Below are 56849 nucleotides of genomic sequence, written 5' to 3'. Positions count from 1 at the left end.
CGGTTTAACGCTTTCCACAACCTGCACCTACCGGCCCGTTGCCGCACTCCTGCGCGCCCTCCCCGCCGTATTGCCCCTGGTTAAGCTCGATCCTTCATTTTCATCGAAGGAATGACCGACATGTACAAGGAAGTCACCACCAAGTACCCCATTTTGCTGGTCCACGGCTTGTTCGGCTTTGACCGGATCGGCGCGGTTGAAATGTTCCATGCCGTACCCGAGGCGCTGGAGAGAGCCGGATGCAGGGTCCACGTGCCGGCGCTGTCCGGGGTCCACGACAACGAAACCCGCGGGAAGCAATTGATTGATCAGATCGAGCGCTTTCTGCGCCGCACCGGTTACCTGAAGGTCAACCTGATCGGACACAGCCAGGGCGCGCTGACCTCCCGCTATGCCGCTGCGATGCGTCCGGATATCGTGGCGTCGGTCACTTCCGTGAGCGGGCCCAATCACGGCTCGGAGGTGGCCGACCGGGTGCGTCGGGCGCTGACGCCCGGGCAGATGCCTGAAGCGGTGGCATCGCGGCTGACCGCAGGTTTTGCCCACTTCCTGGCGCTGCTGAGTGGTAATCCGGCGCTGCCTCAAGACCTGATTCAGGCACTCGATGCGCTGACGACCGAAGGCGTAGCGGCATTTAACCGCACGTATTCCCAGGGACTGCCATCGACGTGGGGCGGCGAAGGCGCAGAACGGGTTAACGGCGTCCACTATTACTCGTGGAGCGGCTGCATCGACGGCTCGTTGTTGTCCGAAGGCCGCAATGCCCTGGATCCATTGCACCTGGCGTTGCGCAGTTACGCGCGGCTGTTCGAGAAGGAGGCCGGGTTCAATGACGGCCTGGTCGGCCGCTTCAGCTCCCATCTGGGCAAGGTGATCCGCTCCGACTACCCGATGGACCACGTCGACTCGATCAATCAGAGTGCCGGTCTGGTGCGAAAGCAGGTCGATCCGGTGAAGCTGTATGTGGACCACGCTGCCCTCCTGTTCAGCAAAGGTCTTTAACCGACGATGTCATCGGTCACGACCAGACAAAGGCGCCTGAACTTTCTCAGGAAACGCGGCCCTTATTCCGGTACGCTCGTTTCTTTTTTTCACAGGAGTCATCCAAATGGCCAAAGCCACTGCCCGCCACATCCTCGTGTCCAGCGAAGAGAAGTGCAACGAACTCAAAGCACAGATCGAAGGCGGCGCTGATTTTGCCGAAGTCGCAAAATCCAACTCCAGCTGCCCGTCCAGCCGTCAAGGCGGCGACCTCGGTTCCTTCGGCCCGGGTCAAATGGTCAAGGAATTCGACACCGTGGTGTTCAGCGCTCCGGTGAACGTTGTCCAGGGCCCGGTGAAAACCCAGTTTGGTTATCACCTGCTGGAAGTGACCAGCCGTCAGGACTGATCCTTCGCGCTGCTGCACCAACGGCCCGCCCTTGAAAGCGGGCCGTTTGTTTATCGGATGCTTGCTCCAGAGCAGTATTGTCCGGTTACAAAGACTCAGGCTTTGCGGTACCTTGCCTGCGGGGTAATCAATAAAAAAACCAGACCGGCCACCCGCGCCGTCATGACCTTCAACCCTGATGTTGCTCGCCAATGTCAGTCAGGATTCGTGCAATGCGTTTTGTTTTGTCATCGCTGATGGTCGCAACATTCGTCTTCGTTTCAGGTTTTCAGGTCTTGTCCGCCGCCCCTCAACACGCGTTGACTGTTTACGGTGAGGCGCCGCGCTATCCGGCGAATTTCGGGCATTTCGATTACGTGAATGCCGATGCCCCGAAAGGCGGCAGCATGCGCCGCTCGGCGCAGGAAATCGGTCAGTTCGATCACATCATGCCGTACCTCGACAAAGGCACGGGCGTCGCCCAGGTCAATGGCTTGCTGTACGCGCCGCTGGCGGTCAGGTCGCTGGACGAGCCGTACACCGTGTATGGACTGATCGCAGAGAAAATGGAGCGCGCCCCCGACGGCCTTTCATTGCGTTTCTACCTGAGCCCTAAAGCCAAATTCTCGGACGGCTCGGCCATCACCGCCGAAGACGTGCGCTATACCTATAATCTGCTGATGACCCAGGGCAGCCTGTCCTACCGCACCGAGTTCCAGGACGTTAAAGGCGTCGAAGTCGAGTCGCCGACGCAGATCCGCTTTGATTTCAAAAGCAGTGAGAGCCGCACATTGCCGCTGGACCTGGCCTCGCTGCCGGTGTTCCCAGAGCACTGGTGGAAAGACCGCGACTTCGCCAACGGTGGCGGCTTCGAGATTCCGGTGGGCAGCGGGCCGTATCGCATCGGCAAGGTCGACCCGGGGCGCAGCATCACCTTCGAACGCAACCTGGACTGGTGGGGCAAGGACCTGCCGGTCAATCGTGGCCTGTACAACTTCGATCACTTCAGCGTCGAGTATTTCGGCGACACCGACGTCGCCCGTCAGGTGCTGCGTGGTGGCGGCTATGACTACAACCGCGAATATTCTGCCACCGGTTATTCCATTGGCTATGACAGCCCGGCCTTGAGCGAGGGCCGTCTGCAACGGGCACACCTGGCCAAGGGCGCCGTGCAGAGTTCTCAAGGCTTCGTCTTCAATCTGGACCGTCCGAAATTTCAGGACCGCCGCGTGCGTCAGGCGCTGGCGCTGCTGTGGGATTTCGAATGGACCAACAAGCAGATGATGCGCAACGTTTATGTGCGCCAGAACAGCTACTTCTCCAACAGTGACCTGGCGGCAACGGCGCTGCCCACCGCATCCGAGTTGAAGATTCTCGAACCGTTGCGCGGTCAGGTGCCGCCGGAAGTATTCACCACGGTATTCCACACCCCGAAAACCGATGGCAGCGGCTTCATTCGCGACAAACAACTGCAAGCCCTGGCGCTACTCGAAGAGGCCGGATGGATGCCCCAGGGTGACAAGCTGGTCAACGCCCAGGGCGAGCCGTTGAGCTTTACCTTTCTCAACGGTCAGAGCGGCTTTGAGAAAATCCTGTTGCCGTACAAGCGCAACCTGGCGCAGATCGGCATCGATTTCGAAATCCGCCGCATCGATTCGGCGCAGTACCTGAACCGGGTCATGGCCCGGGATTACGACATGATCGTCACCGGCTACGGCGTTTCGACCTCCCCGGGCATGGAGCTGTACAACAACTTCGGCTCGAAGGTCGCCACCGATCCCGGCTCCAGCAACTACATGGTCTTGCGCGACCCGGCCGTTGACACCCTGATTGAAGGTTTGGCCAAAGCCGATAGCAAGCCGGCGATGGTCGATTACGCCCATGCCCTGGACCGTGTTCTGCAGTGGGGCTTCTACTGGATTCCCAACTATTACCCGCCCGGCTCGTCCACCGTCTGGTGGAACCGCTTCGGCATTCCCAAGGTGCAGGCCAGCAACAGTGAGGCCATCGACACCTGGTGGGAAGTCAGCCCCCAGGCACTGACCAACGAAGAGTTCGCCCAACAACGAGGCGCTTCGGCCATTCCCTCGGAGGTCAAGTAATGCTCGGCTACCTGATGAGGCGCCTGCTGCTGATCATTCCGACGCTGCTGTGCATTCTGCTGGTCAACTTTTTCATCGTGCAGGCCGCGCCCGGCGGCCCCGTTGAGCAGGCCATTGCCAAGCTTCAGGGCGTGGCCGGCGGCACCATTGGCGCCGGCCACACCGAAACCATGAACGCCGGTCAATCCCGGGCCAGTCGCGGGCTCGATCCCAAGCTGATCAAGGAAATCGAACACCAGTACGGGTTCGACAAGCCCTTGCATGAGCGTTTGTGGCTGATGCTGAAGAACTACGCGCAACTGGATTTCGGCAACAGCTTCTTTCGCGGCGCCAAGGTCACGGACCTGATCCTGCAGAAGATGCCGGTGTCCATTTCGCTGGGGTTATGGGCCACGTTGATTACCTACCTTGTGTCGATCCCCCTGGGCATCCGCAAGGCGGTCAAGCACGGCAGTCACTTTGATATCTGGAGCAGCACGGCAATCATCATCGGCTACGCAATGCCGGCCTTTCTGTTCGCCATGCTGCTGGTGGTGGTTTTCGCCGGGGGCACGTCGCTGAGCTGGTTCCCGGTGCGCGGGCTGGTGTCCGAGAACTTTGATCAACTGAGCACCCTGGGGAAGATCGCCGACTACCTCTGGCACCTGGTGTTGCCGGTGACGTCACTGGTAATCGGCGGCTTCGCGACGCTGACCATCCTGACCAAAAACTCTTTCTTGAACGAAGTCACCCGCCAGTACGTGGTCACCGCCCGCGCCAAAGGCCTGAGCGAGCGGCGGGTCCTGTACGGCCATGTGTTCCGCAACGCCATGCTGCTGATCGTTGCCGGCATTCCCCAGGCGTTCATCAGTGTGTTCTTTGCCGGTTCGTTGATGATCGAAGTGATCTTCTCCCTCGATGGCCTCGGTCGCATGAGTTACGAAGCCGCGGTGTCCCGGGATTACCCGGTGGTGTTCGGTTCGCTGTTCATCTTCACGCTGTTCGGGTTGCTGATAAAGCTGGTCGGGGACATCTGCTACACCTTGGTCGACCCCCGAATCGACTTCAGCGCGAGGAATGCGTGATGCGCAGACTGTCCCCGGTGGCTCGCCGTCGCTTCGAGCGCTTTCGCAATAACCGCCGCGGCTGGTGGTCGCTGTGGCTGTTCTGCGGGCTGTTTGTGCTCAGCCTGTGCGGCGAGCTGATTGCCAACGACAAACCCTTGGTGCTGAGTTATCAGCACCATCTGTACTTCCCCGCCTTCAAGCGTCACACCGAACAGGAATTCGGCGGCCAGCTGCCGTTTCAGCCGGACTACCGCAGCGATTACGTGCGCCAGCTGATAAGCAAGGGCGATGGCTGGATGCTGTTTCCGCCGATCCCGTTCAGCGATGACACACCCAACTATGACCTGAACAAGCCGGCGCCGAGCCCGCCCTCCTCGGTCAACTGGCTGGGTACCGACGATCAGGCCCGGGACGTGCTGGCCCGGGTCATCTTCGGCGCGCGGGTGTCGATTCTGTTTGCCCTGGCGTTGACGTTTATCAGTGCGCTGATCGGCATCGCTGCCGGCGCATTGCAGGGCTATTACGGCGGCTGGGTGGATTTGCTCGGCCAGCGCCTGCTGGAAGTCTGGTCCGGTCTGCCGGTGCTGTACCTGCTGATTATTCTGTCGGGCTTCGTCGAACCGAATTTCTGGTGGCTGCTGGGAATCATGGCGCTGTTTTCATGGCTGGCGCTGGTGGACGTGGTGCGCGCCGAATTCCTGCGCGGGCGCAACCTGGAGTACGTCAAAGCGGCGCGGGCGCTGGGACTGAGTGATCGCAAGGTGATCCTGCGGCACATTCTGCCCAACGCAATGAACGCGACCCTGAGCTATCTGCCTTTCATCCTGACTGGGGCGATCTCTACGCTGACTGCGCTGGATTTCCTTGGCTTCGGCATGCCCGCCGGCAGCGCGTCACTGGGCGAACTGATCGCCCAGGGCAAACAGAACCTGCAGGCGCCATGGCTGGGCTTCACGGCATTTTTCACACTGGCGCTGATACTGTCGCTGCTGGTGTTCATTGGCGAGGCCCTGCGGGATGCCTTCGACCCGAGGTCCTGAGATGTCCGAAAACCTGATCGAAATCCGTGACCTCTCGGTGTCCTTCAAGGGCCACGCTGTGGTCAAGCACCTCAGCCTGGACATTCCGGCCGGCGAGTGCCTGGCACTGGTCGGCGAGTCGGGCTCGGGCAAATCGGTGACCGCCCACTCGATCCTCCAGTTGCTGCCCCAGGCCGGCACACTGAGCACCGGCAGCATTCGCTATCGCGGCAAAGAGCTGCTCGGCGCCGACGGCAACGTCATCCGAGAGCTGCGGGGCAATCAGATCGCGATGATCTTCCAGGAGCCGATGACCTCACTGAACCCGCTGCACACGGTGTCCCGGCAAATCGGCGAGACCTTGCTGCTGCACAAGGGCCTGGCAGGCAAGGCGGCCCAGGCGCGGATCATTGAGCTGCTGGAGCTGGTCGGCATTCAGCACCCGAAAAAGCGACTGAAGGCCTACCCCCATGAGTTGTCCGGCGGCCAGCGCCAGCGGGTGATGATCGCCATGGCGCTGGCCTGCGAGCCGGAACTGCTGATTGCCGATGAGCCCACCACGGCGCTGGATGTGACCGTGCAGCGCAAGATCCTCCTGCTGCTCAAACAGTTGCAGCAACGGCTGAACATGTCGCTGTTGCTGATCAGCCACGACCTGAATCTGGTGCACAGCATCGCCCAGCGGGTGTGCGTGATGCGCGCCGGGGAAATCGTTGAGCAGTCCAATTGCCAGTCGCTGTTCAAGAACCCCCAACATCCTTACAGCCGCTTGCTGCTGGACGCGGAGCCGGCGGGCGAGCCGTTGCCCCGGGACACCCGCGAGAAGGTGCTGGAGGTCGATAACCTGCGCGTCTGGTTCTCCCTCGGCGGCGGGATTTTCAACCGGCACCATGAATACCTGAAAGCCGTCGATGACATCAGCCTGAGCATCGAGCGCGGCAAAACCCTGGGCATCGTTGGCGAATCCGGCTCGGGCAAGTCGACACTTGGTCAGGCCATCCTGCGCTTGCTGGAATCCCGTGGCAGTATCCGCTTCAAGGGCCATGGGCTGGACAGCCTGAACCAGAAGCAGATGCGTCCATGGCGCAAGCAGATGCAGGTGGTGTTCCAGGACCCTTACGGCAGCCTCAGCCCGCGCATGTCGGTGGCACAGATCATCAGCGAGGGCCTGGAAGTGCACAGTGACCTGGACAAGGCCAGCTGTGAGGCCGAAGTGATTCGCGCGCTGGAAGAAGTCGGCATCGACCCGTCGAGCCGGCACCGTTACCCCCATGAATTTTCCGGCGGGCAGCGGCAACGTATCGCCATTGCCCGCGCCCTTGTGCTCAAACCTGCCTTGATGTTGCTCGACGAACCGACCTCCGCGCTGGATCGTACCGTGCAGAAACAGGTCGTCGCGTTGTTGCGTCAATTGCAGGAGCGGCACGGCCTGACCTACCTGTTCATCAGCCACGACCTGGCCGTGGTCAAGGCGCTGGCCCATGACCTGATCGTGGTCAAGGACGGCAAAGTGGTCGAGCGCGGCGCGAGCCACGACGTGTTCGATGCGCCGCAGCACCCTTACACCCGGGAATTGCTGGCGGCGGCCCACCCCGGTTTCAATTGAAGCTCGTCCCAAACAGTAGTCTGTGCGGCCAGATGCCGAGGAACAGGAAGGATGGAACCGCACATGAACAACAATGAAAGCCTGAAGGATTACCGGCGCGTTCGGCGACTGGCAATCCGTTCGCTATTCGAGATCATCGAGCAGTCCAGTGAAGGCACGGTCATCGTTGACCGCGACGCCCGCATTGTCTGGATCAATGAACGCTACGCGCGCCGCTTTGGCCTGGAAGACCCCAGTCGCGCGGTCGGTCAACCCTGTGAGCAGGTGATTCCGGGCAGCCTGCTGCGGCAGGTAGCGAGTAACGGCCAGCCGATTTTGCTGGACATGATGGACACGGCGAAGGACCCGCTGGTGGTCATGCGCCTGCCGATCCACGACGATGGCGGCGCGGTGATCGGTGCCATCGGTTTCGCGCTGTTCGACGAGCTTCAGGCCTTGTCGCCGCTGCTCAAGCGCTATTCCAGCATGCAGCAGGAACTGGCTTCGACCCGCTCGCTGCTGCGCGCACGCCAGGCCAAATACAGCTTCGCCCACTTCATCGGCACCAGTGCCGCCAGCCTGGAAGTCAAACGCCGCGCACGGCGTAGCGCCAGTACCGATTCCCCGGTGTTGCTGCTCGGTGAAACCGGCACTGGCAAGGAACTGCTCGCCCATGCCGTGCACAACAGCTCGCCGCGGGCACATAAACCCTTTATCAGCATCAACAGCGCGGCGATTCCCGAGGCGTTGCTGGAGGCGGAGTTCTTCGGCACGGCCCCGGGTGCGTTCACCGGTGCCGACCGCAAGGGGCGCAACGGCAAATTGCACCTGGCCGAGGGCGGCACGCTGTTTCTCGACGAAATCGGCGACATGCCGCTGCCGCTGCAGAGCAAGCTGCTGCGCGTGCTGCAGGAAAAAGAGTACGAGCCGGTGGGCTCCAACGTGATGATCAAAAGCGATGTGCGGGTGATCGCCGCGACTTCCACCGACCTTGAAGCGGCCATCAAGCGTGGCGAGTTTCGCGCCGACCTGTATTACCGGCTGAGCGTGCTGCCCATAAAAGTGCCGCCGTTGCGCGAACGACTGGATGACATTCCTGCGCTGGCCGAAGCGATTCTCGAGGACCTCCACAGCCATCACGAACTGGCGCCCGCTGCCGTGGTGGCCCTCGCTCAACACGCCTGGCCGGGCAATATCCGCGAGCTGCGCAACGTGCTGGAGCGTGCCGCGCTGCTCAGCGACGATTTGCAGCTCAGCCCCGCCGACATCCTTGCCGCCATCGGCACGCTGGTGCCGGTCGCCAGCCCGCCGGTGGCGGCGTGGTCAGCGTCCAATGACCAGACCTACAGCGAGGCGCGGCGCCATTTCGATCGGGAGCTGATCCAGGCGAAGCTGGCGCACTGTGCAGGCAACGTGATTCTCGCGGCGCAGCAGCTGGGGTTGGGGCGTTCGACGTTGTACAAGAAGATGGCCGCGCTGGGCATTGTCGAGTCTCAATAAAGAGACGGCCTGTCTACGTTCCGGGAGAACGGGAAAAATGCCCGTTCCAGAGCGGTTGCGATCACAGACCGTTCACTGTTGTGAGCCAGTGTCCCCGCCATAACAGTCTCATAACCGGGACATACAAGATTTCGACCCAAAACATCTCAGCCTAAAGCGCTTTAAAATCAGCCACTTAGCGTAATGGCATGAAAGTAGCTATACCTCCTGTTGCGCGGCCTTGCCGCACCCAAAACAAAAACAACAGGAGACACTCGATGAGTGTGATCATCGCTTTAGCGGCGCTTACGCTGCTGATGCTGGCTGCCTACCGGGGTTACAGCGTCATCCTCTTTGCCCCCATCGCGGCCCTCGGCGCGGTACTGCTCACCGATCCCTCTGCCGTAGCGCCCGCCTTCACCGGCGTGTTCATGGACAAGATGGTCGGCTTCGTCAAACTCTACTTCCCGGTGTTTCTGCTCGGCGCCGTGTTCGGCAAGCTGATCGAGCTGTCGGGATTCTCGCGCTCCATCGTCGCGGCTGCCATTCGCCTGCTGGGTACACGCCAGGCGATGCTGGTGATCGTGCTGGTCTGCGCGCTGCTGACCTACGGCGGCGTGTCGTTGTTCGTGGTGGTGTTTGCGGTCTACCCGTTCGCCGCCGAGATGTTCCGCCAGAGCAACATTCCCAAGCGTCTTATTCCGGCGACCATCGCCCTGGGTGCATTCTCGTTCACCATGGACGCCCTGCCCGGCACGCCGCAAATTCAGAACATCATCCCGTCGACCTTCTTCAACACCACGGCGTGGGCTGCGCCGTGGCTGGGTCTGATCGGCACGGCGTTCGTCTTCAGCGCCGGCATGCTGTTTCTGCAGCGCCAGCGCAACCGGGCTCAACGCGCCGGCGAAGGCTACGGCACCGAATTGCGCAATGAGCCGGACACTCCGAACGACATCGCGCTGCCCAACCCGTGGATTGCATTGGCGCCGCTGTTGCTGGTGGGGATCATGAACCTGCTGTTCACACAGTGGATTCCCCAGTGGTACGGCAAGACACACACACTGGCGCTGCCGGGCATGGCCACGCCGGTGCAGACCGACATCGCCAAGATCACCGCGATCTGGGCGGTGGAAGCGGCGTTGCTGGTGGGGATTGTGTTTGTGCTGTTGTTCGCCTTCAGCACGGTGAAATCCAAGCTGGCCGAAGGCAGCAAGGGTGCAGTCAGCGGTGCACTGCTGGCGGCGATGAATACGGCGTCGGAATACGGTTTTGGTGCGGTGATCGCTTCGTTGCCCGGATTCCTGGTGCTGGCCGACGGGCTCAAAAGCATTCCCAATCCCTTGGTCAACGAAGCGATTACCGTGACCTTGCTGGCCGGTATCACCGGGTCGGCGTCCGGGGGCATGAGCATCGCCCTGGCGGCGATGTCCGACAGCTTTATCGCGGCGGCCCACGGGGCGAACATTCCGCTGGAGGTGTTGCACCGCGTCGCGGCCATGGCCAGTGGCGGCATGGACACGCTGCCGCACAATGGCGCGGTCATTACCCTGCTGGCGGTCACCGGCCTGACCCACCGCGAGGCCTATAAGGACATCTTCGGCATCACCATCATCAAGACCCTGGCGGTGTTTGTGGTGATCGGCGTTTTCTATGCAACCGGCATCGTATGAGGAATTGAACATGAGTCTGCAAGGCAAAACCGCACTGGTCACCGGCTCCACCAGCGGCATCGGCCTGGGCATCGCGCTGACGCTGGCCAAGGCCGGAGCAAACCTGGTGCTCAACGGCTTCGGCGATGCGTCGGCAGTGATCGAACAGGTCAAACAGTACGGCGGGAAGGTCGGCCATCATCCCGCGGACGTCAGTGATGTGGCGCAGATCGCCGACCTGATTGCCTATGCCGAACGCGAATTCGGCGGCGTCGACATTCTGGTCAACAACGCGGGAATTCAGCACGTCGACGCGGTGGAGGATTTTCCGGTGGAGCGCTGGGACCAGATCATCGCCATCAACCTGTCGTCGGTGTTTCACAGCACGCGGTTGTGCCTGCCGGGCATGCGTGCCAGGGACTGGGGGCGAATCGTGAACGTTGCCTCGGTGCACGGCCTGGTGGGTTCGACGGGCAAGGCGGCGTATGTGGCCGCCAAGCACGGCGTCATCGGGTTGACCAAGGTGGTCGGCCTGGAAACCGCTGCCAGCAATGTCACCTGCAACGCTATCTGCCCGGGCTGGGTGCTGACGCCGCTGGTGCAGAAGCAGATCGATGATCGCGCCGCTGTGACGGGCGACCTGGAACAGGCGAAGCATGACTTGCTGGCGGAGAAGCAGCCGTCGCTGGAATTCGTGACCCCTTCGCAGCTGGGTGAGCTGACGTTGTTTCTGTGCAGTGAAGCCGGGGCGCAGGTGCGGGGCGCGGCGTGGAATATCGATGGCGGATGGCTGGCGCGATAAGAGCGGCAAGCCCTGTAGGACTGGCTTTAGCCGGGAAAGCGTCGGTGGCTTCACTTCTAAATGTGTGTTGCTCAAACCGGCCTCTTCCCGGCTGAAGCCGGTCCCACTAAAAAGGCATGCGTGCAGCCGTCGAAATGGCTGCAGGCTCGCGATTCGTCCCTTTGAAGCCGGTCCCACCAGGGCACGCGGACATTTGTGGGACCGGCTTTAGCCGGGACGGCGTCGGTGATGACACCGCAAAATCATCGACGAGAAAACCTCAATTCCCCGGCTCGTCCCGCTCGTCTACCAGCCCCCAATCCTTCACGTTAACCTGCGCGGCAGGTTGAGGCGCGCGAGGCGCAGTGGCGATCGTGGATGGTCCGTCTTCGCTGTGCAATTTCAACCGCAGGCGCACGTTGTTGGCCGAATCCGCATTCTTCAGAGCTTCGTCTTCGGTGATCGCGCCCTCCACGGCCAGGTCATACAGCGCGTTGTCAAAGGTCTGCATGCCCAGATTGGTGGACTTTTCCATGATGCCCTTGAGTTCGGTCAATTCGTTGCGGTGGATCAGGTCGCGAATGGTGGGCGTCCCCAGCATCACCTCCACCGCCGCGCGGCGCTTGCCATCGGTGGTCTTGACCAGCCGCTGGGAGACGAACGCCTTGAGGTTGTTGCCCAGGTCATGCAATAGCTGAGGACGGCGCTCTTCCGGGAAGAAATTGATGATGCGGTCCAGCGCCTGGTTGGCGTTGTTGGCATGCAGGGTCGAGATCGCCAGGTGGCCGGTGTCGGCAAACGCCAGGGCGTGCTCCATGGTCTCGCGGTCGCGGATTTCGCCGATCAGGATCACGTCCGGCGCCTGACGCAGGGTGTTTTTCAGCGCCGCGTGGAAGCTTCGCGTATCGACGCCCACTTCGCGCTGATTGATGATCGAGCGCTTGTGTTTGTGGATGAACTCCACCGGGTCTTCGATGGTAATAATGTGGCCGCTGGCGTGACGGTTGCGGTGGTCGATCAGCGCGGCCAGCGACGTCGATTTACCCGAACCGGTGGCGCCGACGAACAGCACCAGACCGTGCTTCTCCATGATCACATCGAGCAGGATCGGTGGCAGGTGCAGGTCTTCGAATTTGGGGATGTCGAGCTTGATGTTGCGCGCCACGATCGACACTTCGTTGCGCTGCTTGAAGATGTTGATCCGGAATCGCCCTACACCGGACAGCGAAAACGCCAGGTTCATTTCCAGATCGCGTTCGAAATCCACGCGCTGCTCGGCGTCCATGATGCCGTTGGCAATCACCGCGACGTCACCGGGCTTGAACGCTTCAGTACCCAGCGGCTTGAGTACGCCGTTGAACTTGGCGCAGGGGGGCGCGCCGGTGGACAGATAGAGGTCCGATCCATCCTGGGTGGCAAGCACTTTCAACAACGCCGGGAAATCCATAAGGCAACACCACACAAGAGATTTGAGGAGACAGCAGGCCTACAGTGTGTCGACCGTCGACCGGTTTCAACGTTCGGGCTGTTTAACTGGCCCTGGCAGGCCTGTCCTGGCGCCGAGACACACATTTGTCCGGTCAAGGTGTGGGAAATTACCCGAAATCGTGCAGCAAAGGCATAATGCGCGGCTTTTTTATCGAGACTTCCGGTGCATCATGAAAGCCCAAGCCCGCCACATCCTGGTCAAGACCGCTGAAGAAGCCGAGCAACTGAAGCAGCGCATTGCCAAGGGCGAAGCCTTTGACGTGCTGGCGAAGAAGTATTCGACGTGCCCGAGCGGCAAGCGCGGCGGCGACCTGGGTGAGGTACGGCCGGGTCAGATGGTCGGCGCGATTGACCAGGTGATCTTCAAAAAGCCGTTGCGGACCGTGCATGGTCCGGTCAAAAGCAAGTTCGGGTATCACTTGGTGCAGGTGTTTTATCGGGATTGAGGGGTACAGCCGCAACCCTTGCAGCGATCTCACGGTCCCCTTCCCGGCTGAAGCCGGTCCCACTACAGCATGGCGTGCATTCAGTGGGATGGGTGGTGAGGGCCAACTGAAGAAACGCGGCCCCCTTGTGGGACCGGCTTTAGCCGGGAAGAGGCCCGAATGCACACCCTCGATTTCGCGGTGTGACACATGACGCCTTCCCGGCTAAAGCCGGTCCCACAGAGTACGCGTGGGCACAATGAGCTGCTTCAGACCGGCATCACACTCCTCGGTATCAACGCCCCCGGGTGCTGAATCACCAGGCTTGCCAACTGATGTCCGGCGTTGGCCGCATCTTTCGGACCGCCGCCGCGCAGACGCCGGGCCAGATAGGCCGCGCTAAACGAATCCCCCGCTGCCGTGGTGTCGATGACTTTCTGCACGGTATGGGCAGGCACTTCATAACGTCGGTCGTCGACACTGACCAGACTGCTCTGCGCACCGCGCTTGACCACCACCTCGCTGACGCCCAGGTCCCGATAGGTCTGCAAAATCTGCTCGCCGTCGGTGTAGTCGAACAGCGCCTGCTCGTCCTCCTCGGTCAGCAGCGCCAGATCGACTTCGTGCATGACAGCACGATAAGCCTGCCGCGCTTGCTCAACGCTGCGCCACAAGCGCGGACGGTAATTGTTGTCGAACACCACCCGCGCCCCTCGGTCCCGGGCCTCGCCAAGGGTCGACAACAGCCGCGCCCTGCCGGTTTCACCCAGCACCGCCAGGGTGATGCCACTGAAATACAGCACGTCGTACTCCGGCAGCGCGGCCAGCACCGGTTCGGCCGCCGGGGTGGTAAAGCATTCGCGCACCGCCGCCTCGTTGCGCCAGTAGAGAAAACGCCGCTCGCCATTGGCGTCGGTCTGAATGCAATACAGACCCGGCAAACGCCCCGGCAGACGCTGTACCCGACTCAGGCCAATGCCCTCATCCGTCCAGACCTGGCACATCGCGTCGCTGAAACTGTCGTCGCCCAGCGCTGTGACGTAATCCACCTGCGCCGCCGAGCCGAGCAGGCGCGAAAGGTACACCGCAGTATTCAGCGTGTCGCCGCCGAAGCTCTGCTTGAGCGTGCCGTTGGCGTGCTGTTGCAACTCGATCATGCATTCGCCGATCAGGGCAACGCGGGGATAGCTGTGACTGACCATTTCACTCATTGCAAACTCCTGTCAGAAGCAGGTATCGAAGGATTCGATGACGCGCAGGTCATCGCCGACCAGGCACCCCGTGCGCCATTTGTCGAAGGTCAGGCACGGGTGCGAAGTGCCAAACGAAATGATATCGCCAACCTTCAACTCGCAGCCCGGCGCAACCGTCATGAACGCGTGCTGGTCCATCACTGCCGTCACTGTGCACGCGCTGACATCCTCGCCACTGGCTGACAGGACGCCCGGGGCCGCGTCTGGGGAATACCGTTTGATCGGGTTGGGCATACCGGCGTCAAACGCCACGTCGCGCTTGCCCATGGCAATCACCGCAAAGCCCGGCTCGGGCATCGACTGCACGTGTGCCCAGACTTCCATCGCCGGGCGCAAGCCCTCGCTCAGGTCGTGCCGTCGGTCGAGCACGCAGCACTGCGCGTCTTTGTAGATGCCGTGGTCGTGAACCACGTAACTGCCGGGCCGCAGCACGCTGAGGAAACGCTCGCGCACCTGCTGCTTGTCGAATTCCTCGGCAATCAGGTCGTACCAGGCCGAACCCGAGGCTGTGACAATCGGGCGTTCCAGCGCAAACGCGCCCTTGTCCTGCAGCGTGACGGCCAGCCGTACCAGCGACGTGGCGAACGCGCGAATGCCGCTCACGGCCTGTTCGCCATGGATCACGCCTTCGTAGCCCTCAATACCGGTCAGCTTCAGCGCCGGCTGTGCAGCAATCGCGTCGGCCAGGGACATGACTTCGGCTTCACTGCGGCAGCCGCAACGTCCGCCGACCACACCGTACTCGATCATCACATTCAGGTTCAGGCCCTTGGCGGCGAAGAACTCGCCCAGCGCCTTGACGTTGTCCGGGTGATCGACCATGCAGTGAAAGTCGAACATCCCGTCAGTGAGCATCTCGGCGATGATTGCCATGTTCGGCGCGCCGACCAGTTGATTGGCCATCAGCACTCGACGCACGCCATGGGCGTAGGCCGCGCGGGTCTGCACCGCCGTGGCAAGGGTCATGCCCCACGCGCCGTGCTGCAATTGCCGGAGAAACAGCGCCGGGACCATGCTGGTCTTGCCATGGGGTGCCAGTTCGGCGCCGCTGTCGCTGACGAACTTCTGCATCCAGCGCAGGTTGTGCTCCAGCGCCGTGTCGTGGATGACCAGCGCGGGCAGGCTGACGTCGCGCACCAGGTGGTCGCCGGGTTGCGTGGCGCCCTTTTCAATCGCGGCAATGCTCATCTCTGTTCTCCTGAATTTTTTGTTCGTGTGTACGGCAACGCTATTCGATGACGCGCCGCGCCAGGCCGTTGGCGCTGTCGATCAACACGCGGCGGTAATGATCGTAGTGGGCCGTGGCATCGGCCCGCGGGGCGACGATGCACAGGGTCGCGATGCAGATGCCCTGTTTGTCCCGCACGGGTGCGGCGAAGCAATGGGTGAAGGTGTCGGCGATGCTGTCGAAGGAAAAGAAGCCTTCGTCATGGGCCTTGCGGATCTCGGCCAAGAACGTCCCGATGGGCAGGCGTTTGCCGTCCGGCAGGATGAAATCCTCGTCGTCGATCAGGTTGACGATCGCCTGATCGGTGAGGTGCCCGAGCAGCAGACGGCCCGAAGCGGTCCACGGGATCGGCGCGTCCTCGCCGATGTCCGACGAAATACGGAAATGCCGCGCGCCCTCTTTCATCAAGGCGACGGTGTATTTGCGGCCATTGAGCAGACACATCTGCGCGGTTTCCCGGGTCTGCTCGACGATTTCACCCAGGCTGACTTCGGCCTCGCGGGTGAAGTCGAAATGGCGCAGATGCGCCTGCCCAAGGAAGTACAACTGCCGGCCCAGGTACACGTGGCCGTCCTTGCCGACGGTCTCGAGGATGCGCCGTTCCAGCAGCGAACTGACCAGCTCATACACCGTCGATTTCGGGCTGCCGATGCCGCTGGCGATCTCGTTGGGCCGCAACGGCGTGCCGGTTTCCTTGAGAAAATCCAGAATATCGAACGCCCGGTCTAAACCACGGGCCCGGCGTTTGATGGTGTCTTCGGTCATAGAGCAGCTCCAGGCTAAAAGGAAGTTTCAAGCTGCAAGCTTCAAGCGGCAAGTGTTGCATCAGCGCTCTGCCGACTTGCAGCTTAAAGCTTGCCGCTGCTCCCTACTTCTTCTTGTAGGCAATGCAGTCGATCTCGACTTTGCAGTCGACCATCATGTTGGCCTGCACGCAGGCACGGGCCGGTGCGTGTTCCGGGGAGAAGTACTCGCCGAAGACCTTGTTGAAGCTCCAGAAATCACGCGGGTCTTCCAGCCACACGCCGACGCGCACAACATCTTCCAGGCCATAACCGGCCTCGGTCAGAATCGCCACCAGGTTCTGCATGGTCTTGTGGGTTTGCTCGACGATCCCGCCGTTGATGATCTCACCGTTTTCGGCCGGCACCTGACCCGACACATGCAGCCAGCCATCGGCTTCGACGGCGCGGGCGAATGGACGTGGCTGGCCGCCACCTGCGGTACTGCCGGCGCCGTAACGAGTAATGCTCATGAAAATCTCCTTTGATCGAGCGTCTTAAAAACGAATGTTCTTGAGGAATTCAGCCAGACGTGCTGACTTGGGTTGTTCGAATAATGCCTTGGGCGGCCCCTGCTCTTCGATGCGGCCCTGGTTCATGAACACGATCTGATCGGACACCTCATAGGCGAAGCGCATCTCATGGGTCACCAGCAGCATGGTCATGCCCTCTTCTGCCAGGCCCTTGATCACGCTGAGCACCTCACCGACCAGCTCCGGGTCCAGTGCTGACGTCACTTCATCGAACAGCATCAGGCTCGGGTTCATCGCAATGGCCCGGGCAATCGCCACCCGCTGCTGCTGGCCGCCGGACAACTGACCGGGAAAGTGATTGCGCCGCGCCAGCAGGCCGACGCGCTCCAGCCACTTTTCGGCCAGCGCGATGGCTTGATCCTTGGGCAGCTTCTTCACTTTGAGCAGGCCGAGGGTGACGTTCTGCAGGGCGGTCAGGTGCGGGAACAGGTTGAACTGCTGAAACGCCATCCCGGTCATCGCCCGGTGCTGCGCAATCAGCTTCTCCGGATGGCGCACACGCTTGCCGCTGACGTCGCTGTAGCCGATGTCCTGGCCTTCGAGACGAATGTGGCCGCCCTGAAACTCTTCCAGCAGATTGACGCACCGCAGCAGCGTGGTTTTGCCCGAGCCGCTGGAGCCGATCAACGTGACCACGTTGCCTTTGTTCATCTTCAGGTCGACGCCCTTGAGCACTTCGACCGGGCCATAGGATTTGTGCAGCCCTTCGATGCTCAACAGAGCCGGGGCGGCAGGTGCGGTTTGAGTCTGTGTCATGGCAAGGCCACCCGTTTTTCGATTTGCCGCCCAAGAAGCTCGATGGCGTAGTTGATGACGAAGAAGAGAAAGCCGGCGAACAGGTAAAACTCAAGGGTCATGAAGTTACGCGCGATGACCTGCTGAGTGCTGAGCAGCAGCTCGGCCACGCCGATCACCGAGAGCAGTGTCGAGGCCTTGACGATCTCCGTCGACGAATTGACCCAGGTCGGCAATATCTGCCGCAGCGCTTGAGGCAACAGCACATAACTGAGGGACTGGGGAAACGTCAGGCCGATGGCCTTGCCCGCCTCCAGTTGCCCGCGCGGGATGGCCTGCAACGCGCCGCGCACGATCTCTGCCACGTGGGAGCCGCAAAACAGCGTCAGCCCCAGCGCACCGGCCTGGAACGCGCCGATCTGCCAGCCCAGCGCCGGTGCCATGTAAAAGCAGGCCAGCACCAGGACAAACACGGGCGTGCCGCGAATCAGATCGACGTAGGCGCGAAACGGCAGGCGCGCCCACCATTTGCCGTAGGTCAGGATCAGCCCGGCAAACACGCCAATCACTGTCCCGAACACGATCGCCAGGCCCGCGCACTGCACGCTGGTGAGAAACCCCGCCCACAGCGCCTCCCGGGCGATCCACAATTCATGCAACCAACTGGGTTGTTCGTACATGCTCCGGGCCTCCTAGCGGCGAATCGCCAGACGCTGCTCGAGGTAACGCAGCAGCATGGCAATCAGGTAACAAGCCGCGACGTACAGCGCCGTGGTCACCAGCCAGGTTTCAATCACCCGGTAGCTCTCGACGTTGATCTTGCGCGCGTAATAGGTCAGTTCCGGCACGGCAATGGCGGCGGCCAGGGACGTGTCTTTGAACAGCGAAATGAAGTTGTTCGACAGCGCCGGCAGCACGTTGCGCAACATCACCGGAACGACGATGTACGCGCGCACCTGCCATTCGCCGAGGCCGATCGCCAGCCCCGCTTCGCGCTGGCCTTTGTGAATGCTCAGCAGCCCTGCGCGGAACACTTCGGTCAGGTACGCCCCGGCATACAGCGAGAGGGTGACGATAAACGACGGGATCTTGTCCAGACGAATGCCCAGGCTGGGCATGGCGAAGTAGATCAACAGGATCAACACCAGAATCGGCGTGTTGCGCACGACGGTGACGTAAACCGACGCCACGATGCGCAGCGCCCGGTAGCGGGACAGCATCGCAAACGCCGCCATCATGCCGATGACGCAACCGATGGCGATGGAAATCAGGGCCAGTTCCAGGCCGAGCCCCAGCCCTGCCAGCAGACTGGGGAAATCCCGCCAGACCGCTGCAAAATTCAGCTGATAATTCATGGTCAGCAGTACCTGGGGCGGGACGGCACCACGGCCGTCCTCGCCCCCTTCAGTGGGCGACGCACGCGGCGCGGGTTATTTGTATTCCATCGGGAAACCGATCGCAGGGGTCGGCAGGTCCACGCCGAACCACTTCTTGAACGACTCGGCGTACATCGGGAACTCAACCCCGGTCATGGCTTCATGCAGGGCGGTGTTGACGAAGTTCAGCCAGTCCTGATCACCACGCTTGACGGCGCACGCGTAGGTTTGCGGGCTCCAGGCGAACGCGGGCGAACGATAGCGGCCGGGGTTCTGCACCATCAGGTATTTCACCGACGACTGATCGGTGGCCGCCGCATCGGCACGCCCGGAGTTGATGGCCTGGTACATCAGATCGACGCTGTCGTACTGGTCGACCTTCGCCTTGGGCAGCGCCTGATGCACCAATTCTTCGGCGTAGACGTTCTGCAGCACGGCAACGGTGACACCATCGCCGGCGCCTTTCAGGTCATCGATTTCCTTGTACTTACTGTTGGTCGGCAGCAGCAGCGCAACGCCTTCCCGGTAGTAAGGCAAGGTGAACGCCACCTGCTGGGCCCGGCTCGCGGTGACGGTGATGAACTGGCAGCTCATGTCGACTTTATCCGTCAGCAGGTTCGGGATTCGGGCGTCGGACGACTGGACCACGAACTCGACCTTGCTCGGGTCATTGAACAGACCTTTGGCGACGATGCGCGCGATGTCGATATCAAAACCCTGCAACTTGCCGTCTGCACCCTGGAAGTGCCAAGGGGCATTGGTGCTCCCCGTACCCACAATGAGATGGCCGCGCTGCAGGACGTTGTCCAGCTTGCTGTCGGCCGCATAGGTCGTTGTTACGAACGTCGCTGCCGTTATCAGGGCCAATGCACAAGCTTTCAAAGAAAGGGATCCGCGCCGCATGAGAGAAACTCCGCCGGTTGTATTTATTCCGCTATAGCGGAACCTTGTTTGCCACAACGGAATAGACAGCAGAAAGTGTGCCACAGAGTCGCGTGGCAAAAGAAGCCCGGGGAATTGTCGGAGGTTTCAAGGACTTGCCCTGAAATTCAAGGGGCACACGCCGGAAACAGCGGATTACAGGTGACATGTAGCGCTACGGATCACCCCACGGAATGGGAAGCGGGCCCCACTGGTGTGCGCGCTGCGCCAATAGTGCGCACGAACGCTTGGTGCTGATGCGCCGTTCATCGCGCCATGGGCACCTTCCCCCGTGCAGGAACCCTAAGCAGCGCGGCAAGCCAGCACTGTCATCAAGGCTCGTGGGAGCGTGCCGCCCACCAGGGCCAAAAAAACGCCGTTGGGCCGGTTAACCCTGAATCTTCCCCAATCCGACTATTGTTTTCGTAACACCCGCCGATTTATTACGGTCAAGGGAACATTGGCACCCTTAGTGCTTCAAACGTCTTTATGAAGCTTTTATGACAACCGCGTGAACATGCATGGACGGCAGGCGCTTTTACGGTTGTAGGGTGGAGGAACCCCAATGAAAGAACGAGCCACAGTCATTTGCCGCAGGGACAACCAGATCCTTTACGTGCGCAAATCCAACGCCCGGTGGAACCTCCCGGGCGGCAAGGTTGAAGCCGATGAATCGCCTGCGCAGGCGGCTGCCCGCGAATTACGCGAAGAAACCGGGCTGATCCTGGAAGACCTGGCGTACATCACCCGGTTCGAAGGCAGCACCGTGTTGCATCACGTGTTTGAAGTGTCGGTCACGATGATCGTAACCCCGGCGCCCCATAACGAAATTGCCGACTGCAAGTGGTTTACCAGCAAAGAGTTGGGCGATCAGAAAGTCAGCCCGGCGGCGAAGTCCATCGTGAAGGCTTTTCTGACCAATGCTATTTATTAAGTGTTGTTGAGAGGCGTTCACAGGTTTTTCACATCGGGGGCGGTAGTCTTAACTTGCTCCTCCAAGACTGACTTTAAGCCCGCACCCCCCATCGCGGGCTTTTTCTTGTCCAGAATTCCTTGCCAGCGCCCTCCTTTTCTCCCCGCCTGATCTATAAATATTCTGACGACCGGGCTTAATTTCGGCATATGAACGCCGACATTTAAGTGAGCATATCCAAGGAGCGGCAGATGTTTAATTCCAAAATCAAAAAGCAAGTGTCCACTCTGAGCTCGGAGCTGGTCACACTCAAAAATTTTCACGACGCCCTCATGCAGGAGATGCTGTCGCTGACGGTGGATGCCGAATTGCGCATCACGGACGCCAACAGCAAGTTCTGCGCTGCCATCGGCTATTCCCGTGACGAACTGGTCGGCCAGCCCATGGCGGCGTTCATTCCGACCTATGTTGCAACGATGCCGTGTTTCCGCAATTTCAAGGCAGCGGCGGCCAGTGGCACCCCGGTAACCGACGACTACCGTTTCATCAGCAAGAACGGTTCGCTGATCTGGGTTCACGCCAGCTGGTCGCCATTGAAAAATGAGCTGGGTCAGCTGGTCGCGCTCAAATGCCTGGCCACCAATGTCACCGCCGAAATCAACAAGGCCCGGGAAAACGAGTCGTTCATCAACGCCCTGCTTCGCTCGACAGCGGTCATCGAATTCGACCTCGACGGCCACGTATTAAAGGCTAACCAGTCCTTCCTTCAGGAAATGGGCTACAGCCAGGATCAGATTCTGGGCAAGCACCACAGCCTGTTCTGTGACCCTAAATTCGCCGCCACCGAAGACTACAAAACCTTCTGGAAACGCCTGAACAACGGCGATTTCGTGGCCGACCGGTTCAAGCGCATCAACAGCCGTGGCGAAGAGGTCTGGCTCGAAGCGACCTACAATCCGGTGCACGATACCCAGGGTGAGCTTTATAAAGTGGTGAAATTCGCCACCGTGATAACCGATCAGGTCCGTCGCGAAGCGGAAATCAGCGTGGCGGCCGGCACTGCCTTTGAGATCTCCCAACGCACGGACGTCTCGGCGCAGCGTGGCGCGGCAGTGATCAACAGCACCGTGGAAACCATGAACGGCATCGCCGACCAGATGCTCTCTGCCTCCCATGGCATGGAAGCGCTGGGCAAGCAGTCGCTGCTGATCAGCACCATCGTGCAAACCATCGGCGGCATCGCCCAACAGACCAATTTGCTCGCGCTCAACGCCGCCATCGAAGCCGCGCGCGCCGGTGAGCAAGGCCGTGGCTTTGCCGTGGTGGCCGATGAAGTGCGTCAACTGGCCGGGCGCACCAGCACCGCGACCGAAGAAATCGTCGCTGTGGTGCAGCAGAACCAGAAACTGGTGGATGACGTGGTCAAGGACATGGGCAGCACCCGCGCCCAGGCCGAACAGGGGCTGTCGCTGGCCAATCAGGCCGGCAGCGTGATTGTGGAAATTCAGGAAGGCGCGCGGCAAGTTGTTGGGGCGGTGCAGCGCTTTAACCACCAGCTTTGACAGCGGCCACCCACGCCCTCGAGGCGGGTTACCCATGACAAATGGTCGCAGCGCGCTGAGCGGGAGATACGCCTGCCCTACAAAATGCTAATCTGCGCCACATATGTGGCCCCATCCGGGTATGCCACCCCACGTTGACATGGAGCCGACAATGGCTTTGGATTCCCTGCTCTGCCCGGATTTGCTGACCATTGCCGAGCGTTCGGCGATCGCCGAGGTTGAAGCGACGACGAACGTCCTCAGGCTCGTGACGCGGCTGACCGGTATGCGCTTCGCTGGCATTGCCAAGTTCACCGACTCCGAGTGGGTCGCCTGCGCGGTCTACGACGAGATTCACATTGGCATCCAGGAAGGCGAAGTGCTGGAGCTGGAAACCACGCTGTGCAACGAGCTGATCGAAAACCCAAAGGCACTGATAATCCCCAGCATCAGCAAAAACGAGCGCTATGCCGGGCGCCCCGTGGTCAAGAAATACGCCATCGAAAGCTACATTGGCGTGCCGATCAGCCTGCCCGATGGCCAGCTGTTCGGCGCGTTGTGCCTGCTCGACTCCAAAGCCAGCACCTTCGAAAGCCCTGACCTCGTCGAAACCCTCGGCCTGTTCTCCCGACTGATCGGCTGCATCGTGTTCTCCCATTACTCCACAGTGAACAAGGTCAGGACGCAGGTCGAGCACGCTTGATCAGGTGATCCTCACCGGCGAGCGGCGGTAGGTGGATAACCAAGACGGTGTTACACTGCCGCGCCTTGAATTCGCATGCGCCGCTTGAGCCTTTCACGGGGTCGCGGCGCGCGCCCCAGACCTGTGCGTCTTCTGCCGCACAGCAAGCGTGGTCGATGCATCTCGGTCACCCGCTGAACCCGTATCGGACGCTGCTCCCGTTCACCCATCTTCATCAGGTCATGTCGCCGTCATCGGTGACGTGCAGGCTGCTGGTTGGATCACGAGCAATCGCCACCAGGCGTCAAAGGCCATCGCCAATCAGCCCCTTGTAAACAATCCAGGATAAGCAATTGATTTCCACAGCTAACATCACCATGCAGTTTGGCGCCAAGCCGCTGTTCGAGAACGTTTCGGTCAAATTCGGCGGTGGCAACCGCTATGGCCTCATCGGCGCCAATGGCTGTGGCAAGTCCACCTTCATGAAGATCCTTGGCGGCGACCTGGAGCCGTCCGGCGGCCAGGTAATGCTCGAACCGAACGTGCGTCTGGGTAAATTGCGCCAGGACCAGTTCGCCTACGAAGACTTCTCCGTCATCGACACCGTGATCATGGGTCACGAAGAGCTGTGGAAGGTCAAGGCCGAGCGCGATCGCATCTACTCGCTGCCGGAAATGACCGAAGAAGACGGCATGGCCGTTGCCGAGCTGGAAACCGAGTTCGCCGAGATGGACGGCTACACCGCCGAATCCCGTGCCGGGGAATTGTTGCTCGGTCTGGGCATCGGCATCGAGCAGCACTTCGGCCCGATGAGCGAAGTGTCCCCTGGCTGGAAACTGCGCGTGCTGCTGGCCCAGGCGCTGTTCTCCGATCCTGAAGTGCTGTTGCTCGACGAACCGACCAACCACCTGGACATCAACACGATTCGCTGGCTGGAAAACATCCTGACCCAGCGCTCCAGCCTGATGATCATCATTTCTCACGACCGTCACTTCCTCAACAGCGTGTGCACCCACATGGCTGACCTGGATTACGGCGAGCTGCGCCTGTTCCCGGGTAACTACGACGAGTACATGACCGTGGCGACCCAGTCCCGCGAGCAGTTGCTGTCGGACAACGCCAAGAAGAAAGCCCAGATCTCCGAGCTTCAGTCGTTCGTCAGCCGCTTCTCGGCCAACGCCTCGAAAGCCAAGCAGGCCACTTCCCGCGCCAAGGCGATCGACAAGATCCAGCTGGCCGAGGTCAAGCCTTCGAGCCGCGTCAGCCCGTTCATCCGTTTTGATCAGAACAAGAAGCTGCACCGTCAGGCGGTCATCATTGACCAAATGGCCAAAGGCTTCGACGGCAAGCCACTGTTCAAGAACTTCAGCTTTCAGGTCGAAGCGGGCGAGCGCGTTGCGATCATCGGCCCGAACGGTATCGGTAAAACCACCCTGCTGCGCACTCTGGTCAACGAGCTGACCCCGGATGCCGGCACGATCAAGTGGACCGATGCGGCAGAGCTGGGTTACTACGCCCAGGACCACGCACACGACTTCGAAGACGATGTCACCCTGTTCGACTGGATGGGGCAATGGACTCAAGGTGAACAAGTCATTCGCGGCACCCTGGGCCGGATGCTGTTCTCCAACGACGAGATCCTCAAGTCGGTCAAGGTGATCTCCGGTGGTGAGCAAGGCCGCATGCTGTTCGGCAAGCTGATCCTGCAGAAGCCTAACGTGCTGATCATGGACGAGCCGACCAACCACCTGGACATGGAATCGATCGAGGCGCTGAACCTGGCGCTGGAGAACTACCCGGGCACGCTGATCTTCGTCAGCCACGACCGCGAGTTCGTATCGTCCCTGGCCACTCGGATCATCGAGCTGAGCCCAAGTGGCGTGACCGACTTCAGCGGCACCTACGACGACTACCTGCGCAGCCAGGGCGTCGCGTTCTGATCAGGGCAATCCGCTGACAGAGTGAAGCTGAAACCAGAGAGCCCCGTCCACAGTGACGGGGCTTTTTTGTGACAGTGGCAGCGGCTTGAGCCGGGAATGCCCAGGCCAGGCGCCCACAATCCTGCGGTGTGACATCCGACGCTTTCCCGGCTAAAGCCGGTCCCACTGGAATCACGCGGTGAGTAAGTGGAACCGGCTTCAGCCGGGAATGCGCCAGGCGAGGCACCCTCTGATCCCGGAGAAAAACCGTTAGCCAGCTTTCATTTCCCGACACCTCGGGCGATGATGCGGCACTCCCACCGCTCCTGCGAAGCGTCCCCATGTCAGCCGCCCTGCCCCCCGATACGCCTGCCAATTCGCCCGCCCGTGACGCCCGTTCAATGGCAATCACGCTGCAAATCGTCTCCATCGTCGTCTACACCTTCATCGCCTTCCTGTGCATCGGGCTGCCTATCGCGGTGATGCCCGGCTATGTGCACGACCAACTGGGCTTCAGCGCGGTGGTTGCGGGGCTGGTGATCGGCGCGCAGTACCTGGCGACGCTGTTGAGTCGCCCGGTGGCCGGACGCATCTGTGACACCATCGGCACCAAGCGCGCCATCGTTTATGGGCTTTCAGGCATCGCGTTGAGCGGCGTGCTGACCCTCGCAGCGATATTGCTGGAGCGTTTCGCCGGCGTCAGCCTGACGATCCTGATAATAGCGAGGCTGTTCCTCGGCGCGTCCCAGGGCTTGATCGGCGTGGGCACCATCAGCTGGTGCATCGGCCAGGTCGGTTCGGAGCACACGGCTCGCTCGATTTCCTGGAACGGCATCTCCTCTTACGGCGCCATCGCCATCGGCGCCCCCCTCGGGGTGGTGATGGTCGGGGCGCTGGGCTTTGCCAGCCTGGGCGTGGTGCTGTTCGTGCTGGCGGCCGGGGCACTGCTGTTGATCTGCAACAAACCGGCAATTCCGGTGGTGCGCGGCGAGCGCCTGCCGTTCTTCTCAGTGTTCGGCCGAGTGGCGCCATTTGGCCTGAGCCTGACCTTGTCCTCCATCGGCTACGGCACGCTGACGACGTTCATCACTCTGTTTTACATGGCCCGCGGCTGGGAAGGCGCCGCCTGGTGCCTGACGGTATTCGGCATCTGCTTCATCGTCGCACGCCTGCTGTTCATTAATGCGATCAACCGCTTCGGCGGCTTTCGCTCGGCGATCGTCTGCATCTCGGTGGAAACCCTGGGTCTGCTGATGCTGTGGCTGGCCCCCGACACCACCTTCGCCCTTATCGGCGCCGGGCTGACCGGTTTTGGTTTGTCGCTGGTGTATCCCGCGCTTGGCGTCGAGGCCATCAAGCAGGTACCCAACAGCAGTCGCGGTGCCGGACTCAGCGCTTATGCAGTGTTCTTCGATTTGGCGCTGGCCATCGCCGGACCGCTGATGGGCGCGGTGGCGCTGGGCATGGGCTACGGCTGGATTTTCTTTTTCGCTGCAGTGTTGTCGGTGGCGGCATTGACGCTGGCGGTGGTGCTGTCGCGCAGGGCGCCGATCGACACGCGGGTGTAGAGGACGCGCGGTATAAAGGCTTCCCGGCTAAAGCCGGTCCTACAGAGGGAAGAGGCCAGCGATCCTGCAACAGGTCTTACTGGCGGTTGAAATCTATCGGCTGAAGCCGGTTCTACAAAAGCTGAACTGCCGCCTCGCGTCCCGGTCGGAATAGCACATCCCCCGAACAGGAGTGAGGGCGTGACCCCCGATCCCGCTGGCTCGAACGCTACCCCTCCAGCCCCGGCCACGCTGCGTGAAGTCCACAAACTGCGCGTGCTGACCGTGAACACCCACAAGGGCTTCACTGCACTGAACCGGCGTTTCATCCTGCCGGAGTTACGTGAAGCCGTGCGCAGCACCGGTGCCGACCTGGTGTTTCTCCAGGAAGTCCTTGGCGGCCATGACCGCCATGCCGCCAAGTACGAAGACTGGCCCGACACGCCGCACTACGAATTTCTCGCCGACAGCATGTGGACGGACTTCGCCTACGGCCGCAATGCGGTTTACCCCGACGGCCACCACGGCAACGCGCTGCTGTCCAAATACCCGATCCTGCATTACCGCAATCTGGACATTTCGATCACCGGACCGGAACGCCGGGGCCTGTTGCATTGCGTGCTGCAAGTGCCGGGGCATGCCGAAGTCCACGCGATTTGCGTGCACCTCAGTCTGCTGGAAAGTCACCGTCAGTTGCAGCTGAATCTGCTCTGCGACCTGCTCGACTCCCTGCCCGAAGACGCCCCGGTGGTGATCGCCGGCGATTTCAACGACTGGCAGCTGCAGGGCAACAAACGTCTGCGGCGCTGTGGCTACCTGCATGAAGCCTTCGAGCGCAGTCAGGGGCGGCTCGCCAAGACCTACCCGGCACGTTTCCCGATGTTGCGACTGGACCGCATCTACCTGCGCAACGCCACCAGCCATCATCCGAAAATCCTCGGCACGCGGCCGTGGACGCATTTATCCGATCACCTGCCGCTGGCGGTCGAAGTGCATCTGTAATGAACTGCGCCCTTATTTATCCGGATCAATCAGGGGAACAGTGGCGTCACGATCAAACTGGGAGCCCGGGTCTTCGTTTCCCGGGTCCATGTCGGCATCGAAGGCTGTGTCTTCGTCGTCTGGCTGATGCTCAGGGTGCGGTGCAAGGGGTGCAGCGTCGGGGGAGTGAGATTGCATGGCATTTCCTCTCGTTTCGGTAGGTTCGACAAAGGCTCAGTCTGGTGCGTTGAGCTTAGCAGGCGCCTCAGGTGCAACACGACCGGCCCACACCAGGAAGAACCCCTGCACCAATCAACAGTCAGTAAAGAAGCCTCGCCGGGTTCATCACGCTGTTTTTAATCCGGCAAATGCGGCGCAAGGCGTCGCGCATCCACACACGCTTCACCCCACAGGACACCTTCCATGAGTCTGCACGACAAAATCATAGGCCGCCTGGGCTTCGGCTCCGCGCCCCTTGGCAACATGTTTCGCACCATCGACGAAGAGGAAGCAGCGGCCACCGTTCAAGCTGCCTGGGACCAGGGCATTCGCTATTTCGACACCGCTCCGATCTACGGCGCCGGGCTGTCCGAACAGCGTCTGGGCAAGGCCCTCGCCGGCGTCCCCCGCGAGCAGTACACCCTGAGCACCAAAGTCGGCCGGCTGATCTCCGACGAGATCGACACCGAGACCCGCAGCGGTCCGTTCGCCGAAGGCCTGAAAAACAAGATCGTCACCGACTACTCCGCCGACGCCACGCTGCGTTCGATTGAAGCGAGCTTGAAGCGTTTGAACACTGATCGGCTGGACATCGTGTTTGTCCACGACGTCGCCCAGGACGCCCATGGCGATGCCTGGATCGAGCATTTCAACATCGCACGCACCGGGGCTTTCCGCGCCCTCACCCGCCTGCGCGAAGAAGGCGTGATCAAGGCCTGGGGCCTGGGGGTCAACCGCGTTGAGCCGTGCGAACTGACGCTGGACTTGGAAGAAGCGCAGCCCGATGGCTTCCTGCTGGCCGGCCGTTATTCGCTGCTCGATCATGACCAGCCGCTGCAACGGCTGTTCGACAAGGCTCGCCAGCACAATGCCGAGTTCGTTGTCGGCGGCCCTTACAGCTCCGGCGTGCTGGTGGGCGGCAAGCATTTCGAATACCAGGAAGCGTCCCAGGCGATGCTCGACAAAGTGGCGCACATCCAGGAAATCGCTCGGCAGTATCAGGTCGATATCAAGTCCGCAGCACTGCAGTTCGTCCTCGCCAATTCGCTGGTAGCCGCCGTGATTCCGGGCGCGAGCCGGCCGTCGCGCATTATTGAGGACGTTACCGCGCTCAACGCCCAGGTGCCGGATGGTTTCTGGCAGGCCATGCGCGATCAGGGCTTCATTGCCCTGCAGGCGCCCGTGCCGATGAAAGACTGATATCGTGCCCAACGACGCCGGGCCAGACGCCCGGCTTTGTTCCCCGCGCGAGATCTGTCCATGCGAATTCTGATCGTCAACGTCAACACCACCGAATCCATGACCGAAACCATCGCCGAGCAGGCTCGCAGCGTGGCCTCCCCCGGCACGGAAATCATCGGCCTGACCCCGCGCTTCGGCGCCGAGTCGGTGGAAGGCAATTTTGAAAGTTACTTGGCCGCCATCGCGGTGATGGATCGGGTCATGTCCTACGAAGGGCCTTATGACGCGGTGATTCAAGCCGGCTACGGCGAGCATGGCCGCGAAGGCTTGCAGGAACTGCTCGAGGTGCCGGTGGTGGACATCACCGAAGCGGCGGCCAGCCTGGCGATGCTGCTAGGGCATAAATACGCGGTGGTCACCACGCTGGACCGCACCGTGCCGTTGATCGAAGACCGCCTGAAGCTGGCCGGGGTGTACGAGCGCTGCGCGTCGGTGCTGGCCAGCGGCATGAGCGTGCTGGAGCTGGAGGAATCGCCGGAGCGAGCGGTCGAAGCGATCGTCGAGCAAGCCATCGAAGCGGTGAACCGGGACAAGGCCGAGGTGATCTGCCTGGGCTGTGGCGGCATGGCCGGGCTGGATCAACTCATCCGCGAACGCGCCGGCGTGCCCGTGGTGGATGGCGTCACCGCGGCCGTCGCGCTGGCGGAATCGTTGGTACGACTTGGACTGAAGACCTCGAAAGTACGGACCTACGCCACGCCACGGCCGAAGAAGATCATCGGTTGGCCATTTAAATTGTAGGCAGCTCCACTGGACTTACGAAGAGCGCGCAGACAACACGAACCCTTGTAGGAGTTAGCTTGCTCGCGAAGACTGCATCCCGGCCGCTGAAGATTTAGCGGATGTGCCGGCCTCTTCGCGAGCAAGCTCACTCCCACAGGTATTAGCCTCTGCCACACCACCGCTGCATTCGCCTCCACTCGCCGAATCGTTTAGTATCCCCGCCGCCGGTTTCCACTCGGAATTAATAGGGAATCCCCAGGCGCGTGCCTTCGCGCTGAAACGGAACTGTCCCCGCAACTGTAGGCGCTGAGCTCTGTTTCCTGTTTGCCACTGGGTCACGCCGGGAAGGCCGAAGCAGAGCGATGAAGCACCAGTCAGGAGACCTGCCGGCCAGCATATTCATTCACCGGCGGGGTGTCCGGGGAAGGACTCCCGTTCGTGCGTCGTTCGCGCACGCTGTGCGCGCCTTTATCTTTGGGGCGCCTGTCGGGATGGACTTTCCAGCGCCTGCTTCGCCATGCATTCAGGCTTTCTGGAGATCGCTGTTCATGCCGCTGCGCCGCCTCGCTGCCCTGCTCGTCACGCTGACCTTGCCCACCGCCGCGCTCGCGGCGTCGACGGTTTACCCTTTAACAGTGGACAACTGCGGCGAAGCGTTGACCTTCACCCACGCCCCGCAGAAAACCGTGACCATCGGCCAGGCCGCCACCGAGATGTTGTATGCACTGGGCCTGGGCCCTAACGTGGTCGGCACGTCACTGTGGTTCAACCCCGTCCTGCCCCAGTACCAAACCCTCAACGAGCGCATCGAGCGCCTCGCCGACAATGCGCCGAGCTTCGAATCGGTGATCGGCAAACGACCGGATTTCGTCCCGGTGCAGTTTGAGTGGATGGTCGGGCCACAAGGCGCGGTCGGCACCCGCGAGCAGTTTCGCGATCTGGGCATCCCCACCTACATTCTGCCGTCTGACTGCGAAGGCAAGAACAATCGGGTCGGCGCCGACGGCACGCGCCTCGAAGCCTTCCGCATCGACACGCTGTACAAAAGCCTGCGTCAGCTGGCGCAGATCTTCGACGTACAGGACCGAGGCGAGCAACTGATCACCGAGTACCAGACCCGGCTGGCCCAGGCCGTGGCGCAGGCGAAAGCCCACGCCAATCCGCCTGTCTCGGCGGTGTTCTGGTTTTCCAGCCCGGACCTCAACGTCGACCCCTACGTGGCCGGGCGCAAGGGCATTCCCAACTTCATGCTCGACACCCTCGGCATGCGTAACGTCATCGACTCCGATGAGGAATGGCCGACCGTGGGCTGGGAAACCATCGCCAAGGCGAACCCGACCGTGCTGGTCATCGCGCGTATGGACCGTCGCCGCTTCCCGGCTGACGATCACGAGAAGAAGCTGGCCTTCCTCCGCTCCGACCCGGTCACCCGCAACATGGATGCGGTGAAGCACAATCGCATCGTGATCATGGACGCCAGCGCCATGGAGTCCAGCGTGCGCCTGTTCGACGGCATCGAACAACTGGCCCAGGCCACTCAAGCACAATGACGTCAGTCAGCATGCCTCGGTCGAGCGTCGTCCGAATCTTCGGGCATGGCGCCTGGGCCATCGCGCTGCTGGCGTTGGCGGTGCTGGCGGGCGTCGCCATCGGCGAGACGTCGATCAGCCTGCCGGTGATCGTTCAGGTGCTGGCCAACAAGCTGTGGGCCGCAGGCTTTCCCCTCGATCCCATCGATGAGGGCATTGTCTGGAATTACCGCCTGACCCGGGCCATCGTGGCCGCCACCTGCGGCGCAGGGCTGGCGGTGTCGGGCGTGGTCTTGCAATCGCTGCTGCGCAACCCGCTGGCCGATCCCTATTTGCTGGGCATTTCCGCCGGCGCTTCGACCGGCGCGGTGCTGGTGGCTATCATCGGCATCGGCGCCGGAACCATTTCCCTGTCCACCGGCGCGTTTGCCGGCGCGATCGCCGCCTTCGCGCTGGTTGCCCTGCTCGCCCGCTCCTCTCGGGGCCAGACCGCTGCCGGCCAGATTATTCTGGCGGGCATCGCCGGGTCCCAGTTGTTCAACGCCCTGACGTCATTCCTGATCACCAAGTCCGCCAATGCCGAGCAGGCCCGCGGGATCATGTTCTGGTTGCTGGGCAATCTCAGCGGCGTGCGCTGGTCGTCGGTGGCGCTGTCGGTACCGGTCGTGGTGCTCGGCTTGCTGGTGTGTCTGTGGCATCGGCGCGCGCTGGATGCGTTCACGTTCGGCAGCGATTCGGCCGCTTCACTGGGCATTCCGGTGCGCCGGGTGCAGGCCGTGCTGATCCTGACCGCCGCGCTGATGACGGCGGTGATGGTGTCGATCGTCGGCTCCATCGGCTTCGTCGGCCTGGTGATTCCCCACGCGGTGCGCCTGATGGCCGGAGTGCGCCATGCGCGGTTGTTGCCTCTCAGCGCCTTGATCGGCGCGCTGTTCATGATCGCCGCCGATGTGCTGTCGCGCACGTTGATCAAAGGTCAGGTGTTGCCGATCGGGGTGATCACGGCGCTGGTGGGCGCGCCGGTCTTCGCGATGATTCTGGTCCGTGGGAATCGTCCTCGATGAGCACCCGTCAGGAGGTGCCCGGCGCCATGCTCGAAGGCAGCGACTTGAGTTACTCGGTCAAGGGCGCGACACTGCTCAGTGGCGTGAGCCTGGCGATTCAGCCGGGGGAAAACCTGGGGGTCGTCGGGCCCAATGGCTCGGGGAAGTCGACGCTGTTGAAGTTGCTGGCGGGGATTCAAAGGCCGTCCCAGGGCGAAGTTCGCCTGGGCGGGAAGCGCTTGTCGGCGCTGAGCCGGCGGGACATTGCGCGGCAGGTGGCGGTGGTGGAGCAGCATGCGCAGACCGGCGATTCGATTAGTCTGTTGCAGGCGGTTGAGCTGGGGCGTACGCCGTGGCTGTCGGCGCTGGCGCCGTGGGGCGACGAGGATGACCGGATTGTGGCGCAGGCGATTGCGGATGTGAGTTTGCAGCACCTGGCGCATCGGGCGTGGCATACGTTGTCGGGTGGGGAGCAGCAGCGCGGGCATATTGCGCGGGCTTTGGCGCAGCGGCCGCAGGTGTTGTTGCTGGATGAGCCGACGAATCATTTGGATATTCAGCAGCAGTTGTCGATTTTGCGGTTGGTGCAGGATTTGCCGGTGACGACGGTGGTGGCGTTGCATGATTTGAATCAGGCGTTGGGGTGTGATCGTCTGGCGGTGATGGATGGTGGGCGGTTGGTGGCGTTGGGGTCGCCCTTTGATGTGTTGTCGCCGGCGCTATTGGATGAGGTTTTTGGCGTGCGGGGGCATTGGTTGGTTGATCCGTTTGACGGGGCTCGTGTGTTAAGGCTGAGGGCGCCAGAATCACAAGCGTCTGCCTAGGGGCAGACTGTTTCGCCTTCGGCGAGTTACTTGGAAAAGCACCCCAAGTAACCAAGGGTGCTTGCTCTCGGTTGGGCCCTTCGTTTCTCAGGGTTCCTTCACTCCGGTCTCGCTCCGTGGGCCCGCCGCCATCCGCCATCCATGGCGGGGGGCGGCTCTCGCGGCATCCATGCCGCTCGGCCCACTGCGCGAGACCTGCGTTCAGCCTGCACCAAAGTCGCGATTGGCGGTGCCAGGACCTTCTGCGCAGGAAGATCAAAAGCAGGTCAAAAGCAAAGCAAAAGCAGATCAAGAGCAGATCAAGAGCAGATCAAGAGCAGATCAAGAGCAGATCAAAAGCTTCCCGGCTGAAGCCGGTCCCACTGACTGCACGCGTTGCTTTTTAGTGGGACCGGCTTTAGCCGGGAAGAGGCCGGTATGGACAACGGTAATTTCGCTGCCCAACGCTGATCGTACCCACGCTCCGCGTGGGCATGCATCCCGTGACGCTCCGCGTCATCCCGTGTTTCGGCCTCATGCCCGCTGATAGCTCCCACCCCCACCTCAATACCTCGGCTTCACCGCCTTCCACTCCGGTTTGTATTTCTGCATCTGCCGCACATCGTCCCGCTGGCGAATGCCGCACGTTAGAAACTGGTCGTTGAGTTTGCCCAGTTGGTCGTAGTCCAGTTCAAGGCCCAGCCCGGGCTCGCGGGTGAGGTGGACGCAGCCGTCGATGATGGGCAGTTTGCCGCCTTTGATGACTTCTTCGTCCGGTTCTTGCCACGGGTAGTGGGTGTCGCAGGCGAAGTCGAGGTTGGGGACGGCGGCGGCGACGTGGGTCATGGCCATGAGGCTGATGCCCAGGTGGGAGTTGGAGTGCATGGAAACGCCGAGGCCGAAGGTGTCGCACATTTTTGCCAGCGCCTGGGTGTCGCGCAGGCCGCCCCAGTAATGGTGGTCGGCGAGGACGATCTGCACGCTGTTCAGCGCGACGCTGCGGCGGAATTCGTCGAAGTCGGTGACGACCATGTTGGTCGCCAGCGGCAGGCCGGTACGCTTATGCAGTTCGGCCATCCCTTCCAGCCCGGGGGTCGGGTCTTCGTAGTATTGCAGGTCGTCGCCGAGCAGTTCGGCCATGCGGATCGAGGTCTCCAGGGACCAGTTGCCGTTCGGGTCGATGCGCAGCGGATAGCCCGGAAAGGCCTTTTTCAGCGCCTTGATGCACGACACCTCGTGTTCCGGGTCCAGCGCCCCTGCTTTCAGCTTGATGCTTTTGAAGCCGTAGGCTTCGATCATCCGCCGCGCCTGGGCGACGATCTGTTCTTCACTTAGCGCTTCTCCCCAGCTGTCTGGCGCGTAAGGCGAGTCGGCGTGTTGGGCGTATTTGAAGAACAGGTACGCACTGAACGGCACGCGGTCGCGAACGGCGCCGCCGAGCAGGTCAACCAGCGGCAGGTTCATCGAACGCGCCTGCACATCCAGAAAGGCGACTTCGAACGCCGAATAGGCATTGCTCACCGCCTTGCTGGCGTGGGAGCCCGGCGCCAATTCAGCACCCGCTACCGAAGTGGGTTTGTTAGCCGCCACCGTGGCTTTAACCACCGCCCGCAGTTGGTTGAGGTTGAACGGGTCCATGCCGATCAACTGACTCTGCAACTGCTGTTGAATCGCCAGGGCCGGCGCATCGCCGTAGCTTTCGCCGAGGCCGAGGTAGCCGTTGTCGGTTTCTACCTCGATGATCGAGCGCAGGGCAAACGGCTCGTGGATGCCGCTGGCGTTGAGCAACGGCGGATCGCGGAAGGCAATCGGGGTGACGGTGACACGTGTGATTTTCAAATGACTTCTCCCGATCAATCAGGGGTTAAGGCTAAGAGTTTGGGGCTAGGGTTTAACGCTTGACGGTGAGCTGAGCGAGGTGGCTGCGTGCAGCGGCCCAGCGTCTTCAGGCTTTGGGCGGTGTGGGTCGCCCTTCGGCGTGGTACGGGCGAAGAAGATCACCACGGCCGCCACCAGCGAGGTCAGCGCCAGGCCGTACATGCCGCCTTGAATGGAGCCAGTCTTCTGCTCCAGAAAGCCGAAGGCGGTGGGCGCCACGAAGCCGCCGAGGTTGCCGATGGAATTGATCAGCGCAATCACCGCCGCTGCGACGCGCGCGTCCAGATAGCCTTGGGGAATGGGCCAGAACAGCGCCGACGCCGCCTTGAAACCGATGGCCGCAAAGCAGATGGCGACGAAGGCGAAGATCGGCCCGCCGACGGTGGACATGAACATCCCGCAGGCAGCAATCACTAGCGTCACCGCGACCCACGCCTGTTGATGCTTGAACCGTGCGGCCAGCGCCGCGAAGCCGTACATGGCGATGATCGAGATGATCCACGGGATCGAATTGAACAGGCCGACTTCGAAATCGGTGAGACTGCCCATCTTCTTGATCATGCTCGGCAACCAGAACGTCGCGCCGTAGATGGTCAGGGCCACGGAAAAGTAGATGAAGCAAAACAGCATGATCTGCCGGTCGGCGAGCAGCTTGAAGATCGACGGCTTTACCACTTGCGCCGCTTCCCGGGCGCGCTGTTCGGCGTCGATGGCGCTGATCAATGCGCCCTTCTCTTCTTCGCTCAGCCATTTCGCCTCGCGAGGGTGGGACTGCAGCCAGAACCAGACGAAGCCGCACAATGCGATGGAGGCGAAGCCTTCGATGATGAACATCCACTGCCAGCCGTGCAGGTTCATGCCGCTGACGCCGAGCAAGGCGCCGGACACCGGCCCGGAGATCACCGACGCAATGGCCGAGCCGCTGAGAAAGATGGCCATGGCCTTGCCGCGTTCGCTGGAAGGCAGCCACTGGGTGAAGTAATAAATGATGCCCGGGAAGAACCCCGCTTCTGCCGCGCCGAGGATGAAGCGCAGCACATAGAAGCTGGTTTCGCCGCGCACGAAGGCCATCGCCATCGCCGCTGCGCCCCAGGTGAACATGATGCGCGTCAGCCAGGCGCGGGCGCCGAACCGTTGCAGCAGCATGTTCGACGGGACTTCGAACAGCGCGTAGCCGACGAAGAACAGACCGGCGCCGAGCCCGTAAGCTGCAGCGCCAATGCCCAGATCGGTTTCCATGTGGCTGCGGACGAAGCCGATGTTGACCCGGTCGATGTAGTTGACGATGAACATGATCACGAACAACGGCAACACATGGCGCTTCACTTTAGCGGCCGCGCGGGCCAGCACGGTGGGATCTGCGCTGTGAAGGGGTTCACTGATGGGAACGGTGCGGTTCAAGGTGCGACTCCCGGTCTTTGTATTTTTTTTGGGATGAGCGTGGGAAATGCAGGTAGTGAACCGATCATGGACCGGCACATTGTTCCCGTCTAATCTAGATTGACTGTTGATTGATACCCGGAATAGATCAATGTTCGAGCTTGCCCAACTGCGCTGCTTCACCACCGTCGCCACCGAACTCAACTTCCGCCGGGCTGCCGAACGGCTGAACATGACCCAGCCGCCCCTCAGTCGGCAGATCCAGCTACTGGAGCATTCACTGGGCGTTCAGCTGTTCAACCGCAACACCCGCAGCGTGGCGTTGACCGCGGCGGGTCGGGCGTTTTTCATCGAAGCGCAGACGCTGCTGGAGCGCGCGCATCAGGCGGCCATCGCGGCGCGACGCTTTGCCGAAGGCGACATCGGCTCGGTGACCATCAGCTTCGTCGGCAGCGCGGTGTACGAGTTTCTGCCACGGGTGATCGCCGAAGCCCGGCAGAACCAGCCCCACGTGAAAATCTCCCTGACTGAGCTCAATACCTATCAGCAACACGAAGCCCTGCGCGCCCGGCGCATCGATCTGGGCATCGTGCGCGCGCCGCTGCTGCAGCCCGGTTATGAAACCGAATGCCTGGTCCGCGAACCGTTCGTGCTCGCCGTGCCCAGCAGTCATCCGCTGGCGAACGCCCGGCACATCAGCGTGCAGGACCTCGACGCTCAGCCTTTCCTGATGTATTCGCACTCGGCCTACCCGCCGTTCAACGAATTGCTCACCGGCATGTTTCGCTCGGCGCAAGTAGCGCCCGAGTACGTGCAGTGGCTGGGTTCGTCACTGACCATTCTGGCACTGGTGAACGCCGGCATGGGCCTGGCGCTGGTGCCGCGCTGCGCCACCAATGTGGTGTTCAAGGGCGTGACGTTTCGCGACATCGATCTGGGTGAAGGGGTGCAGAGCGAGCTGCACCTTGTCTGGCGGTCTGACAACGACAACCCGGCGTGCCAGATGCTGCTGGAGGCAATTCGCGCGGCGGTGAAAGCCGAAGGGGTGTGAAGAGGATGCGGCCGGGAACCCATCAATCACACCGCGAACGTGAGGGTGCCTGCGCTCGCCTCTTCCCGGCTAAAGCCGGTCCCACTAAAGCATCCGCGTGCATTCAATGGGACTGGCTGGAACGCCGACCTGTGGGACCGGCTTTAGCCGGGAAAGCGTCAGTAGTTACACCGCAAAGGTAAGGGTGCCTGCGCTGGCCTCTTCCCGGCTAAGCCAGTCCCACTAAACCATCCGCGTGCATCCAACGGGACTGGCCGGAACGCCGACCTGTGGGACCGGCTTTAGCCGGGAAAGCGTCAGTGGTTACACCGCAAAGGTAACGGTGCCTGCGCTGGCCTCTTCCCGGCTAAGCCAGTCCCACTAAACCATCCGCATGCATTCAATGGGACTGGCTGGAACGCCGACTTGTGGGACCGGCTTTAGCCGGGAAAGCGTCAGTTAGCCGGGAAAGCGTCAGTGGTTACACCGCAAAGGTGACGGTGCCTGCACTGGCCTCTTCCCGGCTAAAGCCAGTCCCACTAAAGCATCCGCGTGCATTCAATGGGACTGGCTGGAACGCCAGCTTGTGGGACCGGCTTTAGCCGGGAAAGCGTCAGTGGTTACACCGCAAAGGTGACGGTGCCTGCGCTGGCCTCTTCCCGGCTAAAGCCGGTCCCACTAAAGCGTCCGCGTGCATTCAATGGGACTGGCCGGAACGCCGACTTGTGGGACCGGCTTTAGCCGGGAAAGCGTCAGTGGGCACACCACAGAAGTGAGGCCCGCATCCGTTTCAACACTCAGGTGCGCTGGGCGACCGCTGGCGTGTCCAGCGGCGCGGCACCCTCCGGCGTCGTGGAAAACGGCTCGATCTTGCCGACAATGAACAGATAGCTGAACGCCCCCAACAGCGCAAACGCCCCGGCGGTGAGCAGCGGCGCGGTGAACGAGCCGTTGCCGATCACCAGCATGAAACCGGTGAAGGTGGTGATGAAGATCCCGGCGGTGTTCGACGCAAAGTTCTGTATACCACCGATCGACGCCACGTGAGCAGGCGATGGCGCCACGTCGGCTGGCAGGCACCAGATGCTCGCGCCGGCGAACGCCAGACTTGCGTAGGCCAGACTGAAAAAGCCCAGCATCGCCCAGGTGCTATCCACGAACACTGACAGGGAAATGCTCGACGACATCAGCATGCCGCCGACGATGCAGGTCTTGCGCGCCGCAGTGAGGCTCCAGCCCCGGCGATACAGCGCGTCGGACGTCAGCCCGCCAATCCAGCCGCCGACGATGGACGCCACCGCCGGAATGGTGCCCAGCGTGCCGAGGGATTTCAGCGAGAAACCCCGTTCGGTGACCAGGTAGGTCGGAAACCAGGTGATGAAGAAATAGATCACGAAGTTCAGGCAGAAGAAGCCCAGCATCATCCCCCACAGGGTGCGGTGACGAAACAGCGACGCCCATTTCACTTTCGGCCGCGCGGCGAGTGTGGCCGCCTTGCCCGCTTCGTGTTGCTCGATGGCCGCAACGGCTTGAGGCTCTTTGTAGATCAGGAACCAGCCCACAACCCAGATCAGACCCACTGCGCCGGTAATGATGAACGACGCGCGCCAGCCCCACAGCTCGATGATCAGCGCCACCAGCGGGATGGACAGCGCCGAGCCGACCCGCGAACCGCTGTCGAAGATGCTGGTGGCAAAGCCGCGCTCCTTGACATCGAACCACTGGCTGACGATTTTTGCGCAGGACGGATACGCCCCCGCCTCCCCCACGCCGAGCATCAGCCGGCATCCGAACATCGATGCCAGGCTGCTGGCCGCCGCCGTTGCCGCTGTGAACAGCGACCACCAGGCCACCGCGAGGGGCAGCGCGATGCGCGCGCCGACCTTGTCGACGAACCAGCCAAACGGCATTTGCATGAGTGCGTAGGTCCAGAAGAAGCCGCTGAGCAGCAGGCCCATTTGCCCTGAGCCCAAGGCGAGCTCTTTCTGGATGTAGGGGGCGGCAACCGCGAGGTTGGCCCTGTCGATGTAGTTGATGGCCACCGCGAGGAAGCACAGAAAAATTACCAACCAGCGCCCTTTCTGCATGGCGAGTCCTCCTAATTATTTTTATGAGTAAGACGTCGTTAGAGCTTCGTATAGCGCCCGGGCCCTGATTCACGCGCTGCTCGGCGAGGGATAACGCATCCCCTGGAGAACGGCAGAATTGGCCTGACCAAATATCCGAATGCAGCCGATACTAGACCCGCAAACCGGGTTAGGGAAATCGAAAAGGCGATTTATTTGCCAGTTTACGACTCGACGGTCGGGGTTTGCATAATTTGGCCTGACCAATCTATGCTGCTGCGCACGCCATATCGGGCCGCTGGTGGTGAAGCACTGGCGGTCTTGAGCGGCCTGCCCCATAACAACAAGGACTGCGCAATGAAGATGACCTTCCGTTGGTTCGGCGACAGCGATCCCGTCACCCTGCCCTACATCCGCCAGATCCCCGGGATGACCGGCGTGGTCTCGGCGATCTACGACATTCCGGTGGGCGAGGTCTGGCCGCTGGACAAGATCGCCGCCCTCAAGGCCACGGTGAATGCCCACGGGCTTGAGCTGGAGGTCATCGAGAGCGTGCCGGTCCACGAAGACATCAAGCGCGGTTTGCCTTCCCGCGATCAGTTGATCGACAACTACGGCCAGACCCTGCGCAACCTGGCGGCCTGCGGGATCAAAGTGGTCTGCTACAACTTCATGCCGGTGTTCGACTGGACCCGATCGACCCTGGCCATGGAGTTGCCGGACGGTTCGACCACCCTGGCATTCGACGTGGCGGTGATCGAGCAGGCGAACCTCGATAACGGCATCACCCTGCCGGGCTGGGACGTCAGCTATGAGCCGGAAGTCCTGCGCGCGCTGATCAACGAATATGCCCAGGTCGATGAAGCCACTTTGCGCGAACGGCTGGCGTACTTTCTGGAGCGCATCATTCCGGTGGCCAAAGACGCCGGCATCAAGATGGCCCTGCACCCGGACGACCCGCCGCGTTCGATGTTCGGCATGCCACGGGTGGTGAAGAACCGCGAGGACCTGGCGCACATTCTGGCGATGGTGGATGACCCGGCCAATGGCTTGACCCTGTGTTCAGGTTCACTCGGCGCGGATCTGGGCAACGACATTCCCTCGCTCGTGCGGGAATTCGGCGGTCAGGGGCGCATTCACTTCGCCCATCTGCGCAACGTGAAGGTCAACGAAGCCGGTGATTTTTACGAGACCGCGCACCGCTCCGAAGACGGCTCGCTGGACATGGCCGAGATCGTCAAGGCATACGTAGAAACGGGTTTCGAGGGGTATTACCGCCCCGACCACGGACGCATGATCTGGGGCGAAACCGGCAAGCCGGGCTACGGCCTGTACGACCGTGCGCTAGGCGCGGTGTATTTGAATGGCTTGTGGGAAGGGATTCGCAAGACGATGGCGTGAGGCTCGTAGCTTATTGAGCTTGATATCCTGGATCGGAAACCGCCCTCAGAAGCGACACGACCTGTAGGAGCGCGCTTGCCCGCGAAATCGTAGATACATTCGACGCATCTTCAGCGTCTGTACTCACGCGTTCGCGGGCAAGCGCGCTCCTACAGTTTGATCCGGATCACAGGTCATTCAGCGTTAAGCCAGAGTGAGAAGGCGTCCAGGGTGTCACGAAGCGCCGAGGGACTCGCCCGAGCCACTCGCTCTAACGCAACTCCGCATCCATCCCGTCCAGCCAGCGCGCTTCGGAGCGGCGCAGGTGTTCGCGCATGGCGGTCTGGGCGCCGATCAGGTCGCGGGTCTGAACCGCGTGCAGAATCGCTTCGTGCTCGGCCACGGCCATGGCCCAGGTTTCGGTGGTTTCGGAGTGTTCGCTGACGTGGGCGGTAAGCGGGCTGTAACGCTCTTCGAACAACGAGGTGATGATGCGCACGAGGGTGGAGTTGCCGCTCATTTTCGCCAGTCGCTGATGGAATTTGCGGTCGTCGTCCAGCGCCGGCACACCTTTGAGCGCACCTTCGCGCATCTTGTCGATGCAGCCCTGCAGGTAGCGAAAATCAGCCTTGCTGCCGTGCAGACAGGCCAGCATCACACTCTCGCCCTCGATCAGCGCCCGGGCCTGCATCAGCTCGGACGGGCTCTCTCCCAGCGTGCGGGTTTTGCCTTTGACGCCCAGCAGGTGCTCACAGACGTAGATGCCGGAACCCATGCGAATTTCGACGCTGCCTTCGATTTCCAGAGCGATCAGGGCTTCGCGCAGGGACGGACGAGAGACGCCGAGCAACTGCGCCAGATCGCGCTCGGGAGGCAGCCGCGCACCGGGGACGATGCCATGCTTGCGAATGTGCTCGCGCAAACGGTCGGCGGTGATCTGGTACAGGCGGCGTTCGGGTGCAGGGCTTGGCGCGGTCATCAATCACGTTCCATCAGGATGCGCCGGAGGATATCACAGGCATTGGGATGCCTTGCTGGGTGGCCTGCAGTCTGCGAACAACCTTAATTTATGATTGTTCCCCACGCTCCGCGTGGGAACACATCCCCTGACGCTCTGCGTCACACGAGGGGACGCGGAGCGTCCCGGGCGGCATTCCCACGCGGAGCGTGGGGACGATCATCAATGCATGCATCCCATTTAGTAGGACCGGCTTTAGCCGGGAAGAGGCCGGTGCGTTCACCCTCAATTTTGCGATGTGCCAATTGCCGTCTTCCCGGCTGAAGCCGGTCCCACTATTTGGTGCGTGGTGTGCCAGCCGGCATCAATCCGCCAACGCACCCTTGAGCTTCGGCTGCTCCAGCCCGGCAATCCCCTGCCCCATCTCCACCACCGGCAAGAACCTGCGGCGTTTCTTCTCTTCGTGGTTCTGCGCGATGTCGGCAATCCGGTGCTGCAGAAACGGGTTGAGAAAACGGTCACGAACGCTGGCCAGATAATCCCGGGCCTGATCCCGTTGCCCCTTCGCTGCAAACACCGGCAGCACCTCCCGCTCCCACAGGTCCTCCAGACTCTCGCGCAGCAGTGGATCATTCATTGCCTGAAACACCGTCTCACCCTCAGGCCGGCCATCTTTCAACCAACGTTCCGCCAGCCAGGTGTGCCCGAGATTGAGCATGAACAGCTTGAACTGCTCGTACTGCTCCAGCTGATCCGTCACCACCAGGCAAGGGTGCGTACACGGCAGCACCAGCCCCGGCTGACGCTCAATCGCCCAGATCGCGTAAGGCTCGGCAATGGCACCCACCGGCTGGATGGGCTGCGAGACGATGCGATCGACCAAAGAATTCGCCCATCGACAGGTGTCGCGCAGATAGTGGGCAAAACCGGTGTCGATGCCCCACTCCGTCGCGAGCTGAATGATCAGGTCACGCAGCACATCGCCGTTGCGTGAAACCAGCTCACAGGGAAACAGCGACAACGGCTCATCAGGATTCGTCTGCCAGCGGTCATGGAGCAACACCAGCAGTTTCGCCGGAAAACTCCGGGGCGTCGGCGCATCGGCAACCAGGCAAGACGCCTTGTCCGTCGCATCCAGCAGGTAGCCTTTGTCGCCCGTATTGGAAATCACCACCTGCACGTCGTGCCGTATCCCCTGACGAATCACCGACCAATCGGGGCCGGCTTGCAGCGCCCCGGCAATCGATGTCGACCAGAGCTCTTCATCCACCGTGCGGCCGTTTTCCGCGCCTTGAATGCGCACCGGATAACCCGTGCCACCGGCCAGTGCCGCAACCCGCTGCGCGCTGTCGGCGCTGCCGGTGGTTTGCACGACGGTGATTCTGCCCAGCGCTTCGCCCTTCTCCAGCGCCTGGGAAATGAACAGATCGGCATGGGCCTGAAGAAAACGGCTGGTACCGAACTGCAGGATGGGGGTGAACGGGGTTGCACTCATGCCCGCGTCTCCTAGCATTCGACGATGGCTTTGACGACGCGCTGCGCAGGGTCGAGCAGCGTGGTGAAGCGCTCGGTCACCTCGCTCAGGGCCATGCGGTGAGTATTCAGCGCGGCGTCCGGGATCAGGCCGTCGCGCAGGCATTGCTCGACGTAGCGGAAGTCTTCGACGGTGGCGTTGCGGCTGCCCATGAGCGTCGCTTCGCGCTTGTGAAATTCGGGGTCGGAGAAGCTGATGGTGTCGCGAACGATGGACACCAGCACGTATTTGCCACCGTGGGCGATGAACTCGAAACCGCGCTCCATGGCCTTGGCGTTGCCCGTGGCGTCGTACACCACATCGAAGAATTCGCCCTCGGTCAGCTGCTCCAGTTGCTGCTTGTCGTCTTCGCCAATCAGCACGGCCGAGTCGATCTGCAGGTGCTGCTTGCAGAACGTCAGGCGATCCTCGCGGGTGTCCAGCACGGTGACTTTGGCGCCCCGCAGGCGGGAGAAAATCGCCACGGCCATGCCGATCGGGCCGGTGCCGACCACCAGCGCGCGCTGGCCGGATTGCACGTCCGAGCGACGCACCGCGTGGGCACCAATGGACAGAAATTCGATCATGGCCGCCTGATCCAGCGTCACCCCGCCGGCCTTGAGCACGAAGCCGTGGGGCAGGCTCAGGTATTCGGTGAATGCGCCGTCGCGGTGGACGCCCAGCACTTGAATGCGCACGCAGCAGTTGGTCTTGCCCTGACGACAGGCGATACAGTCGCCACAGGACAGGTACGGCATGACATACACCACGTCGCCAGGCTCAAGACCGCTGCCCGCCTCGCTTTGCTCGACGATGCCGGAGAACTCGTGGCCCATGACCCGGGGGTATTCGAGGAACGGCTGGTTGCCGTTGAAGATGTGCAGATCCGTGCCACAGACCCCGACCCGCTTGATGCGGACCAGCGTTTCGCCCGGTGCGCGTTCAGGTTTCGGACGGTCGAGGGCCAGCAGGGAACCGGGTTTTTCGCAGACGACGGTGAGCATCTTCTCTCTCCAGACCAGGCACGCCGACATTGCTGAAACGGCCAGAGCCGCAGGTTGCCGGGCAGTGATCTTGTTGTTGTGGGTGGCGGATGGATTCTGGAAGCACGGACCGCAGTTGCAATGGAGGGTCCGAGGGTGCAGGAAAAAACTACACAGCCCCACGGACATTGGCAAGACCAATTAAATTTTTACATCATTGGCCTTACCAAATAAGCGCTTCAACGTCTCGTCGCGATAGCCCACGCCATGGGCTGTAAATCCCCACAACCCATGGTTATGATCGCAGCCCATGACTTCCCCATTGCCGATCCGCTCGCCCTGCCCGCCCGGCGCCTGTAAATGCGACCGCGAGCGGCTGTTGGCGCTGGACGGTGCTGATGTGCGCATCCTCCGCCTGACCCGCCAGGAAGAGAAGCGGCTGCTCGAACGCCTGGAAAATATCGCCAGCGTGGAAGATCTGCAGCGCCTGCAAACGCGGATGTTCGACCAGCTCGGCATCCGCCTGGACATCGCGCCGGGCTTCAATGAAGTGCGCAGCATGCGCGGCATGGTCATCGACATCGCCGAACTGCCCGGCATGTGCCGCAAGACCCGCGCCGCCATCCCCGCCGCCATACGCCGGGGGCTTGAAAAGACCCCGGAGATCGCCTGGCGCCTGCTCGACGCCCATGACTTGTTTCGGGATGCCTGAACGCGGTGACCTGCCCGCAGGATCCGTCACTGCAAGACCCGCCTCACTACGGCCTCACTTCTCCCAGTCCGCCTTGTCGATCTTCAGGCCATGCAAGCCGTTGTACGCCGCTCGTTTGGGCTGCTCCCAGTCTTGCAGCAACGCCGCGTCAATGTCGTAGATCTCGACACCCAGCGGCCGGCAAACAGTCAGCTGGTCCTGGGCATCCGGGCCCCACATCGGCAGGGACAGGTCGCCGCCGGGGCACGTCGACAAGGCGCAGAGCAGGTCGATTTCGGCGAAGAACTCCAGGTAATCCCCTTGTTTTGCCGGGCAGGCTTTCATGAAATACAGGTCGTCGTGATTCAAACCGGTGCACTGGAAGATATTCAGCACGTCGTGCACGTCAAATTCGGTCAGGCCATGGGGCAACACGGCGCGGGTCAGATTCGAATGGCAGTGGTGGTGAAAGTCTTCGCCGGTGAGCATCTTGTTGACGTAGGGATCGCACCGCGTACCGAGCAGGTCATGCAGCCGACCGCCGTGTTCGTCGATGCCATAACTGGCGAGGCTGTCGTCGGTGATGGTGACCATCGGCCGCAGGAACGGCAGGTTCGACCACAACCGGTCGCGGGTGGTGACATGGGCGCCCTGCAATTGCCGGGTGCGCGCGGCCCACATGCGCTCGCGCGGATCATCGGCGCTCCAGACGTTGAAGTCGCCCACTTGCGGGCCCACCGGGGTGGTCACGCGGAACACCTGTCCGGCCTTGACCTTCCACGCCCGGCCGGTGCGGATGGGCACTTCGAACTGCTCGACCAGGGTGCGGCTGTCCTGCGCCTCGCGGATGCGCTCATAAAACGCCGTGTCGATCTGAAGAGCCGAGCCTTTGCTGACCTGATACGCAGCGGGATAGTCTTTGTACATGGGTGCTCCTGGCGAGTGAGTTTCATCTGACGAATTGAGCACAGCACAGCCCGTGCCAAGGGTACTGGGCGCTTCGATCAGCAGAACCACAGCCGGCTATTTGGAATTTAATTTCCACCTGTACAAGTAATAGAACAGCGATTAGCATTGCGACAGCCTCATCGAGGCCCCGAATCGACCTCAACAAGACCTCACCGAGAGGCTTCAGGGGATTCACATGCTCGACCGCGCCAGACGTTTCTCCATCAAGCAGATAGCGACTCAAGCCGGCGTGAGCAAGGCGACGGTCGATCGCGTCCTGCATCAGCGCGGCAGCGTGCATTACCAGACCCACCGCCGTATTCACCAAGCCCTCGAAGAACTCGAAGCCCAGGAAAAGTCCGGGCCTGCGGTGGGCCGCACTTTTCATATCGACGTCATCCTGCACACGCCCAAACGCTTCAGCGATGCGGTGCAGGAAGCGATTCTCGCGCAGCTCGGCAGTCTGGCGCCGTTTCGAATCTTTCCGCGCTTCCACCTGTATCAGGAAATCGGCACGCAGCAGATGTACGAGCTGATTCTGCGTTGCGTCGAAAAAGGCAGTCAGGGCCTGATCATCAAAGCCGCGGATGAGTTGCCGATCAACGAAGCGGTGAACGAAGCAACGGCAGCGGGCGTGCCGGTGGTGACGTTTGTTTCCGACCTGCCCCAGAGTGAGCGTATCGGTTACATCGGCATGGACAACCGCACGGCCGGGCAAACGGCGGCGTACCTGATGTCGCGCTGGCTGGACGAGCAAGCACAAGACGTGGCGGTGGTGATCAGCAGTGAGCTGTTTCGCGGCGAGGAAGAGCGGGAAATGGGTTTCCGCACCTGGCTGCGCAGCCGTGCGGCCCATCTGCGCGTCGTCGACGTCACCGGCGGGTTTGGCGTGCATGAGCCGACCTTTGAAAAAGTCACCAAAGCGCTGCAGGACAACCCGTCGATCAAGGCGATTTACAGCGTCGGCGGCGGCAACCGCGCGATCGTCGACGCCTTCGCCGCACTGGATCGCCCCCTGAATGTATTTATCGGGCACGACCTCGATCAGGAAAACCGACAACTGTTGGCGGAAGAAAAAATCGCCGCGATCATCGATCACAACCTGCACGTCGACGCCCGCAACGCGTTTCTGCACATCCTGCAGTTTCATCGCTTGTGGAAAGCGGTGCCGATTCCCGTTTCCCACGTGCAGGTCGTTACACCCTTCAACTTGACGCACTGATGTGCAGCCGCACCCGTTACGCCGATCACTCCATAACAACAATCCCGGAGATCCACCCATGCTACGCATCGCTGTCCTCGGCGCAGGCCGTATCGCCAACATTCACGCCGCCAACGTGGCCGCCAACCCCAACGTGCAACTGTCGGTGATCGCCGACCCATGGCGCGAAGGCGTCGACATCCTCGCCGGCAAGCTGGGCTGCGCTGCGGCCTACGATTGCGCCGAGGCCATTGCACGTGACGATGTGGATGCGATTGTCATCGGCACGCCGACCGACACCCACATCGACCTGATGCTGCGGGCGGTGAAGCTGGGCAAACCGGTGCTGTGCGAGAAACCCATTGACCTGGATTTCGCCAAAGCCGCCCGCGCAGTGGAAGAGATCGAGCGCCTGAACGGCAAGGTGATGCTCGGTTTCAACCGCCGTTTTGACCCGGACACCCTGCAGATGCGCAAAGCCATTACGCGGGGGGACATCGGCGAGGTGCGCCAGGTGGTGATCACCAGCCGTGATCCGGGGCTGGCACCGGTGGAGTACCTGACCCACTCCGGCGGCATCTTCCGCGACATGACCATTCATGACTTCGACACCGCACGTACGTTGCTCGGCGAAGAACCCATCGAAGTGATCGCCATCGCCAGCCGCCTCGTGGAGCCCGCACTGGCGCAGATCGATGACTACGACAGCGTGATGGTCTTGCTGCGCACCGCTTCCGGTAAACAGTGCCACATCAATTGCTGCCGCGAAGCGGTGTATGGCTACGATCAGCGCCTGGAAGTGTTCGGCTCAAAAGGAATGATCCTCAACGACAACCATCGCCCGAGCACCGTGCGCAGCTACAGCGCCACGCAAACCGAAGTGCGCGAGCCGCTGGAGAACTTCTTCCTCGAACGCTACGCCGCTTCGTATCGCATCGAACTGAACCAGTTCATCGATGCCGTGCGCGGCAATCAGACCCTGCCGACCAACGCCCGCGACGGGTTGAGGGCCTTGCATCTGGCCAACTGCGCCATCGAGTCGATCAAGACCGGTCGGGCTGTGAAGGTGGAGATCTGAATCCCAAGGTGTTCATCGCCGGTACCCGCTTGCCGGCACGATGAACGCCTTGCGGTTCACTTGAAATCCCGACTGCGCACGTCGAGCCCGGTGAGCATCGGCGTGAGGTCGAACAATCGCTGGGCGATGATGTGGCGCACGCCCTTCTGGAATTCGAACTTGCCGAACACCTGCATCAACTGCGACCCCACCAGCACCTTGCGTTGACGCTCGGCCAGATCACGCCAGACCACCACGTTGATCATGCCGTGTTCGTCTTCCAGGGTGACAAATGTAACGCCGCTGGCGGTGCCGGGCCGTTGTCGACCGACGACAAGCCCGGCGACGCTGAAGCTGCGGCCGTGCTCTTCATCCAGCAAATCCTTTGAACTGCGAAAACGCTTCGCCGCCAGTTTATGGCGCAGTAAGGCCAGCGGGTGCGGACCGAGTGTCGTGCCGAGGGTGTCGTAATCGGCTGCAAGGTCCTGGGCGACACTGGGCAACGGCAGCGCGACCTGGGCCTCTTCGCCAAAACAGTCGTCGCCGAACAACGGACGCTGCATCTCGACGCCCGCGATCTCCCAGCGCGCCCGATGCCGATGCCCCACCAGACCCCGCAGCGCGCCGGAATCCGCCAGCGCGGCACGAGCCCGATTGTCCAGTTCGGCGCGGATGCACAGATCGGCCACGTCCTTGAAATCACGTATGCCACGCGCCTGCTCGATACGCCTGGCGTCCTCCTCGCGGAAGCCGCGAATCATGCGCAGCCCCATGCGGATCGCCAGGTTTTGGTTGTATTCCCGGCCGGCCACCGGTTCCAGCGAACAGTCCCAGTCGCTGTATCGCACATCCACCGGGTGCACGTCGATCTGGTGGCGCCGTGCGTCCTGCAGCAGTTGATCCGGGCTGTAAAAGCCCATGGGCCAGCTGTTGATGAGCGCGCAGGTGAAAGCCGCCGGTTCGTGGCATTTGAGCCAGCAACTGGCGTAGGTCAACAAGGCGAAGCTGGCGGCGTGGGATTCCGGGAAGCCGTAACTGCCGAAGCCCTTGATCTGCTCGAAAATGCGCTGGATGAACTCGTCCGGGTAGCCCTTTTCCTTCATGCGCTCGCTGAGGCGGATGCGATGGGGCTCAAGACCGCCGTGGCGTTTCCAGGCGGCCATGGAACGGCGCAGTTGATCCGCCTCCCCGGGGGAATAATCAGCAGCGACGATCGCCAGTTGCATGACCTGCTCCTGAAACAGCGGCACGCCCAACGTGCGCTCGAACACCACTTTCAGCTCTTCGGACGGGTACGTCACCGCCTCTTCGCCGTTCTTGCGGCGCAGGTACGGGTGGACCATGCCACCCTGAATCGGCCCGGGGCGGACGATGGCCACCTCGATCACCAGGTCGTAGAACGTGCTGGGCTTCAACCGAGGCAGCATGGACATCTGCGCCCGCGACTCGATCTGGAACACGCCGATGGTGTCGGCGCGGCTGATCATGTCGTAGGTGGGTTTGTCCTCGGCGGGGATGGTCGCGAGAGTCAGGTCGTACCCTCGATAGCCCCTGACCAGATCGAAGGTACGGCGCAGTGCACTGAGCATGCCGAGGGCGAGGATATCGACCTTGAGCAGGCCCACCAGATCGAGGTCGTCCTTGTCCCACTGAATGATGGTGCGGTCCGCCATGGCGGCGTTTTCCACGGGCACCAGGGTTTCCAGCGGATGCTCGGAAATCACAAAGCCGCCGGGGTGCTGGGACAGATGCCGGGGGAAGCCGATGAGTTCACCGGTCAAGGTCAGCACCCGGCGCAGAATCGGGCTGTCAGGCTCAAACCCGCATTCGCGCAGGCGTTCGGCGGGCGGCATGCTGTCGCTCCAGCGGCTGAAGCAGTCGGCCAAAGCGTTGATCTGGTCGGGCGGCAAACCGAGTACGCGCGCCACATCCCGGACCGCACCCGCACCGTGGTAGGTACTGGCAACAGCAGTGAGCGCCGCCCTGCCCCGGCCGTAGCGACGGAACACGTATTGCAGGACTTCCTCTCGCCGTTCGTGCTCGAAATCGACGTCGATGTCCGGGGGCTCGTCGCGCTCTTCGGAGATGAAACGCTCGAACAGCAGATTGCTTTTTGACGGGTCCAGCTCAGTGATGCCCAAAGCGAAACACACCGTCGAGTTGGCCGCCGAACCTCGGCCCTGGCAGAGGATGTGCTGTTCGCGGGCGAAGCTGACGATGTCGTGCACCGTGAGGAAGTAACTCTCGTACCGCTTGGCCGCGATGACCTTCAGCTCTTTTTCGATGTTGCTGCGGGCGACTTCCGGCACGCCATGAGGCCAGCGGCAGCTGGCGCCCTGCTCGGTCAGATGCCGCAGCCAACTGCTGGGTGACTGGTCAGGCGGCACCAGTTCGTGGGGGTATTCGTAGCGCAATTCACTGAGATCGAAGGTGCAGCGCCGGGCGATGTTCAAGGTTTCAATCAGCAGGCTCGCCGGGTAAACCTCGCTCAATACCGAGAGCGGGCGCAGATGCCGCTCGCCGTTGGCAAAAAGCCGATGCCCCGCTTCGGCCACGGTGGTGTGATGGCGGACGGCGCTCATGGTGTCCTGCAACGCCCGACGACCGCGGGCGTGCATGTGCACGTCGCCACTGGCGACGGCTGGAATCGCCATGGCCCGCGCCATGCCGAGCAAGGTATTGAGGCGCTTTCGGTCATCCGGACCGCAATGCAGCTCGACACTCAGCCACAGATTCTGCTGAAAGATCCCGCGCAGCCAGTTGCCTTGCTCCCGTCTGGTGGGGATGTCCTGATCAAGATCCGGCAGCCACAGCGCCAAAAGCCCTGCGACTGGCTGCTGAAAGTCCTCGTGCAGCAAGCGGTATTCGCCTTTCTTGCTGCGCCGTCGGCCTTGGGTGATCAAGCGGCACAAGGCCTGGTAGCCGGCAAGATTCTCCACCAGCAAAACGATTTTCGGCCCGTTCTCGACGGTGATTTCGCTGCCGATGATCAATGGCAGCTCACATTCCTTGGCAGCCTGCCACGCACGCACGATGCCCGCCAGGGTGCATTCATCGGTGATGGCCAGCGCCTGATACCCATGGAGCTTTGCCCGCTCGAACAACTCCTTCGCACTCGATGCCCCGCGCTGAAAGCTGAAGTTCGACAGGCAATGCAGCTCGGCGTATCCCGCACTCATGCGAACCAGCCGTGCAGCAACAGGCTGCTGTCGCCAACGCTGCGGTACGCCCAGCCGCGCTGGCCGTTACGGGTTTCGACGAGGTAATAGTCGCGCCGCACGTCGCCGCCGTCCCACCAGCCCGACTCGATACGCTCAGGCCCGGCCAGCACGCGCAGGCCGGGCTCGGTCAGCAGTTCGGGCTCGGGCAATAGCCAGCCAGGACGCGGCACTTTATGGGTCAGCGCCAACGGTTTGCTCGGGGAAGCGGGCAACGAAGCGTGTTCCGGGCGATGGTCGGCATTGAAACCCAGGCCGGCCACCGCTTCATCCCCAAGCCGTGCACGCAGGCGCTCGCGCAACTGTTCCCACGGCATGGTCTGCTGCGGACGGTCGTCGAACAGCTCGCGGTGGGTGGGCACGAAGGCCGGCAGGTCCTTGGCCTGCAATCGCAACGCGCGTACCGGGGACGGCACTTCGACTTGCTCCAGACGCCCGCGCGCCAGCTCGAACAGCATATTGGCTTCGCGCTCGGCACTGAGCAGGCCGACGGGAATCTGCGTGTCCGGCGCAACGCTGCCCACACTCGGCACGTGCTCCAGATGAATCACGAAACGTTGCACGCCGCTGTCGCGCCCGGCCAGAAACACTGCCAGATCGGCAATCATGCGCTTGAGCGGGAACAGCAGCGCCTGGTGGGATTCGACGTCGAAGTTGAGCTCGATGCGCGTATCAAAACGGTCCGGCGGCACATAACACTCCAGCCCCATGGGCCTGCGCCCGAACAGCGTGTCGAGGTGTTGCAGCACGGCTGCCGGAAAACGCCGGGCCAACGTGTCACGGGGCAACGCCTGAACCTGCCGTACGCGATGCAGGCCCATGCGCGCCAGTGAGGTGGCCACCTCGGTTGGCAGGCCGATGCGGTTGACCGGCATCTCTGCCAGCACCTCATGCAGTGAGTCGCCATCGCACACGGCGAGACCATCATGGGCGTTGGCGAGCATGCGGGCCGCCAGCGGATTGGGCGCCGCGACGATGCGGTGGGTGAAGCCCAGCTCGGTCAGTTCCTGACGCAGAAGTGCTTCGAACACCGGCCACGGCCCGAACAGGCCAAAGCTGGATTCAACTTCCATCAACAGCACGCGCGGGTATTTGAGGCTGACATGGGAACTGAAACGGTAGGCCCAGGCCGCAAGCAGACGATGCCAGCGCTCGGTTTCGTCCGGGTCGTATTCGACGGTGGCGAATTCTCGGGTCATGGCATGGGCCGCGGTCAGAGACTGGCCGGCACGCAGGCCCATGGCGCGGGCGGCCGGGTTGACCGTCTGCAGCACCCGTCGCTGAGCGGTGCCGCTGATCAGCGCCAGCGGTTCTTCGGGGTTTTCGCGACGGCGCATGACGCCGTCCAGCGCCAGCTGCGGCAGGAGGACACAGGCCCAGAGCATGGCAACCTCAAGCGTCAGCGGTGAACGGAACGGGGGAGGACGGCGCCAGCCCGCCTCGACACTTGAGCACCCGCAACTGACTGGGGCGCGCGTCGATGGCAATACGCAGCGCGGCCGGAGACGGGTTGGCTGCCGCCTCATGCCCGCGGCAGGCAAAGGCCAGGGTTTCACCGGTTTCGGCGGCCACCTGCAACCGGCGCAAGGCACGGTCGTCGACCTTGGTCGGCCAGCACAACACCGCGCCGCAACTGCCCGAACGCAGGCATTGCTCGACCGCCCACAAGGCATCGCGCTCGCTGGCGTGAATGATGGACAACTGCCTCAGGTCGATGCCTGCCATCTGCCAGGCCTGGGCATAGGGCAAAAAAGGAGGCGCAACCAGCACGATGCGTTCGCCGCTGTCAGCGAGCCGGGCCAGGGTCGGCCACATCAGCCGCAGTTCACCGCTGCCGTTGGCCGCGACCAGCACTTCGGTCATCGCCGCAGGGGGCCAGCCTCCCATGGGCAACGCCGCATCAAGGGCGGCATGGCCGGTGGGCTGCGCGGCAACCGAAGGGACCTGCTGACGCCCCTTCCAGACGCGTCGCTCGTCCAGCAGCGCGTCGAGGCTGACCACCGCGCCCATCATTCCCGGCGCACCAGGCCACAGAACACGCCTTCGATCGCGAAGTCCTGATCGGGCCGAACAATGATGGGTTGATACGCCGGGTTGCGCGGCAGCAAGCGCAGCTGATCATCGCCGCGCTCCAGGCGCTTGATGGTCACTTCGCCGTCCAGCCGGGCCACGATGATCTGCCCGTCGCGGGCCTCGGCGCTTTGCAGGATGCCTACCAGATCGCCGTCGAAGATGCCGTCGTCGATCATCGAATCCCCGCTCACCCGCAACAGGTAATCCGGGACGCGCATGAAGGTGCGGCTGTCCAGGGTGAAGGTGTCGTGATTGTCGAGGTCGGGACCGATGGGTGCACCGGCGGCCACTCGACCGAGCACGGGAATGTCGAGCATTTGCGGCCGCGGACGGGTTTCCATCAGGCGGATACCGCGGGCCTGATTGGCGACGACTTCGATCAAGCCGGCGTCGGTCAGCGCCACGATGTGCTTGCGCGCAACGCTGCGGGAAGCAAAACCGAAGGCTTCGGAAATTTCAGCCAGGCTGGGAGGCTGGCCGTTGTGGGCGATGCGGTCACGAATGAACGTGAGGATGGCAGCGCGTTTTGGGGATAGGGTCGTCATGGAGCACATTTGTACTCTTTTCGACTAAACCTGACCAGCGCCTCCTGTCGATCCGGCTGCCATTTTTGTAACAGAGCGGCGAATCCCGGTAATTGCCACCCTGCTCAAAAGCCCTGCCTAGCGCTCAAACAGCGCCTGAATCTGCGGATACGCGAGGCTGGTCTCGATGACCGTTTCCGAACGCCCTTCCTCCAGAAAGCCCCTTGCGAGTTGCTCGGCCTGTCCCCACAAGGTCTGGGCGATGCTGGATCCGGCGCTCAAGCGGCGTACGCCCAGTTGCGCCAGCGCTTCGGCGGCAGGCAAGCCCTGTCGCGCCAACACATTGATAGGCAGATCAATGCCTGCAACGACGGCCTGGATCTGCTCGACGTCCACCAAGGCCGCCACGAACAGACCATCCGCCCCTGCTTCCCGGTACTTCTGGCCGCGCTTCAGGGTCTCTTCGACCCGCGCATGTTCAGGAACCAGACTCGCCAGATAAACGTCGGTGCGAGCATTGATAAAGACGTGCAGCCCGTTGCGGGCGGCCATGTTTTTAATCGCCTCGATCTTGCGGACGAGCAGCTCCGGCGCGTCTGAACCGTCTTCGATATTGATGCCGACCGCGCCGATATCCAGCACCCGCTTGACGTTTTCCGCGACGGTTTGCGGGTCGTCCGAGTAGCCGTTTTCGATGTCGACCGACAGGGGCACCTTGATCAGCCGCGCGATGCTGGCGGCGACGCTTACCGCGATGTCCACCGGAAACACCCGGCCATCGGCATAACCCTGCGCCCACGCGACTCCCGCGCTGGTGGTTGCGATGGCGGTGGCGCCAAGGCTTTCGAACAGTCGAGCGCTCCCCGCGTCCCAGGCATTGGGCAGGCGCAAAACGGTGGATTGGTGGTGCAGTGAGCGAAACGTCTGAGCGGAACCGGGCATGATCATCTCCATTGATTTAAGGGTCGGCCGTTGCGTACGTTTTCAAGCGGCGTGTTGCGTGAAGCTTTGCGTAAACCGTGAAGCGATTGATTCAGAACAGTGACGCCTGGGTCGAAGCCACCGCCTTGACGCGCTTGCCCCGCTGTACCGGCTGATAACCCTCAAGCGTCAGCAGCAGGTGCTTGGCGTCGAGGCCACCGGCAAAACCGGTCAGCGCACCGGAACTGCCGATCACTCGGTGGCACGGGGCAATGATGGAAATCGGGTTCTTGCCATTGGCGGCACCGACGGCGCGCACGGCGGCGGGATTGCCGATCTGCAGGGCTATGTCGAGATAACTGCGGGTTTCGCCGAAGGGAATAGTCAGCAGGGCCTGCCAGACGTTCTGCTGAAATTCAGTGCCATGAAATTCGAGCTCAAGCTCGAAACGCTGACGCTGCCCGGCGAAGTACTCAGCGAGCTGGCGCTCGGTTCGGTCCAGCACATCGCTGCCGGCGTCTTCACTCATCGCCCCGAGCAACACGCGGTTCGGGCGGTCGTTTTGCCAGAGCACGGCGGCCAGACGCGGGCCCTTGGCGATCAGCTTCAACTGACCGACCGGGGAATCAATAAAGCGGTAGGTGAAGGTCATCGTCTGGCTCCTGCTCTGTTTTTTGTTCTGGCTCTTGTCCGGGCAACTGCGCGCCGAGATCATCCGCGATCGTCCGGGCGCGCGAGTGACGACATACTACTCGCGCGCCCTGCACGAACCACCCGGTTCTTGCGCTCAAACTCCCCGGTCAACCGCCCTTCTGCTTGCCCGCCACATCCGCCGCGGAATTCCAGATGTGAATGGCGGCGTAGGCGCGCCAGGGCTTCCAGGCTTCGGCCCGCGCCTTGTGCTGCGGCAGGCGAAGCAGCGATGGCTCTTGCTGGGTCATCAGATTCATCAGCACCAGATCGGCGGCGGGCCAGGCGTCCGGGTCACGCCAGGCGCGCATGGCGATGTATTCCACGGTCCAGGGGCCGATGCCGGGCATGGCCAGCAACTGTCGCCGTACATCACCAATGTCGCCATGGCGAACGTCGAGGGACAGCTCGCCACTGGCCACCGACCCTGCGAGACGCTGCAGGGTCTCGACGCGCTTGCCGGGCATGCCGATCTTGTCCAGGTTCGCCTGCGCGACGGCGTCTGGCGTCGGGAAGCGCCAGGCCAATTGTTCATGCAGACCTTCACTGACCTGAACTCCGGCCCGCTGGACGAGGCGACCGACAATCGTCGTCGCACCCTTGACGCTGACCTGCTGCCCGACGATCGTGCGCACGGCCAGCTCGAACCCGGAAAACGCCCCCGGCACGCGCATCCCCGGGCGACGCCGCACCAGTGAGGCCAGCCACGGGTCTTGGGAGAGGGCTTGGTCGATGATTTGCGGTTCGGCGTACAAATCGAACATGTGTGAAACCGGCGCGATCAACTGATCGATGTGCTGGCTCACCTCGCCGTGAGCGGTCGCCAGCAGATGCTGCCCGTCCGGCGCCAGTTCCACCGTCAAGGCACCTTGGCTGCCCTTGAACTCGATGTTGCGCATGTACACCCCATCGACCACCGCCTCCACACCCGCCGTCATCCGCGCCGCGAAGAAATCGAGCATGCGCTGCCAGTCAAACGGCTGATTGAAAGGGATCAGGCGCGAGGCGTGGGGCTGGAAAGGTTGAAGCATGGGCGAACCGCCGGCAGTCAGGGTCGGCTGACGCTAGCGTAATCAATGCAGGGGCACAAATTTTTCGGGCTAAAACGCAGATTGAGGGTGAGCAAACTGACCTCTTCCCGCCTGAAGCCGGTCCCACATGGAATCGCGCTCTATCTGTACAGACTGTGTGAAAACCTAGCCAACCTGCCTCAGATCTAAGAAAATGCCCCGCATCGAAAGATGCGGGGCATTTTCTTATGGCGTACATCCAGGGCGAATCTCGAAACCAGACCAGCCTGTTTCCGGTTTCAATCGATGAAGTCATTCCCGAAGACCATCTTGTTCGGGTCATTGATGCCTATGTTTCTCGCTTGGATCTCAGGGTTCTGGGGTTCGATAAAGCTATTCCCAAGGGCAACGGACG

Annotated in this window: 51 protein-coding genes, 2 pseudogenes and 1 riboswitch; of the genes and pseudogenes, 28 read left to right on the top strand and 25 right to left on the bottom strand. The window is 61.9% G+C overall.

The genetic code is table 11. The features are described 5' to 3' along the window. Positions 1-120: 120 nt before the first annotated feature. From BMY98_RS00250 to BMY98_RS00210, 9 genes are all read left to right on the top strand, one after another. On the top strand, positions 121-1002 hold the full coding sequence (locus tag BMY98_RS00250) for a triacylglycerol lipase (RefSeq protein WP_074883106.1): 882 nt from the start codon (positions 121-123) through the stop codon (positions 1000-1002). 106 nt (positions 1003-1108) lie between these two features. Continuing rightward, positions 1109-1390, top strand: a complete 282-nt coding sequence (locus tag BMY98_RS00245) for a peptidylprolyl isomerase (protein ID WP_027898593.1) — start codon at positions 1109-1111, stop codon at positions 1388-1390. A gap of 212 nt (positions 1391-1602) precedes the next feature. Beyond that, positions 1603-3471 (top strand): extracellular solute-binding protein, encoded by a 1869-nt coding sequence (locus BMY98_RS00240; RefSeq protein ID WP_074883103.1) that lies wholly within the window; start codon positions 1603-1605, stop codon positions 3469-3471. Next, entirely contained in the window at positions 3471-4535 is a 1065-nt protein-coding gene (locus BMY98_RS00235) for a microcin C ABC transporter permease YejB (protein ID WP_074883100.1), read from the top strand. Before BMY98_RS00240 ends, BMY98_RS00235 begins: the two co-directional genes overlap by 1 nt. Continuing rightward, positions 4535-5557 carry an ABC transporter permease gene (locus BMY98_RS00230; protein ID WP_074883097.1) on the top strand — a complete coding sequence of 341 codons (1023 nt, stop codon included), beginning with the start codon at positions 4535-4537 and terminating at the stop codon, positions 5555-5557. Before BMY98_RS00235 ends, BMY98_RS00230 begins: the two co-directional genes overlap by 1 nt. Before the next feature lies 1 nt (position 5558). Beyond that, entirely contained in the window at positions 5559-7142 is a 1584-nt protein-coding gene (locus BMY98_RS00225; protein ID WP_074883094.1) for an ABC transporter ATP-binding protein, read from the top strand. Between the two features lie 63 nt (positions 7143-7205). After that, complete coding sequence (locus BMY98_RS00220) at positions 7206-8621, top strand: sigma-54 interaction domain-containing protein (RefSeq protein WP_074883805.1); 1416 nt, start codon at positions 7206-7208, stop codon at positions 8619-8621. Between the two features lie 257 nt (positions 8622-8878). After that, entirely contained in the window at positions 8879-10270 is a 1392-nt protein-coding gene (locus BMY98_RS00215; protein ID WP_074883091.1) for a GntP family permease, read from the top strand. Positions 10271-10280: 10 nt separating this feature from the next. After that, entirely contained in the window at positions 10281-11051 is a 771-nt protein-coding gene (locus tag BMY98_RS00210; RefSeq protein ID WP_074883088.1) for a 3-hydroxybutyrate dehydrogenase, read from the top strand. A gap of 259 nt (positions 11052-11310) precedes the next feature. On the opposite strand, the gene BMY98_RS00205 is transcribed toward BMY98_RS00210, so the two are convergent. Further along, a complete protein-coding gene (locus BMY98_RS00205; RefSeq protein WP_074883085.1) occupies positions 11311-12477 on the bottom strand; it encodes a PilT/PilU family type 4a pilus ATPase in 1167 nt (388 codons plus the stop codon). 211 nt (positions 12478-12688) lie between these two features. Here BMY98_RS00205 and BMY98_RS00200 point away from each other — a divergent pair, with 211 nt between their 5' ends. Then, positions 12689-12964, top strand: a complete 276-nt coding sequence (locus BMY98_RS00200) for a peptidylprolyl isomerase (protein WP_037009819.1) — start codon at positions 12689-12691, stop codon at positions 12962-12964. 248 nt (positions 12965-13212) lie between these two features. Here BMY98_RS00200 and kdgK read toward each other — a convergent pair whose 3' ends face one another. From kdgK to BMY98_RS00160, 8 genes are all read right to left on the bottom strand, one after another. Next, positions 13213-14154, bottom strand: coding sequence for a 2-dehydro-3-deoxygluconokinase (kdgK, locus tag BMY98_RS00195; RefSeq protein WP_074883082.1), 942 nt, complete (start codon positions 14152-14154; stop codon positions 13213-13215). A gap of 12 nt (positions 14155-14166) precedes the next feature. After that, a complete protein-coding gene (locus BMY98_RS00190) occupies positions 14167-15384 on the bottom strand; it encodes an amino acid deaminase (RefSeq protein WP_074883079.1) in 1218 nt (405 codons plus the stop codon). 40 nt (positions 15385-15424) lie between these two features. Continuing rightward, positions 15425-16189 (bottom strand): IclR family transcriptional regulator, encoded by a 765-nt coding sequence (locus BMY98_RS00185; protein WP_074883076.1) that lies wholly within the window; start codon positions 16187-16189, stop codon positions 15425-15427. Positions 16190-16292: 103 nt separating this feature from the next. Then, positions 16293-16679: a RidA family protein gene (locus BMY98_RS00180; RefSeq protein ID WP_074883073.1), complete on the bottom strand. Its 387-nt coding sequence runs from the start codon at positions 16677-16679 to the stop codon at positions 16293-16295. A gap of 24 nt (positions 16680-16703) precedes the next feature. Next, the gene (locus tag BMY98_RS00175; protein WP_074883072.1) at positions 16704-17495 is read right to left on the bottom strand and encodes an amino acid ABC transporter ATP-binding protein; all 792 of its coding nucleotides are present in this window, start codon (positions 17493-17495) and stop codon (positions 16704-16706) included. Further along, a complete protein-coding gene (locus BMY98_RS00170; RefSeq protein ID WP_074883069.1) occupies positions 17492-18154 on the bottom strand; it encodes an amino acid ABC transporter permease in 663 nt (220 codons plus the stop codon). The genes BMY98_RS00175 and BMY98_RS00170 overlap by 4 nt, the downstream gene beginning before the upstream one ends. Positions 18155-18166: 12 nt before the next feature. Further along, positions 18167-18829: an amino acid ABC transporter permease gene (locus BMY98_RS00165; protein ID WP_074883065.1), complete on the bottom strand. Its 663-nt coding sequence runs from the start codon at positions 18827-18829 to the stop codon at positions 18167-18169. 75 nt (positions 18830-18904) lie between these two features. Continuing rightward, on the bottom strand, positions 18905-19753 hold the full coding sequence (locus BMY98_RS00160) for a transporter substrate-binding protein (protein ID WP_074883062.1): 849 nt from the start codon (positions 19751-19753) through the stop codon (positions 18905-18907). A 583-nt stretch (positions 19754-20336) separates the two neighbouring features. Here BMY98_RS00160 and BMY98_RS00155 point away from each other — a divergent pair. Then, positions 20337-20705 (top strand): NUDIX hydrolase, encoded by a 369-nt coding sequence (locus tag BMY98_RS00155; protein ID WP_074883059.1) that lies wholly within the window; start codon positions 20337-20339, stop codon positions 20703-20705. Positions 20706-20722: 17 nt separating this feature from the next. On the opposite strand, the gene BMY98_RS27200 is transcribed toward BMY98_RS00155, so the two are convergent. Beyond that, complete coding sequence (locus tag BMY98_RS27200) at positions 20723-21007, bottom strand: hypothetical protein (protein WP_175514126.1); 285 nt, start codon at positions 21005-21007, stop codon at positions 20723-20725. Here BMY98_RS27200 and BMY98_RS27940 point away from each other — a divergent pair. The 6 genes and pseudogenes from BMY98_RS27940 to BMY98_RS00130 all read left to right on the top strand — a co-directional run. Next, a pseudogene (locus BMY98_RS27940) lies at positions 20936-21712 on the top strand (PAS domain-containing protein); the annotation flags it as partial. The gene BMY98_RS27200 and the pseudogene BMY98_RS27940 sit on opposite strands and share 72 nt — an antisense overlap. After that, complete coding sequence (locus BMY98_RS27935; RefSeq protein WP_425438834.1) at positions 21692-22246, top strand: methyl-accepting chemotaxis protein; 555 nt, start codon at positions 21692-21694, stop codon at positions 22244-22246. The pseudogene BMY98_RS27940 and the gene BMY98_RS27935, both read left to right, overlap by 21 nt. Before the next feature lie 151 nt (positions 22247-22397). Beyond that, on the top strand, positions 22398-22928 hold the full coding sequence (locus tag BMY98_RS00145) for a GAF domain-containing protein (RefSeq protein WP_074883053.1): 531 nt from the start codon (positions 22398-22400) through the stop codon (positions 22926-22928). Positions 22929-23260: 332 nt separating this feature from the next. Continuing rightward, entirely contained in the window at positions 23261-24847 is a 1587-nt protein-coding gene (locus tag BMY98_RS00140; protein WP_074883050.1) for an ABC-F family ATPase, read from the top strand. A 320-nt stretch (positions 24848-25167) separates the two neighbouring features. Then, the gene (locus BMY98_RS00135) at positions 25168-26394 is read left to right on the top strand and encodes an MFS transporter (protein ID WP_139214412.1); all 1227 of its coding nucleotides are present in this window, start codon (positions 25168-25170) and stop codon (positions 26392-26394) included. 231 nt (positions 26395-26625) lie between these two features. Then, positions 26626-27375: an endonuclease/exonuclease/phosphatase family protein gene (locus tag BMY98_RS00130; protein WP_425438833.1), complete on the top strand. Its 750-nt coding sequence runs from the start codon at positions 26626-26628 to the stop codon at positions 27373-27375. 12 nt (positions 27376-27387) lie between these two features. Here BMY98_RS00130 and BMY98_RS27195 read toward each other — a convergent pair whose 3' ends face one another. After that, positions 27388-27552, bottom strand: coding sequence for a hypothetical protein (locus BMY98_RS27195; protein ID WP_175514125.1), 165 nt, complete (start codon positions 27550-27552; stop codon positions 27388-27390). A gap of 225 nt (positions 27553-27777) precedes the next feature. On the opposite strand from BMY98_RS27195, the gene BMY98_RS00125 reads away from it, so the two are divergent. The 5 genes from BMY98_RS00125 (at position 27778) to BMY98_RS00105 (ending at position 32934) form a co-directional block, all read left to right on the top strand. Further along, on the top strand, positions 27778-28773 hold the full coding sequence (locus tag BMY98_RS00125) for an aldo/keto reductase (RefSeq protein WP_074883046.1): 996 nt from the start codon (positions 27778-27780) through the stop codon (positions 28771-28773). Positions 28774-28833: 60 nt separating this feature from the next. After that, positions 28834-29556, top strand: coding sequence for an aspartate/glutamate racemase family protein (locus BMY98_RS00120; RefSeq protein ID WP_074883043.1), 723 nt, complete (start codon positions 28834-28836; stop codon positions 29554-29556). Positions 29557-29746: 190 nt separating this feature from the next. After that, positions 29747-29943: riboswitch (cobalamin riboswitch) on the top strand. Between the two features lie 143 nt (positions 29944-30086). Next, positions 30087-31088, top strand: a complete 1002-nt coding sequence (locus tag BMY98_RS00115; protein ID WP_074883041.1) for an ABC transporter substrate-binding protein — start codon at positions 30087-30089, stop codon at positions 31086-31088. An 11-nt stretch (positions 31089-31099) separates the two neighbouring features. After that, positions 31100-32131, top strand: coding sequence for a FecCD family ABC transporter permease (locus tag BMY98_RS00110; RefSeq protein ID WP_074883037.1), 1032 nt, complete (start codon positions 31100-31102; stop codon positions 32129-32131). Continuing rightward, complete coding sequence (locus BMY98_RS00105; RefSeq protein ID WP_074883034.1) at positions 32128-32934, top strand: ABC transporter ATP-binding protein; 807 nt, start codon at positions 32128-32130, stop codon at positions 32932-32934. Before BMY98_RS00110 ends, BMY98_RS00105 begins: the two co-directional genes overlap by 4 nt. A 543-nt stretch (positions 32935-33477) precedes the next feature. Here BMY98_RS00105 and BMY98_RS00095 read toward each other — a convergent pair. Next, positions 33478-34752, bottom strand: a complete 1275-nt coding sequence (locus BMY98_RS00095) for a glucarate dehydratase family protein (RefSeq protein WP_074883031.1) — start codon at positions 34750-34752, stop codon at positions 33478-33480. Between the two features lie 45 nt (positions 34753-34797). After that, complete coding sequence (locus BMY98_RS00090; RefSeq protein WP_074883799.1) at positions 34798-36141, bottom strand: MFS transporter; 1344 nt, start codon at positions 36139-36141, stop codon at positions 34798-34800. A 181-nt stretch (positions 36142-36322) separates the two neighbouring features. Here BMY98_RS00090 and BMY98_RS00085 point away from each other — a divergent pair, with 181 nt between their 5' ends. Beyond that, entirely contained in the window at positions 36323-37222 is a 900-nt protein-coding gene (locus tag BMY98_RS00085) for a LysR family transcriptional regulator (RefSeq protein WP_074883028.1), read from the top strand. 776 nt (positions 37223-37998) lie between these two features. Here BMY98_RS00085 and BMY98_RS00080 read toward each other — a convergent pair. Beyond that, complete coding sequence (locus BMY98_RS00080; RefSeq protein ID WP_074883026.1) at positions 37999-39288, bottom strand: MFS transporter; 1290 nt, start codon at positions 39286-39288, stop codon at positions 37999-38001. A 336-nt stretch (positions 39289-39624) separates the two neighbouring features. Between BMY98_RS00080 and uxuA the strand changes: the two genes are divergently transcribed. Further along, a complete protein-coding gene (gene uxuA / locus BMY98_RS00075; RefSeq protein ID WP_074883796.1) occupies positions 39625-40668 on the top strand; it encodes a mannonate dehydratase in 1044 nt (347 codons plus the stop codon). A gap of 250 nt (positions 40669-40918) precedes the next feature. Here the strand turns inward: uxuA and BMY98_RS00070 are convergent, their stop codons facing one another. The 3 genes from BMY98_RS00070 to BMY98_RS00060 form a co-directional block, all read right to left on the bottom strand. Beyond that, positions 40919-41626 (bottom strand): FadR/GntR family transcriptional regulator, encoded by a 708-nt coding sequence (locus BMY98_RS00070; RefSeq protein ID WP_074883023.1) that lies wholly within the window; start codon positions 41624-41626, stop codon positions 40919-40921. A gap of 343 nt (positions 41627-41969) precedes the next feature. Then, positions 41970-43100 (bottom strand): mannitol dehydrogenase family protein, encoded by a 1131-nt coding sequence (locus BMY98_RS00065; RefSeq protein WP_074883021.1) that lies wholly within the window; start codon positions 43098-43100, stop codon positions 41970-41972. 11 nt (positions 43101-43111) lie between these two features. Continuing rightward, positions 43112-44122, bottom strand: coding sequence for a zinc-binding alcohol dehydrogenase family protein (locus BMY98_RS00060; RefSeq protein WP_074883018.1), 1011 nt, complete (start codon positions 44120-44122; stop codon positions 43112-43114). 289 nt (positions 44123-44411) lie between these two features. Here BMY98_RS00060 and BMY98_RS00055 point away from each other — a divergent pair, with 289 nt between their 5' ends. After that, positions 44412-44813 carry a hypothetical protein gene (locus tag BMY98_RS00055; protein WP_175514127.1) on the top strand — a complete coding sequence of 134 codons (402 nt, stop codon included), beginning with the start codon at positions 44412-44414 and terminating at the stop codon, positions 44811-44813. 54 nt (positions 44814-44867) lie between these two features. On the opposite strand, the gene BMY98_RS00050 is transcribed toward BMY98_RS00055, so the two are convergent. Further along, on the bottom strand, positions 44868-45719 hold the full coding sequence (locus BMY98_RS00050) for an urea carboxylase-associated family protein (protein WP_074883012.1): 852 nt from the start codon (positions 45717-45719) through the stop codon (positions 44868-44870). Positions 45720-45936: 217 nt separating this feature from the next. Between BMY98_RS00050 and BMY98_RS00045 the strand changes: the two genes are divergently transcribed. Next, positions 45937-46962 carry a LacI family DNA-binding transcriptional regulator gene (locus BMY98_RS00045; RefSeq protein WP_074883009.1) on the top strand — a complete coding sequence of 342 codons (1026 nt, stop codon included), beginning with the start codon at positions 45937-45939 and terminating at the stop codon, positions 46960-46962. A 58-nt stretch (positions 46963-47020) separates the two neighbouring features. Beyond that, complete coding sequence (iolG, locus tag BMY98_RS00040) at positions 47021-48019, top strand: inositol 2-dehydrogenase (RefSeq protein ID WP_074883006.1); 999 nt, start codon at positions 47021-47023, stop codon at positions 48017-48019. Positions 48020-48075: 56 nt separating this feature from the next. Here the strand turns inward: iolG and BMY98_RS00035 are convergent, their stop codons facing one another. The 7 genes from BMY98_RS00035 to BMY98_RS00005 form a co-directional block, all read right to left on the bottom strand. Further along, positions 48076-51177: an error-prone DNA polymerase gene (locus BMY98_RS00035; protein ID WP_074883003.1), complete on the bottom strand. Its 3102-nt coding sequence runs from the start codon at positions 51175-51177 to the stop codon at positions 48076-48078. Next, complete coding sequence (locus BMY98_RS00030) at positions 51174-52601, bottom strand: Y-family DNA polymerase (RefSeq protein WP_074883000.1); 1428 nt, start codon at positions 52599-52601, stop codon at positions 51174-51176. The genes BMY98_RS00035 and BMY98_RS00030 overlap by 4 nt, the downstream gene beginning before the upstream one ends. A gap of 7 nt (positions 52602-52608) precedes the next feature. Beyond that, positions 52609-53226: a translesion DNA synthesis-associated protein ImuA gene (gene imuA / locus BMY98_RS00025; RefSeq protein WP_074883792.1), complete on the bottom strand. Its 618-nt coding sequence runs from the start codon at positions 53224-53226 to the stop codon at positions 52609-52611. Continuing rightward, positions 53226-53843 (bottom strand): transcriptional repressor LexA, encoded by a 618-nt coding sequence (gene lexA / locus BMY98_RS00020; protein ID WP_074882998.1) that lies wholly within the window; start codon positions 53841-53843, stop codon positions 53226-53228. Before lexA ends, imuA begins: the two co-directional genes overlap by 1 nt. Positions 53844-53951: 108 nt before the next feature. Next, on the bottom strand, positions 53952-54755 hold the full coding sequence (locus BMY98_RS00015; protein ID WP_074882997.1) for an isocitrate lyase/PEP mutase family protein: 804 nt from the start codon (positions 54753-54755) through the stop codon (positions 53952-53954). Positions 54756-54846: 91 nt separating this feature from the next. After that, entirely contained in the window at positions 54847-55386 is a 540-nt protein-coding gene (locus BMY98_RS00010; RefSeq protein ID WP_074882993.1) for a methylated-DNA--[protein]-cysteine S-methyltransferase, read from the bottom strand. 148 nt (positions 55387-55534) lie between these two features. Then, the gene (locus BMY98_RS00005) at positions 55535-56455 is read right to left on the bottom strand and encodes a DNA-3-methyladenine glycosylase family protein (protein ID WP_074882990.1); all 921 of its coding nucleotides are present in this window, start codon (positions 56453-56455) and stop codon (positions 55535-55537) included. A 227-nt stretch (positions 56456-56682) separates the two neighbouring features. Here BMY98_RS00005 and BMY98_RS26600 point away from each other — a divergent pair. After that, positions 56683-56849: pseudogene (locus BMY98_RS26600) on the top strand (IS5/IS1182 family transposase); the annotation flags it as partial.

The sequence above is a fragment of the Pseudomonas graminis genome (genome assembly GCF_900111735.1).
GTDB lineage: Bacteria > Pseudomonadota > Gammaproteobacteria > Pseudomonadales > Pseudomonadaceae > Aquipseudomonas > Aquipseudomonas graminis.
This window is presented reverse-complemented; position numbering and strand designations above follow the sequence as displayed.

Coding starts and splice junctions, on each gene's coding strand:
- BMY98_RS00250 (WP_074883106.1), top strand. CDS start 121: ATGTACAAGGAAGTCACCACCAAGTACCCCATTTTGCTGGTCCACGGC.
- BMY98_RS00245 (WP_027898593.1), top strand. CDS start 1,109: ATGGCCAAAGCCACTGCCCGCCACATCCTCGTGTCCAGCGAAGAGAAG.
- BMY98_RS00240 (WP_074883103.1), top strand. CDS start 1,603: ATGCGTTTTGTTTTGTCATCGCTGATGGTCGCAACATTCGTCTTCGTT.
- BMY98_RS00235 (WP_074883100.1), top strand. CDS start 3,471: ATGCTCGGCTACCTGATGAGGCGCCTGCTGCTGATCATTCCGACGCTG.
- BMY98_RS00230 (WP_074883097.1), top strand. CDS start 4,535: ATGCGCAGACTGTCCCCGGTGGCTCGCCGTCGCTTCGAGCGCTTTCGC.
- BMY98_RS00225 (WP_074883094.1), top strand. CDS start 5,559: ATGTCCGAAAACCTGATCGAAATCCGTGACCTCTCGGTGTCCTTCAAG.
- BMY98_RS00220 (WP_074883805.1), top strand. CDS start 7,206: ATGAACAACAATGAAAGCCTGAAGGATTACCGGCGCGTTCGGCGACTG.
- BMY98_RS00215 (WP_074883091.1), top strand. CDS start 8,879: ATGAGTGTGATCATCGCTTTAGCGGCGCTTACGCTGCTGATGCTGGCT.
- BMY98_RS00210 (WP_074883088.1), top strand. CDS start 10,281: ATGAGTCTGCAAGGCAAAACCGCACTGGTCACCGGCTCCACCAGCGGC.
- BMY98_RS00205 (WP_074883085.1), bottom strand. CDS start 12,477: ATGGATTTCCCGGCGTTGTTGAAAGTGCTTGCCACCCAGGATGGATCG.
- BMY98_RS00200 (WP_037009819.1), top strand. CDS start 12,689: ATGAAAGCCCAAGCCCGCCACATCCTGGTCAAGACCGCTGAAGAAGCC.
- kdgK (WP_074883082.1), bottom strand. CDS start 14,154: ATGAGTGAAATGGTCAGTCACAGCTATCCCCGCGTTGCCCTGATCGGC.
- BMY98_RS00190 (WP_074883079.1), bottom strand. CDS start 15,384: ATGAGCATTGCCGCGATTGAAAAGGGCGCCACGCAACCCGGCGACCAC.
- BMY98_RS00185 (WP_074883076.1), bottom strand. CDS start 16,189: ATGACCGAAGACACCATCAAACGCCGGGCCCGTGGTTTAGACCGGGCG.
- BMY98_RS00180 (WP_074883073.1), bottom strand. CDS start 16,679: ATGAGCATTACTCGTTACGGCGCCGGCAGTACCGCAGGTGGCGGCCAG.
- BMY98_RS00175 (WP_074883072.1), bottom strand. CDS start 17,495: ATGACACAGACTCAAACCGCACCTGCCGCCCCGGCTCTGTTGAGCATC.
- BMY98_RS00170 (WP_074883069.1), bottom strand. CDS start 18,154: ATGTACGAACAACCCAGTTGGTTGCATGAATTGTGGATCGCCCGGGAG.
- BMY98_RS00165 (WP_074883065.1), bottom strand. CDS start 18,829: ATGAATTATCAGCTGAATTTTGCAGCGGTCTGGCGGGATTTCCCCAGT.
- BMY98_RS00160 (WP_074883062.1), bottom strand. CDS start 19,753: ATGCGGCGCGGATCCCTTTCTTTGAAAGCTTGTGCATTGGCCCTGATA.
- BMY98_RS00155 (WP_074883059.1), top strand. CDS start 20,337: ATGAAAGAACGAGCCACAGTCATTTGCCGCAGGGACAACCAGATCCTT.
- BMY98_RS00145 (WP_074883053.1), top strand. CDS start 22,398: ATGGCTTTGGATTCCCTGCTCTGCCCGGATTTGCTGACCATTGCCGAG.
- BMY98_RS00135 (WP_139214412.1), top strand. CDS start 25,168: ATGTCAGCCGCCCTGCCCCCCGATACGCCTGCCAATTCGCCCGCCCGT.
- BMY98_RS27195 (WP_175514125.1), bottom strand. CDS start 27,552: ATGCAATCTCACTCCCCCGACGCTGCACCCCTTGCACCGCACCCTGAG.
- BMY98_RS00125 (WP_074883046.1), top strand. CDS start 27,778: ATGAGTCTGCACGACAAAATCATAGGCCGCCTGGGCTTCGGCTCCGCG.
- BMY98_RS00120 (WP_074883043.1), top strand. CDS start 28,834: ATGCGAATTCTGATCGTCAACGTCAACACCACCGAATCCATGACCGAA.
- BMY98_RS00115 (WP_074883041.1), top strand. CDS start 30,087: ATGCCGCTGCGCCGCCTCGCTGCCCTGCTCGTCACGCTGACCTTGCCC.
- BMY98_RS00110 (WP_074883037.1), top strand. CDS start 31,100: ATGCCTCGGTCGAGCGTCGTCCGAATCTTCGGGCATGGCGCCTGGGCC.
- BMY98_RS00105 (WP_074883034.1), top strand. CDS start 32,128: ATGAGCACCCGTCAGGAGGTGCCCGGCGCCATGCTCGAAGGCAGCGAC.
- BMY98_RS00085 (WP_074883028.1), top strand. CDS start 36,323: ATGTTCGAGCTTGCCCAACTGCGCTGCTTCACCACCGTCGCCACCGAA.
- BMY98_RS00080 (WP_074883026.1), bottom strand. CDS start 39,288: ATGCAGAAAGGGCGCTGGTTGGTAATTTTTCTGTGCTTCCTCGCGGTG.
- uxuA (WP_074883796.1), top strand. CDS start 39,625: ATGAAGATGACCTTCCGTTGGTTCGGCGACAGCGATCCCGTCACCCTG.
- BMY98_RS00070 (WP_074883023.1), bottom strand. CDS start 41,626: ATGACCGCGCCAAGCCCTGCACCCGAACGCCGCCTGTACCAGATCACC.
- BMY98_RS00065 (WP_074883021.1), bottom strand. CDS start 43,100: ATGAGTGCAACCCCGTTCACCCCCATCCTGCAGTTCGGTACCAGCCGT.
- BMY98_RS00060 (WP_074883018.1), bottom strand. CDS start 44,122: ATGCTCACCGTCGTCTGCGAAAAACCCGGTTCCCTGCTGGCCCTCGAC.
- BMY98_RS00055 (WP_175514127.1), top strand. CDS start 44,412: ATGACTTCCCCATTGCCGATCCGCTCGCCCTGCCCGCCCGGCGCCTGT.
- BMY98_RS00050 (WP_074883012.1), bottom strand. CDS start 45,719: ATGTACAAAGACTATCCCGCTGCGTATCAGGTCAGCAAAGGCTCGGCT.
- BMY98_RS00045 (WP_074883009.1), top strand. CDS start 45,937: ATGCTCGACCGCGCCAGACGTTTCTCCATCAAGCAGATAGCGACTCAA.
- iolG (WP_074883006.1), top strand. CDS start 47,021: ATGCTACGCATCGCTGTCCTCGGCGCAGGCCGTATCGCCAACATTCAC.
- BMY98_RS00035 (WP_074883003.1), bottom strand. CDS start 51,177: ATGAGTGCGGGATACGCCGAGCTGCATTGCCTGTCGAACTTCAGCTTT.
- BMY98_RS00030 (WP_074883000.1), bottom strand. CDS start 52,601: ATGCTCTGGGCCTGTGTCCTCCTGCCGCAGCTGGCGCTGGACGGCGTC.
- imuA (WP_074883792.1), bottom strand. CDS start 53,226: ATGGGCGCGGTGGTCAGCCTCGACGCGCTGCTGGACGAGCGACGCGTC.
- lexA (WP_074882998.1), bottom strand. CDS start 53,843: ATGTGCTCCATGACGACCCTATCCCCAAAACGCGCTGCCATCCTCACG.
- BMY98_RS00015 (WP_074882997.1), bottom strand. CDS start 54,755: ATGCCCGGTTCCGCTCAGACGTTTCGCTCACTGCACCACCAATCCACC.
- BMY98_RS00010 (WP_074882993.1), bottom strand. CDS start 55,386: ATGACCTTCACCTACCGCTTTATTGATTCCCCGGTCGGTCAGTTGAAG.
- BMY98_RS00005 (WP_074882990.1), bottom strand. CDS start 56,455: ATGCTTCAACCTTTCCAGCCCCACGCCTCGCGCCTGATCCCTTTCAAT.